This window comes from Pararhizobium polonicum (assembly GCF_001687365.1).
Lineage (GTDB): Bacteria > Pseudomonadota > Alphaproteobacteria > Rhizobiales > Rhizobiaceae > Pararhizobium > Pararhizobium polonicum.
The window spans coordinates 1-57,671 of sequence record NZ_LGLV01000007.1 but is presented as its reverse complement, the minus strand read 5'-3'; the positions used below and the strand labels follow the sequence as shown (position 1 = coordinate 57,671).

Below are 57,671 nucleotides of genomic sequence, written 5' to 3'. Positions count from 1 at the left end.
GGCTCGATCCGCAGAAAATGGCCCAGCTGGGCCTGTCCGCCTCCGACATCGTCAATGAAATCCGTGCCCAGAACGTCCAGGCGGCAGCCGGCGTCATCGGCTCCTCCCCGAACCAGGAAGGTGTTGACCTGCAGCTTTCGGTGAATGCGCAGGGGCGGTTGCAGAGCGAGGACGAATTCGGCGAGATCATCATCAAGACCAGCCCGACCGGCGCGATCACGCGCCTGCGCGACGTTTCGCGCATCGAGCTTGGTTCGGCCGAATATTCGCTGCGCTCGTTGCTCGACAACAAGCAGGCAGTCGCCATCCCCGTCTTCCAGGCGCCCGGTTCGAACGCGATCGAAATTGCCGATCAGGTCCGCGCCACCATGCAGGAAGTCAAGGCATCCATGCCGCAGGATGTCGATTACGAGATCGTCTATGACACCACGCAGTTCGTGCGCGCCTCGATCGAGGCGGTCATCCACACGCTGCTCGAAGCCATCGCCCTCGTCGTCATCGTCGTCATCATCTTCCTGCAGACATGGCGTGCCTCGATCATTCCGCTGATCGCCGTTCCCGTCTCGATCGTCGGCACGTTCGCCGTGATGCAGATGCTTGGCTTCTCGATCAACGCGCTCAGCCTGTTCGGCCTGGTGCTTGCCATCGGTATCGTCGTCGATGACGCGATCGTGGTCGTGGAAAACGTCGAGCGAAACATCGAGGACGGTCTTCCACCACGCGAGGCAACCTACAAGGCGATGACCGAGGTCTCCGGCCCGATCATTGCAATCGCCCTCGTGCTCGTTGCCGTGTTTGTGCCGCTTGCCTTCATCTCCGGCCTCACCGGCCAGTTCTACAAGCAGTTCGCCCTGACGATCGCCATTTCGACCGTCATCTCCGCCTTCAACTCGCTCACCCTGTCTCCGGCGCTTGCCGCTCTCCTGCTGCGCGGACATGATGCGCCGAAGGATCGCCTGACCCGGGTGATGGACTTCCTGTTCGGCTGGTTCTTCCGCGGTTTCAACGCCGTCTTTTCCCGCGGATCACGCGCCTATAGCAGCGGCGTCAAGGGCGTAATCTCGCGCAAGACCCTGATGATGGGCGTCTATCTCCTCCTCATCGGCGCCACCGTCTTTCTCTTCAAGGCCGTGCCCGGCGGTTTCGTGCCGCCGCAGGATAAGCAATATCTGGTCGGCTTCACACAGCTGCCGGACGGCGCTTCGCTTGACCGCACCGAGGACGTGATCCGCCGCATCAGCGACATCGCGCTCAAGGTTCCCGGCGTCGAAAATGCCATCGCCTTCCCCGGCCTGTCGATCAACGGCTTCACCAACTCGTCCAACGCCGGCATCGTCTTCCTGTCGCTGAAACCTTTCGAGGAACGCACGACGCCGGATCTATCGGCCGGTGCGATCGCCGGACGGCTCAACCAGGAACTCAGCGTCATCCAGGAATCCTTCAGCGCCATCTTCCCGCCACCACCCGTTCAGGGGCTTGGCGCAATCGGCGGCTTCAAGCTGCAGCTGGAAGACAAGGCTGGTCTCGGCTACGAGGCGCTCGACGCCGCCGTCAAGGGCTTCATGGCCAAGGCCTATACGACGCCTGAACTGGTCGGCATGTTCTCCAGCTATCAGGTCAACGTTCCCCAGCTCTATGCCGACGTCGACCGCGCCAAGGCGCGCCAGCTGAATGTTCCGCTGACGGAAATCTTCAACACGCTGCAGATCTATCTCGGCTCGGTCTACGTCAACGACTTCAACAAATTCGGCCGCACCTATTCCGTCCGCGTCCAGGCCGATGCGAACTACCGTGCCCAGGCCGAAGATATCGGCAAGCTGGAAGTCCGCTCGAATTCGGGTGAGATGATCCCGTTGTCGGCCGTGCTCAACGTCACGTCCAGTGCCGGGCCGGAACGGGCGATGCGCTACAACGGCTTCCTCTCGGCCGATATCAATGGCAACACGGCACCCGGCTATTCCTCCGGCCAGGCCCGCGCCGCTGTCGAACGCATCGCTGCTGAAACGCTGCCCGCGGGCGTCACCTTCGAATGGACGGAACTGACCTATCAGGAGATCATCGCCGGCAATACCGGTATCCTGATCTTCCCGCTGTCGATCCTGCTCGTCTTCCTGGTGCTGGCGGCGCAATATGAGAGCCTGTCACTGCCGCTATCGATCATCATGATCATCCCGATGGCGCTTCTGGCAGCATTGGGCGGGGTGTGGCTCACGGGCGGTGACAACAATGTCTTCACCCAGATCGGTCTGATCGTGCTGGTCGGGCTTTCGGCGAAGAATGCCATCCTGATCGTCGAGTTCGCCCGTGAACTCGAATTCGAGGGAGCGACGCCCTTCGAGGCCGTCATCAAGGCCAGCCGCCTTCGCCTGCGCCCGATCCTGATGACCTCGATGGCCTTCATCATGGGTGTGGTACCGCTGGTCATCTCGACCGGCGCCGGCGCCGAAATGCGCCATGCCATGGGTGTCGCGGTGTTCTCCGGCATGATCGGCGTGACACTGTTCGGCCTGTTCCTGACACCGGTCTTCTACGTTCTGGTCCGGGCGCTCACCGGCAACAGGCCGCTGAAGAAAAGCGGTGCTCACGCTGTCGCCCACGAACCGGCCCCTGTAACGCACCTGCACGGGCAGCCGTCCCTGCCCGGACTCGAAGCAGCCGAATAGGCTCAGTCACTTATCCAAGCAATGAAAACGGCGCCCGATCAAAGGGCGCCGTTTTTCTTTCCGGATCAGATCATCGGCCTAAAACTCTTCCCAGTTATCCTGCGCCGTGGCAGCATTTCCGGAGAACGCCCGGATCACCTGTCCGGCCATCCTGCGCGCGGGTGATGCCACCGGCCGGTGATGATGACCGGCATCCACCGCCCGGGGCGATGTGCTCTGTTGTCCAACCCTGAACTGGCCGAGCAGGGCAAACAGCGCTTCCGCCTCGCGGGCCAGGCTGTGGCTGGCGGCGGTGGACTGTTCCACCATCGCGGCGTTCTGCTGCGTGCCCTGATCCATGGCATTCACGGACTGGTTGATCTCCTTCAGCCCCGTTGCCTGCTCCCTGGCACCTTCGACGATGGCGACAACGTTGCTGTTGATCTCCTGGACCTGCTTGACGATCTCCTCCAGCGCCTTGCCGGTTTCGCCGACGAGCGAGACGCCGCTTTTGACCTGCTCGCCGGAGGTGTTGATCAGCGCCTTGATCTCCTTGGCGGCCTTGGCGGAGCGCTGAGCGAGCTCGCGGACCTCCTGCGCGACGACAGCAAAACCCTTGCCGGCGTCGCCGGCCCGTGCCGCTTCCACACCGGCATTCAGGGCAAGAAGATTGGTCTGAAAGGCGATGTCGTCGATGACGCCGATGATGCTGGAAATCTCGCGTGACGAATGCTCGATCTGCCCCATTGCCGTGATGGCATTGCGGACCACCGCGCCGGACCGTTCGGCATTTTCGCGGGTGGCGGCAACCAGCTTGCCGGCATCCTCGGCCCGGCGGCTGGAGTCGGCGACTGTCGTGGTGATTTCTTCCAGTGCAGCGGCCGTTTCCTCGACAGAGGCAGCCTGCTGTTCCGTCCGCTTCGACAGGTCATCCGCAGCCGAGCGGATTTCCGTCGAACCCGCCGCAATGGCCTGCGCGTTGACGCCGACCGACTGCATCGCCGCCCGCAACTTGGCCACCGCATCATTGAAATCGTGCCGGACCTTTTCCATCGTCGGCACGAACGGCTTTTCGAGGCTTTGCGTCAGATCCCCGTCGGACAAGTTTTTCAAGGCGGTAGCGAGCGTGGCGACCGCTCCCATACGCTCAGTCACGTCGGTTGCGAATTTGACGACCTTGAGGACCTTGCCCTTGTCATCGATGATGGGGTTGTAAGCCGCCTGGATCCAGATTTCCTTGCCGCCCTTGCCGAAGCGCAGGAATTCGTTGGCGGTGAACTCGCCGCGCCCGAGCCGCTCCCAGAACTGCCGGTATTCCTCGGTCTGGACATAGGCCGGATCGCAGAACATCCGATGATGCTTGCCCTGGATTTCCGAAAGCTGATAACCCAGAGCACCACAGAAATTTTCGTTGGCGGTCAGGATTTCACCGGCCGGGGTGAATTCGATCACTGCCTGCGAACGCGAAATGGCGTTCAGCTTGCCGGCATCTTCGGTCGCCTTCTGCCGGGCGTCGGTGATATCCGTTGCGAATTTCACCACCTTGTAGGGCTTGCCGCCGCGAAACACCGGATTGTAGGACGCCTCGATCCAGATTTCCCGGCCGCTCTTGGTGATACGCTTGTACTGGCGCTTGTCGAATTCGCCGCGGCCGAGACGCGCCCAGAATTCGCGGTAGTCGGCGCTTGCCGCCTCCGCCGGGTCGACGAAAATCCGGTGGTGCTTACCCTTTATCTCCGAGAGTTCGTAACCCAGCGCGGCGCAGAAATTCGGATTGGCATTCAGGATATTGCCGTTCAGGTCGAACTCGATAATCGCCTGGGATTTATGCATCGCGGCCAGAACAGCTGTCGTATCGCCGCCAAAAAATGAGAAAAGCTTGCTCATGAAACGCCTCCTTCGGCATCTGATCGGGTTTTCCGCGCCATTTTGGGCGCAGCAATGGGCACATGCGTCGGCCTGTCGGAGCCCCGAATGTCGGTGTGTTCTTGTTGTTTTCTCTTGTGGCCGTGAAACCTGACCGCTGCGATCGCCGCCCGCACAGGGACCACCCGCGAGACGATCAGGCTTTCTGAAATTGGACATGCCGGCTCTTCGCCGGCCCGTGCATCCGCATCATGCCCGAGTTGTCACCCGGCTGCACAAATACAACTATTGGTGTTATTGCTAAAGGAACACTTAATGGTTGTGCAATTTTAATAAAACAATATTTTTGAGCTCGAAAACTTCAGAAAATCCAAATTTGACTTAAACTTCTTTAGATTGAAGCGATTCATTCGGGAATATGGAGGATATACCGGTATTGAACTCGAACCATCCGTTTCCGATTCCAGTTTTCATAGCCCCGCACTCTCATAGCCCTCTCCCAAAGTGGAGAAAAATACACCTTATAATTGCTTCTCGATTTCATCAGCTTTTCGATCTGCGCGAAGACGAACCAACAGAGTGATCCGGCAAAGCGCATCCGAACCACCTCCGTCAGGTCGCACCGGTATTCATGGCCACCCCGCTTGCTGGTGTGTCCCCGCCAAGCATCGGCTTCAACCCGACCGGCGACGCCTGGAACCGGCAAGCTGCAAATTTACCTTAAGTAAAGAATTCCTTAATTTTCACCCATAACGGCAGTGACTTTCCGTTCACTTTCGTCCAGATTGTATTCCAACGTCATAACCGAATATTCGAGGCCAACAGGGAGCCGGCGTCATGTCGAATGTGCAGATCGCGGAGCTGGTTTACGGTGCGACAGCCCTGCTCTATCTCGCACTCACCTATATCGAAGGCGAGAAAGGGGGCGACCAGTGGCCGCTCCACCGCGTCGCGGGCCTGGTTTTCTGTCTCTTCTGGCCTCTGCTGACGGTCGTCTTCATCCACAAGTTCGCGACCAGCCCATCCAGGCCGAAATTCGTCTTTGTCGACCATGCTCTTGCCATCCGATCCAAACCCGCAGCTCGATCACCGGACTGAGCAGATCCCTGTCAATTTCCGTCGTGTCAGAATTCGTTAACCGTCACACACCGGCATAGGCAGATGCGGTAACGCGTCGGGGCGGCAAATGAATCCACCCAAGATTGCATGGGCTTAAAGTCGGCCTCTTCCCACCGCAAGGCCGTGCCGGCCGAACGAAACGCGGCAACAACAGGCGCAGTTGCATGCCAGAAGAAAACACCTTTACGCAGATTATTATTTAAACTTTTAGAAAAAATCCGAAATTGCTCTTAAATCAATCTTTACCGTGAGATAAAATTACGGAAATTGTTCAAAAATCCTGATCCAGATTAACACATCGCGGAGGCTTTTGAGGCATTATCCGCCTCGAAGGCAAGTCGGGGATTTTGCTGCATGTGTGGATTTGGCGGTTATTTCGGAGATGGCGTCGCGCCTCATGATGCGCAACCGCTGCTGCATCGTATGGTTGCCACGATTGCCCATCGGGGACCGGATGAGCAGGGCATTTTCGCAGCCCCCTCCGTCGGACTCGGCCACGCGCGCCTGTCGATCGTCGGCCTTGGCGATGGACAGCAGCCAATGACGCATTCCAGCGGCAATTTCACCATCGCCTTCAACGGCGAGATCTTCAATTATGTCGAGCTGAGAGAAACACTCAAATCCCAGGGGCACGTCTTCCGCACCGGAAGCGACACCGAAGTCATCCTGCACCTCTATGAGCGCATGGGTCCGGATTGCGTCTCGCTGCTCAACGGCGATTTCGCCTTTGCGATCTGGGATGCCCCCGAGCAGAGAATGGTCATCGCCCGCGACCGGATGGGCGTGCGTCCGCTGTTCCATACCACCGTCGGCAACACGCTCTACTTCGCCTCCGAGGTCAAGGCACTGCTGCAAGTGCCGGGTGTCCGGGCGGACATGGACCCGCTGGCGCTGGATCAGATCTTCACACTCTGGGCGCCGATCGCTCCTCGCACCGCTTTCCGCGACATCTTCGAGCTGGAACCGGCGCATCTACTCGTCGCCGGGAAAAGCGGCGTGTCGATCAAGCCCTACTGGACGCTGCAATATCCCGATATGGGCGAGCCCGCCGCTTACACCGATGCGCGGACTGCCGCCGAGGAATTGCGCGCCCTCCTGACCGACGCGACACGCATTCGGATGCGCGCCGACGTGCCGGTTGGATCCTACCTTTCCGGCGGCCTCGATTCGTCCATCGTCTCGGCGCTCGCAGCGCCCATGGCGCCGGGTGGTCTCTCGACGTTTTCGGTGACCTTCGGCAGCGAGGAACATGACGAAAGCGCTTTCCAGCTGCAGATGGCCGAGGCTCTCGGCACGCATCACCATGCCGTCGCCTGCGGTGACGGCGATATTGCCGGCTCGTTTCCCGACGTGATCCGTTTTACCGAGCGCCCCATCCTGCGCACCGCGCCGGCGCCGCTTTACCAGCTGTCCGGCCTCGTCCGCCAAAAGGGCCTGAAAGTGGTTCTGACCGGCGAAGGCGCCGACGAGGTCTTCGCCGGCTATGATATCTTCAAGGAGGCCCGCGTCCGCCGTTTCTGCGCACGCCAGCCCGGCTCGCGGATCAGGCCACATCTGTTTCGCAAGCTCTATGCCTATCTGCCCGGCCTGAAACAGCAATCCGCCGAATATCTGGCCGCCTTCTTCGGCGCCGGCGATGCCCCGCTGGATGATCCGCTGTTCTCGCACCGGCCACGCCTGCGCGGCACTGCAGCCGCCAAGCTGTTCTTTTCCGGCGATCTTCGCCAGACGCTGGCGGGATACGACGCCGCCGCCGAACTCGTCTCGCGGCTACCGCAAGACTTCGGCCGCTGGCATCCGCTCCATCAGGCACAATATCTCGAAAGCCGTTTCCTGCTTCCGGGCTATATCCTGTCGAGCCAGGGCGACCGCATGGCTATGGCGCATGGCATCGAAGGCCGCTTCCCGTTCCTCGACCACCGCCTTGTCGAATTTGCAACCCGCCTGCCACCCGAGATGAAACTCAAGGGGCTTGTCGAAAAATACATCCTGCGGGAAGCGACCAAGGATCTTCTGCCGGAATCCATCGGCCGCCGGACCAAACAGCCCTACCGGGCGCCGGACAGCCAATCCTTTGTCGGCAAGAACCAGCGCGATTACGTGCACGACGCTTTCAGCGAAAGCACAATTGCGGAATCCGGCCTTTTCAATCCCAAGGCCGTTTCGAAACTTTACGAGAAATGCAGCGAGAAGCCGGCGTCCGGTTATCGCGACAACGTCGCCTTCGTCGGCATCCTGTCGACGCAGCTCTGGCAAAAGACATTTTCGGCCGCAAAGGCGCTCGGCGCGCAAGCGGCGTGAGCCCAATTCCAGGAGAAACATATGACCCAGCCCATTAAAGACAGCATCAAGGCCTTCATCATCGAGAATTTTCTGTTCGGCGACACAGCCTACGACCTTCAGGACGACGCATCGCTGATCGAAAATGAAGTCATCGATTCCACCGGCGTCCTCGAACTCGTCGCCTTCATCGAAGACCGCTTCGACTTCGTCATGGCGGACGCGGATATCGTACCGGCCAATCTCGATTCGGTAGCGCGGATCGCCGCCTTCGTCGCCAAGCATACGCAAGAGCCAGCACGCAACAAGATGTCAGCCTGACCATATCGGGCGACGGGAGACAGACGATGCGCGTCGAAGAATTTCTGGAAAACAGCGCCCGCCTCGATGGCGGCAAAACGGCCCTGGTGGCCGGTGACAAACGTTTCAGTTATGCGGAATTCGACACGGCGGCCAGCCGGCTGGCCTCGTCGCTCGCCGGGGGCGGCATCGTGCGCGGCGATCGTGTTCTCGTCTTCATGAACAATTGCTGGGAAGCGGCGATCTCGCTGTTTGCCATCCTGAAGGCCGGCGCCACCGCCGTCCCGGTCAACCCATCGACCAAGGCCGACAAGCTCGCCTATGTCATCGGCAATTGCGAGGCGGCAGGGATTCTCACGCAGGGCAAGCTGCTGCCAGTTGTGACGGAAGCGCGGACCATCGAGCCACGCCATCTGTTCGTCGCATCGACGACATTCAGGGGCGCAGGCCCCGGCGAAGGCGTCGCCGATTTCGAGACCTGTCTCGGCGGGAGCGGAACCAACGTGGATCATCGCGGCATCGACGTCGATCTGGCGCTGCTGATCTATACCTCCGGTTCGACCGGCCGCCCGAAGGGCGTGATGATGACCCACCGGAATGTCGAGGCGGCTGCGACCTCGATCACCGCCTATCTGGACAACACGGCCGACGATATCATCCTGAATGTCCTGCCGCTTGCCTTCGACTACGGCCTCTATCAGCTGCTGATGGCCGTAAAGCTTGGCGCCACCATCGTCCTCGAAGCCTCCTTTGCCTTCCCGCAGGCTATTTTCGACCGTATCCGTGAAGAGGGCGTCACCGGCTTTCCACTGGTGCCGACCATGGCCGCGATGATCCTGCAGATGCGCGATCTCGAGCCGGACTTCCTGCCGAGCCTGCGCTACATCACCAACACCGCCGCCGCCCTGCCGCCGGCCCACATCGCCAGGTTGCGCGAGCTTTTCCCGCGTGCGACCGTCTATTCGATGTATGGGCTGACGGAATGCAAGCGCTGCACATACCTGCCGCCGGCGGAACTGGATCGCCGCCCCGGCTCGGTCGGTATCGCCATTCCGAACACCGAAGCCTTCGTGGTGGATGACGACGGTCAACGCGTGCCGCCCGGCGTCTCCGGCGAACTGGTGATCCGCGGCCCGCACGTCATGCAAGGCTACTGGCGCAACGACGAGGCGACCAACAAGATGCTTCGCCCCGGCCCCAACCCTTGGGAAAAGGTACTCTACACGGGTGACCTCTTCCGCACCGACGAGGAAGGCTTTCTCTATTTCGTCGGCCGCAAGGACGACATCATCAAGACGCGTGGCGAAAAAGTTGCGCCCAAGGAAGTCGAAACCGTGCTGCACGCCCATCCCGGCATCGCCGAGGCTGTTGTCATCGGCCTGCCCGATCCCGTGCTGGGCCAGGCGATCGCAGCCCTTGTCGTTCTCTCCGATTCGGCGCTGACGGAACGGGACATCATCAAACATTGCGCCGCCCATCTGGAAGATTTCATGGTGCCGCGTCTTATCGAGTTTCGCGACGCGCTACCGAAGACGGACACCGGCAAGGTGAGCCGCAGGCTGGCCGCGGAAACACTGGAGGCTGCCGAATGAACATGCACAAAGCCGATACCGCCACCGCATTCTCCGCCGCGACGCTTTCGATCGACCCGGCCAAGGAAGCCGACAAGATCGTCGCTGCGCTGCGCGAGCAGCTGCGTGGCCCCTTGCGCAAGCGCGGGCTTGTTCTCGGTCTCTCCGGCGGTATCGATAGCAGCGTCTGCGCCGCCCTTGCCGCCCGCGCAGTCGGCGCAAAGAATGTCTACGCGCTGTTCATGCCGGAAAACGATTCCGATCCGGAAAGCCTGCGTCTCGGACGCACCATCGCCGAAACCTTCGGCATCGACAGCGTGGTCGAGGACATCGGCCCGTCGCTGCAGGCCATGGGTTGCTACGATCGCCGCGATGCCTTCATCCGCGAACTCGTGCCGGAATATACCAGCGCCTGGGCCTCGAAGATCGTCATCTCCAGCGCACTGGAAGGCGACGGCTACAATATTTCCTATCTGGTGGTGCAGGACCCGGAGGGCAAGCAGACAAAGCTGCGCATGACGCCCTCCGTCTATCTCGGCATCGTCGCGGCAACGAACATGAAGCAGCGCACCCGCAAGCAGCTCGAATATTTCCATGCCGACCGGCTGAACTACGCCGTGATCGGCACGCCGAACCGGCTGGAATATGATCAGGGCTTTTTCGTCAAGAATGGCGATGGTGCCGCCGACGTCAAGCCGATCGCCCATCTCTACAAGACCCAGGTCTACCAGCTTGCCGCCTATCTCGGCGTGCCGGAAGAAATCTGCAAGCGTCCACCGACGACGGACACCTATTCGCTGCAGCAGACGCAGGAGGAGTTCTACTTCTCCCTGCCCTACGACCGGATGGATCTCTGCCTCTACGGCCTCAACAACAATCTTCCCGCCGATGTCGTTGCCACGGCCGCCGGCCTGACGGCGGATCAGATGACGCGCGTCTGGGCCGATATCGCCGCCAAGCGCAAGGCGACGCGCTACCTGCATCTCGCGCCGCAACTGGTCGAACCGGTCAGCGAGATCGCATCGAAGTAGAGTATGGAGGGACAAGCGGCGGAAGGCGCGTCAGTCGATGTCGCCCGCCGCCAGCCGGCTCCAGTGTTCGCCCGCCACCCCGTTGAAGAATCCGTCGCCATTCTGAAAGGCCTGCAGGATATCCGGATCCTTGGCATGGATGACGCTTGAGGCAATGTGGGTAAAGGATATGCGCCGGCCGAGCATGGCTTCGAGAAGGGCCGGTTGCGTGCGGCCGCGCAGGGCGACGGCGCCCCGCTCCGCAGCATGCGCGATCAGACAATCGATGACCTGCCGCTCCTGACCGGGGACCGCCAGAATCTGGAGAACCCGGCCGATGCGACCCGCATCGCCGTAATAGACGAATCCACCGACAACGGCACCGGTCCGCGCCTCGACCTTGCAGAAAACGGCCTCGCCCTCCGGCCGCGCATGCATTGCATCGCGCAGGATATAGGCAAGCTGATCGTCCGGAAAATCCGGCCGCAGCCGGAATCGCGCCGTCAGCCGGACGAACAATTCGGCAAATGCCTCGACGGATATCCCGGTCGTCTTGAAGCTTCCCTGCCCATTCCAGGACGAAGGGACAGCCGACCATCGCAGATCGTCGCCCCCCATGCGCCGCCGCAGGATATCGTCGGCCTTGCGCGCCAGCGGCCGGAGAAACCGCGCCGCGCCGATACGGCTGCGGCCAAGTTCGACGAAGAAACCGGCTGGACGGATGATGCGAAGCCAGTCGAGGCTGTACTGCGGCAGCGCCACCCCGCGCAGCTTCATCCACATCGAAGCGGATACCTCGCTCGCCGTCTCGCTGAAGGACAGATCCTGGGGACCGGCCAGAAACGCCTTGAGGAGACGGGCACCGGCCAAGGGGTCGGCCTCCCGTCCTTCCACCATAAACGAACCGCAAATCGCAGCACGCAGGTGCCTGCCATCGAATGTGATCGGCAGCCCCGTGGCTCCGACAAAACCCGTCATCTCGCCGCTGTCGTTGAGATGAACGAGCGATGCGATACCGATGTCCTGGCCGGGTGCATCAAGATAGAAATACCGGAGATAGTCCGTCAGACTTCGGCTTGCCGGAGCGCCGGGGTCGCGGAAGACACGTTGAAACATCCCTGCCAGGGCCGGAATGTCGGAGCTTTGCAACGCGCGGATTTCACTCATCAGCTTTTCAGGTTCCGGCAGTGAATGTCTGGCAGTGATTTTCTGAATGTGTTGCTCAGCGCGGGCGCGTCACGCATCGGGCCGTTTCTGAACGAATGCGACGCGCGGCAGGCCGGCTGCATCCTGCGCAAAACGCGCAGGTTCATAGCCGCGCGCCCGTGCCAGCAGCGCTGCGGCCTGCCGGTGCTGTCCCTCGCCAAATTCGAAGGCAAGCCAGCCGCCCGGCTTCAGATAGGCGAGCGCATCGCGGACGAGACGCTGATGAATGGAAATACCATAGGGACCGCCGTCGAAGGCTTCGCGCGGTTCGTTGTCGAGCAGGTGCGCACTGTCGCTTTCGAGACGCTGCGTCGAGATATAGGGCGGGTTGCAGACGATCAGGTCCACCTGGCCTTCGAGATTCTCGCCCGCAAGCCCGCTGAACAGGTCACCCTGCATCACGCGGACGCGGCTGGAAAAACCGCAGCGTTCGGCATTCCTCAACGCAAGGGCCACCGTTTCGTCTGTGAGGTCGCAAGCCCAAAGGCGGGCAGACGGGATATGCGTTGCAATGGCGAGCGCCAGATTGCCGGAGCCGCAGCACATGTCGATGACCAGTGGATTGTCGATCCGCCCCTCAATCAGCCCGACCGCAGTACGGCCGAGAAGCTCGGTTTCTTCTCTCGGAACGAGCACGCCGGCAGCGAGTTCAAGGTCAACCCCCATGAAACGGTGCAGCAGCGGTTCCGTTGGCGCTCCGCTTCGGTCTTCGACGCATACCTTGTCCATCACAAACACAACTCCAACCTGCGATCCTCGAAGTCTTCCGCAATCAATACTCTACCGAAGTAAACATAAACTGAAATCAATTTCATAAAGGCAAGCGTTAACCTCAATATGAATTCCCGGTCTCGCAGCAGCAGATTCGGCCCGAAATTAACGACCTCTGGAGTAAATGAAAGTATAGTCACATTCGGATTCCAAGCAAACAAATGGAACCTATGCGCCTGCAACCATGAGGTCTCATCAAATCTTGCCCGGACAGATAACACCGTCCGGAACGGGAAAGGAGCCGCTGTTTGCAAGAGGAGGGAACCGAAGGTGACAGCGGACGCTTTTCATGCGGCCAAATCGAGATCGCTTCTGTCGATGGTCATGTCCTACATGGCCTCCGGCGGCAGCCTGATCATGAGTTCCGCTGCTCAGTTGCTCACCTTCGCCATTCTGGCGCGCTCGCTCGGTGTCAACGAATTCAGCGTTTTCGTCGCCGTCACGGCGGTCTGCAGCATTGCCGTGCACCTCTGCGGGCTTGGCGGCATGGAATGCCTGGTCCGGCGCGTCGCACGCGATCCTTCGATGTACCCGGTCATGCTGGGGCATAACATCATTCTTACCACCATCAGTGGTGTGGCGCTCGTGCTGCTTGGCGTGGCAATCCTTCCCTTCTTCTTCGCTCTTTCGACCGAACCGTCGCTCAACCTCATCGCGATGACGCTGATGCTGGTCACCAACATCATCTTCGTGCGGCTGATCGTGCTGACCGAGCAGATTTTCATCGGTCATTCCAATTTCGTATCGGCCAATATGACCGTGGTCGGCTTTGCGATCGCGCGCACCGTTGCCGCCGCACTTGCCTGCCTCGCATTCGGCGTCTCGACCGTCGCGGAATGGGCCGTCTGGCAATTTGTCTGCCATGTTCTGGTCGCTGCCATCTGCATCCGGGCCTTGGCGAAACTGGGCCGGCCGAAATTCGAGATCGTCCGGGAAGAGCTGCCGCTCGGCATGTATTTCAGCATCCCCTTCATCCTGCGCGCCGTTCGCCAGAATGCCGATCTTCTGACACTGAGCCTGGTCACCTCGGCGGAAATCGTCGCAAGCTACAGCGTCGCACGCCGGATTCTCGAAAGCAGCTATCTCTCCGTCGAAGCCTTGAACCGGCTGATGTATCCGGGCTCGGCCCGGGCAGCGGCAAACGGCCTTCACAAGGCAATGGACCGCATCCGCAAGGTGCTCATTGCAGCGACCGGAATAAGCCTGGCCGCCGCCACGACCGTGTTCCTGCTCGCCCCATTGCTTCCCTATCTGTTCGGCCATGAATACCTGACGCTCGTTTCGTTCGTCAGGACGCTCTGCTGGGTGGTGGTACCACTCGGCATGTGGTCGATTGCCGTCGAAGCGCTGGGCGCCGCCGGATACCATGCCGCGCGCGCCACCGTCATGGGCCTTGGCAGCATTCTGGGCGCAGCACTTGCCGCCTGGGCGACATGGTACGCTCCGCCCATGGGTACGGTGGTCTCATTCTACGTGATCGAGACCGCAATGGTCGCCGCCGCCTGGGCCGTCTTCTTCCGCTATGCGAAAAAGGACGATGCCGCTGACGCAGGCGGAGCAATGAAGGCATAAACTCAATTTTAAGTTGTTTAGACAATCCTGCTTTGGCCCGTAGATAATCTGGCTTTTCAAAGTCGGACATGAAGAGTGCACTATGACGCTTGCGACAAAAAGCGCATTGAAACAGCCGATAGAACCCTCCGGGCCGTCTGCGGACGACAACCGGCCCGGGCGCAGTGCCGGCGTGGTCCGTGCGATGGAGAGGACCGACCTGTCCGCCGTCGCGCGCCTCTTCACCCAGACGTTCCGCAAGCACCGGCTGCAGCCTGCCCCGGACCTGAGCGGCTATCTCGAAACCGTTTTCTTCACCAGCCCACTCTATTCGCCGGATGTCGGCAGCCTCGTGCACCTGAATGAACAGGGCACGATCGACAGTGCCATTCTGGCAATACCGCTGGAATTCATGGTCAACGGACGCCCCATGACCGCACGGCTTCTCTGCGCATTCATGTCGCAGGGAAAGAGCGGTGCCGCCGGCGCGGCGCGTCTTGCCCGGATGCTGCGCGCAGCCCGCCAGGATTTCTGCTTCAGCGACAATGCCTCGCCCGTCAGCGCCGATCATTGGGTTGCCGCCGGCGGTCTCGCTCTGCCCATCCAGAGCCTGGAATGGCACCGCACTTTCCGGCCAATGGCAGCAGGGCTGGAAAGAGCGCGCGGCAGAATGCCGTTTATGGGGAAACTGCCGCTCCAGCGGATTGCGCGGGTCTTTGATCATTTCATCCGCCGGACGAAGGCGTCCTTCGCTGCCGCACCGCATGAGAATACGACGAGTGCGCCCATTTCCCCGGACCAGTTCGCAGAGCTGGCTCTCGGCATGATGGACCGTTTCTTCGTTCACCCGGTCTTTTCCAAGCCGGAATTCGACTGGCTGATGGCCGCTGCGAGATTGAATACGTCCCTTGGTGCGCTTTACTGCCGGAGTGTTGTCGATGTTCAAGGCAAGGTCATTGGCTGTTACCTCTATTTCGGCGCAGACGGCCGCGACGCGGTGGTGCTCAATGTCTTATGCCTCGAGCGTCAGGAAGCAGCCGTCGTTGCCCAGCTTTTCGCCGATCTCGATGGTCACGGATATGCCGGTGCCCGGGGCATGGCCCAGCCTTTCCTGATGAATGCCGTTCTGCGTCAACGCCATCTGGTTCACAGGCATACCGGCTATTTCTGCCTTTCGACACGGCATGCGGATCTGAAGGCCGCTGCCGTTGGTGACGGCTTTTATGCCGGCGGTCTTGCATCGGAAATCTGGAGCAGGCTTCTCCATGACTTTTGACGGCCAGCCCTTTGGCCTCGGGGCATTTTAACGCCCGGTTTACCATAAGCGGCTAAATATGATGTTCACCTAAAGGGCGGCGTTTGTCTCGACGGACTTACGGCACGCCGCGGAGGCAGAGTGGATGTATACGCCGAAGGAACCGGATCTGCGGCAAGCGACAAAGCGCCCGGAAGCGGCCTTGCGCTCCCGTTCGCATGGCGGCTCCCTGCTCGATCTGGTATCCGACGACAGCGATGACTTCAACCGTGCCGAGTATGCACGCACGTCTGCAGAAACCGCGCGCACGGCGTTTCTGCCGGGCCGGCAACAGGAAACGATCGCCGAACAGATCAACACGCGCCCCACGCCCGCGCCCGTCAAAGGGCAGATCATGGGACATCTCGCAGCGCTTCGCGCGATTGGGCCGGATGATGTTTTCCAGTGGCTCAAGGACGGTTTGCGCTGGATCGTCGGCGCGACGGTTCTGTGTCTAGCGGCGGCCCTCGTCTATGCGCTGACCGCTCAGCCGCGCTACACCGTTTATACCGATCTCGTGATCGATCCCGCCAATCTTCAGGTCGTCAACGACGACGTATTCGGCTCCAATCCGTTGCGCGACTCGCAATTGCTGGAAGTTGAAAGCAAGCTGCGGATCCTGACCTCGCGCAATGTACTGACTCGCGTCATCGACACCATGAAACTGACCGACGATACGGAATTCGTAAAACCGGATATCTTCGCAGCGATCAAGCAGTTGTTCTCGAGCACACCCGAAGACGAGACGGCGCGGGGGAAAATGCTGACCGCGATGCGCGCGCTGGCGGAACGGGTCGAAGCCCGGCGCGAGGAGCGCTCGTTCGTCGTCTCTCTCGGCGTCTACACCGACGATCCGCAAAAGTCCGTGACCTTGTCCGATGCAATCGTCAGTGCTTTCGAGACGGAAATCTTTGAATCCGCCGCGCAGAGTGCCGGCCGGGTCGCGACAACGCTCAACCAGCGCCTCGAAGAACTTCGCCGCAACGTCACCGATGCGGAAGCAAAGGTCGAAGAATTCAAGCGGCAAAAAGGGCTCCAGTCGAGCAATGGCGAACTGGTCAGCACGCAGCTCGCCGCCGAATTGAATACGCAGGTCCTGACCGCCCAGCAGCGCTACATCGAGCTGGAAACACGATACAAGCAGATGCAGGACGCGATTTCGACCGGCCGCGCCAGTTCCGCATCCGTTTTCGCCTCACCGGCCATGACGACGCTGCGGCAGGACTACGATGCGGCTGTCCTGCAGCTGAATTCGCTGACACTGACATACGGCACCCGCCACCCGCGGATCACGGCTGCCAATTCCGACCTTTCGACGCTGAAGGCATCGATCACCAACGAAGCCAAGCGCATTGCCGATACGGCGCTGGGCGATATGAAACAAGCCAAGTCCACGCTCGACGCGCTGCAGGGCAAGGCGACCGAGCAGCAGTCGACCGTCTACATGGACAATGATTCGCAGGTGCAACTGCGTGACCTCGAGCGCGACGCTCGCGCCAAGGCGGCGCTGTACGAAACCCATCTGACCCGGGCCCAGCAAATCACCGAACAGCAGCAGATCAACACCTCCAACATCCGGGTGATTTCACGCGCAATGCCGCCGAAATCGCGCAGCTGGCCGCCACGAACCCTGCTGCTTCTGGCAGCCGGTGCATTTGCCGGCATCGCCATCGGCATCGGTCTTGCTGTCCTGTCCGGCATGCTCCGCGTTCTGCGCCAGAATCAGCCGCACGCAGGCTGACCCATGAAAACAGCGTCGCCGGACAATCGTGCGCTGCCGGACTTCGGCAGCATTGGGATCGGCGGTATCGGCGCCGGTCCCATCCTGTTCATGGCGATATTCCTGTTTTTCTGGATTTCGTTGACACCATTCGTCGATCTCACCGGCGAGGCCACACTCGATCCGTCGGCCGGCAATTCGAACCGCCTGAACCAGATCGTCTCCCTCAGCCTCTTCGCAGGCACGCTTTGCTACGGCATTTTTCATCCGTTGCGTGCAACCATTCTTCAGCCGCGGGCGCTGCTGCTGCCCATGTTCGGCTGGTTCCTGTTCGTTTCGCTCATTTCCAGCCATCCGATGCTCGGGATCAAGGCCGTCATCCTGACGGTCATGGCAACCATCAACGCCAGCATCTATCTGCTGATGCCGAATTCGGAAAGGCAATTCGCCAAGATGCTGGCGATCGGCACGCTGATCATGCTGGCGACGGCCTATTACGGCATCGTGTTCAAGCCGGAGCTTTCGATCCACCAACTGTCCGAACTGCGCGAACCGATGAATGCCGGGATGTGGCGCGGACATTTCCCGCACAAGAACAGCGCCGCGGCGGCCATGGTGGTCGCGGCCTTCTTCGGCCTTTTCGTCATGAGCGTCTGGTCGCGGCTCGCCGGGATCGCCATCATCGTGCTCTCCGTCGTCTTTCTGATGCACACCGGCGGCAAGACCTCCAGCGCCATGCTGCCCGCAATCCTGATCCTGGCGTGGATGTTCGAGCGCGTCCGGTTTCTGCGCATCCCGATCGTCATCGGCGGCGTCGGCCTGTTCAATCTCTTTGCCGTCGGCTCGGCGGTTTTTCGGCCGCTTGGTAATTTCGTCACATCGCTGGGGATCGACGCCACCTTCACCAACCGCGCCGACATCTGGCGCTTCGCATTCGATGCACTGGCGCAAAATCCGATCACCGGATACGGCATCAAGGCATTCTGGCAGACGCAGGAACTCGTCTATGGCGGCGGCAATGTCGAAACCTGGGCGGTCGCGGCCGCCAACGGGCACAATTCCTATCTCGACATCGCCCTGATGGCGGGCATCCCCGGTCTTGTAATGACGCTCCTGTGGGTTCTCGTTCTGCCGTTGCGCGACATTTCCCGCCTGTCTCCCGCAATCGAGCACTCCCCTCTGACCCGGCTTTTCATCCGTGTCTGGCTTTACCTCATTTTCAATGCCGGTCTCGAAAGCCTCTTCTTCGAAGGCGGCAATCTGCTCTGGTTCACTTTTCTCTTTTGCCTTTATGGCCTGCGTTTTCAGTCGTCAGCGACGCTGACCGAGGATCGCGCCGCTCCCGCTGAAAGGCCGGCACCCCATGTCTGACATTTTCGACAAGGTCACCGCAATCACCGACCGGCTGAACAACCAGCTGATATGGCATTTTGCCAGAACGCGGCGGCCGATCGCAACGGACCGGCCGATCGTGTCCTTCACCTTTGACGACGTGCCGGATACGGCCTGGACGAATGGGGCGGCCATCCTGGAACAATACGGCGCGCGCGGCACATTCTATATCGCCGGCGGGCTGGAAAACAGGATCGAGCCGGATCGCCGGCTGATTTCGGCGCAGGGGTGCCGCGATCTGTTCGAACGCGGCCACGAAATCGGCTGCCATACCTTTTCGCACCACAAGGTCGGCAGCCTGACCAGCCAGGCTTTTGCCGGCGATCTCGATCGAAATGGGACCTTTCTGAGCGATGCCGGCATTTCCCGCCGACCCACCAATTTCGCCTTCCCCTACAATGCCGCATCGCCCCGGCTTCGGCGCGTTCTTCGAAAACGCTATACGACATGCCGGGCCGGCGGCGAGGCGATCAACCGGGAGATGGTCGATCCCCTGATGCTGAAAGCCGTGGAAATTCGCCAGCCGGAAGAGCATGCACGCGGCCTGACACGATGGATCGACGATGTGGCAGCCAATCCCGGCTGGCTGATCTTCTTTACCCACGACATCACAGCAACACCCACTCACTATGGCTGTCGGCCGGAAACGCTCGAACGGCTCGTTTCGCATGCCATCGAACGCCAATGCGATATTCTGCCGGTCTGCGAAGCACTGGACCGGTTCGGTTGGAAGGAGGCCCGCCCTTGACCATCGTGGATCAGACAATCGGCAAGCCGCGGCTCCTGAAGATCAACAGTTACTTTTATCGGAGAGGCGGCGCCGAGGCGGTGTTTCTCGATCACATCGCCATGTTCGAGCAGGCGGGATGGGACGTCGTGCCCTTTGCCATGCAGCACGAACTGAATCCACCGAGCCCATGGTCCGACTATTTCGTCTCCGAGATCGAATACGGCCATGAGACCGGAACGCTGAACAAGATCAAGCAGGTGGCGAAGATCATCTATTCCTTCGAGGCCCAACGCAATCTCCAGCGGCTGATCGAGCGGGTCAACCCGACGATCGCCCATGCGCACAACGTCTACCATCACCTGTCACCGGCGATTTTCTCGACGCTGAAATCGGCCGGAATTCCGACCGTGATGACGGTCCACGACCTCAAGCTTGCCTGTCCCTCCTACAAGATGCTGCGGGACGCGAAAGTCTGCGAGGACTGCAAGGGCGGCCGCATTCACAACGTTCTCGTGCATCGCTGCATCAAGGGCTCCACCGTGCTGAGCGCAGTCGTCCTGGCCGAGACCGCGCTGCACCGAAGCCTGGGGCTGTACCGCAACAATCTCGACCGCCTCGTCGTTCCAAGCCGCTTCTATATCGACAAGCTCGCCGAGTGGGGCTGGCCGCGCGAAAAGATGGTCTACATTCCAAACTTCGTCGATGCCGAAGCGTTCGATACGGGCTGGACGGAGGGGGATTATTTCGTATTCGCCGGACGCCTTGCGCCGGAAAAGGGGATCGATACGCTGCTGCGGGCCGCGGCTCTCTCAAGGCAGAAACTGGTGATTGCAGGAACCGGGCCGGAAGAAGCCGCCTTGAAAGAGCTCGCCCAAACACTTGGTGTGGACGCCGTTTTCGCTGGTTATCTTTCCGGAAAAGCGCTGCACCGCCTGATCGGCGAGGCGAAAGCCCTCGTCCTGCCGTCCGAGTGGTACGAGAATGCGCCGATCAGCGTTCTCGAAGCCTATGCCCTCGGCACCCCGGTCATCGGCGCCAGGATCGGCGGCATTCCCGAGATGATCCATGAAGGCGAGACCGGCTTCATGGCAGCGCCTGCGGATGCGCAGGGTCTGGCAGACGCGCTCGCCGCGATGGATGCCCGTTCGCCGGAAGCACGGCGCAATATGGGCAGCACGGCAAGGCAATGGATCTCGGTCGAATTCTCATCTTCCGCCTATCTGCGGCGGACGACGGAACTCTATTCCAGCCTCGGCGCATCACTGCCGGTTACTGCGCAAGCCCAAACACAACCAAATTGATACACATTTCGGCATAACAACCCAGAATTTCAGCAGTTCGATACAATTTTAACGGTTATATTTCCGCGATTTCAGCCGCTCACATTTAAAACATATCCCGAGGAACCAGGGATGTGGAACAATGAGCACAAAGCCGAACGCTTCCAAGATGGCAATCCTGCAGCCCGAAAATGGGCCGGCAGACCTTCAGAACGATGCTCGAAAGAGCAGCGAAAAACGGCTGGTATGGGACGCGGCCGTGTCAATCGAGATGCAGTCAACGGCACCGGGCACGGCTGTCGAGGCTTCGGACCGCTCTGAACTGCAGCGCATCGCGGTGGAGCCTGTTCCACCGCTGAGCGATGCCTCGCTCTATGAATCCAAGATCGCGTTTGAGAAAGCCGCCAGCCGGCCGCGCGTCATGATGCTTGGAACCAGAGGCATCCCCAACGTTCAGGGCGGCGTCGAAAAGCATATCGAGATGATCGGCACCGAACTGGTCAATATGGGCTGGGACGTGGATGTTATCGGGCGGCGCCAGTATTTGACGAACCCTTCAGAAAACATCTGGCACGGCATTCGGGTAATCCCGCTGTGGGCACCGAAGACGATGATCCTCGAGGCTATCGGACATAGCGTCGCTGGCGTTCTGTTTGCCGCACGCCACAGGCCCGACGTGCTGCATATTCACGCTGTCGGCCCCGCACTGGTTGCCCCACTGGCACGCCTCTTCGGCCTCAAGGTCATCATCACCCACCACGGCTACGATTACGAACGCCAGAAATGGGGACGCTTTGCCAAGCGCATGCTCAAGCTGGGTGAGACATTCGGGATGTACGCATCCAACGGCCGTATCGCAATTTCGCAGGAAATCGTCCGGGCGATGCGTGACGAGTATCACGTCGCCGTCGATTTCGTGCCGAATGGTGTTTCGGTGCAGCAGAAACCCGCGACAACAGGCACGCTCGATGCTTTCGGGCTGAAGCCCCGCCGGTATATCGTCATGATGGCGCGTCTCGTTCCGGAAAAGCGCCAGCACGATCTGATCCTCGCCTTCGCCAAGGCGAATCGACCCGAGACGCTGGTTATCGTCGGCGGCGCGGATCACGAAACCGAATATTCGGCCTATGTGAAGGCCCTTGCGGCCGCAACGCCGGGCGTCGTCATGACCGGTTTTCAGACCGGCGTCTCTCTCGCCGAGCTTTACAGCAACGCGGCGCTCTTCGTCCTGCCGTCGAGCCACGAGGGAATGCCGATCGCGCTGCTGGAGGCGCTCAGCTACGGCCTGCCGGTTCTTGCAAGCGATATCGTCGCCAACCGTGAACTCAAGCTTCCCGCAAGCGATTATTTCCCGATGGGCGATGTGGATGCCCTGACGGCAGCGCTTGAGCGCAAGCTTTCCGTTCCGTTTAGCGAAGACGGCGTGGACGAGCTGATGGGACAGATCCAGACGGAGTACAGCTGGAAGAAGGTCACGGAACGCACGGTGGATGTGTATCGATCCGTCCTGCGCCGCCCGAAACGCTGAGGGCATCCAGCCAAGCCCGCCCTGTCAACCAAATTGCAAATCATTTGCCGGTACCATCACCGGTGTCACAACCCTGTCCGGCAACGCATCGACGATGCTGCGTTTAGACCAGGAGGTCATTTTGAGTGTATCGATCATCATCAAGACCTTGAATGAAGAAAAACGCATTGCCGCGACCATCGAAAGCGCTCTGGCGGCGCTCCCCGGCGGCATCGGCGAAGTCATCGTCGCCGACAGCGGCTCCCGCGACCGCACGGTGGAGATCGCGTCCGGCTATCCGGTCATCGTTGCACAGATCGCACCGCCGGCGCAGGCCAGTTGCGGGATCGGGCCGCAGCTCGGCTTCCAGTATTCGACCTTCGATCATATCTGCCTACTTGACGGCGACATGATCCTCGATCCGCAATTCCTGCCCGACGCACTGCGCTTTCTCGCCGGCAATCCGGATGTCGCCGGCGTCACCGGGCATGTGGAGGAGATGCAGACCGCCAATCTCGAATATGCGCGCCGGGTCCAGCGCAATGCGCCCGAGAACCGGGTGGGCGACATCGACCGGATGAACGGCGGCGGTCTCTACCGGCGCAGCGCCATCGAAAAGACCGGCTATATCTCCGATCGCAATCTGCACGGCTACGAGGAATTCGATCTTGGCGTCCGATTGCGTAGCCTGGGCTGGCGGCTCCATCGCCTCGACCAGCGCTTCGTCAGCCACTTCGGCCATACGTCGAATTCCTACAAGCTGCTCGTCCGCCGCTGGAACAGCAAGTACCTGTTCGGCACCGGCGAGCTGCTGCGCGCATCGGTCGGCAAACCCTATTTCGGTCGGCTGATCGCCGAACTGCCGGAGCTGAAGCTCTGGGCCGCCGTCTATTGCTGGTGGGCTGTGTCCGCCCTCATCCTGCTGCTGGCGCCCGGCATCGTCTCGGGTCTGGCAGCGGTGATCGCGCTGGCTGCGTTGATCGTGCTGTTGATCAGCATCAAGAAGCGCAGCGCTGCCATGGGTCTCTATACCGTCGTCGCCTGGTGTTTCCACGCAGCTGCCGTACCGGCGGGCTTTTTCCGTCGCCGCCTGCCTCCGGATGCCTGGGTCGAAAGCCGGACGATCGGAACCGCTCCATGACGCGAGCGCTTCGATGGGTTGTCGCCGCCATGCTGGCGATCCCCTCGCCCGGATTGGCCTCGGACGAGTGGCTGCCCGTGCGCGAGACCTCAATGGTGCTCGGCGAAGGCAGCCCTCTCGACTTTTCGGCCTTTCTGCCCAACCGTCCGATCGCCGACGGCGGCCAGCTTGTCACCGGCAAACAGGGCCGTCTCGTCCGCGCCGGCGAGCCGGAAAAACCCGTGCGGCTTCTATGCGCATCGCTGGCCTGGAGCCCGGCCTCGGGCGGTTTTCCCAATCATGCCGATGCCGATCTCTATGCGGCCGAGCTTGCCAAACACGGCTACAACATCGCCCGGCTTCATTTTGTCGATGCCAGCCTGATGTTCGGCCGCAGCCGCGATTTCGACTTCGATCCGGAGGTCCTCGACCGCATCCACTACCTGCTTGCCGCGCTCAAACGCAACGGCATCTACTGGATCATGGATGGTCTTTCCTCCTGGCGCGGCGCCTATGGCGGCTATGACGACCGCTGGGATCCATCCAGCGATCTGAAGCTTGCGCTTTATTTCGACGACAAGGCATACGACCACTGGTTGGAGTTCCAGCGCCGGTTCCTGTCCCTGGTCAATCCCTATACCGGCACAGCGCCAATCGATGACAAGGCGCTCGCGCTCGTCATTCTCGTCAATGAGAACAACATCGAATTCGACAGTATCGTGCGCGAGCGGGAGGGAAAGCCGCACTACGACGAGCGCCTGAAGCTGCCGTTCAACCGCTGGCTTGAGAAGCAATATGGCTCCACCGATGCGCTTTCCAGGGCATGGCCCGACCTTGCGGCAAACGAGCGGCTGGAGGATGCATCCGTCGCTTTGCCGCGATCGCGCTATGAAGATTCGCCACGCCTCAAGGATCTCCAGGCATTCTTCGTTTCCGTCGAAACCACGACGGCCGCCCGGATGACCAAGGCTTTGCGCGAACTCGGCTACAAGGGAGAGATCAGCAATTTCAACAACTGGCCGACGATCCAGACGACGCTCAGCCGGCAGGACCTTCCCGTCGTCACGATGAATACCTATCAGGACTGGGTCGGCAGCTACGCGCCGGGCGCGACCATGACGCAGAACAGCTCCATCGATGATGGCGCCGGCTATATGCGCCTGATCGCCGCCGCCCGCTGGCTCGGCAAACCCTTCGTCGTCAGCGAATACGATCATCTGTTCTGGAACCGTTATCGCTACGAGGCTGGGCTGGTAATGCCGGCCTATGCCGCCCAGCAAGGGTGGGATGTCCTGTGCCGCCACGGACATGGACCGATCATCCTCAAATACAACGAGCCCTATGCGCACAAGAAGGCCATGCTGCCCTATGCCATCGCCCTCGACCCTGTCGCGCGCGCCGGCGAGACGCTGGCAGCGCTTCTCTACCGGCGTGGCGACGTCTCAGCCTCGAAACTAACCATTCCATTCCATGTGCGGGGACCGGAGGATCTTGACGGCGACATGCAGGCGCGCGAGCCCGAGCGGCTCACCGAGCTTGCGCTTGTCGGCGCGATCGGTATGGAAAAGGCAAGCGAAGCAGATGGCAGACCGGCTGTCGGGCAACCGCGGTCTTCCGTGGATCCGCAGGCCATCCTCGATGCCGTCAAGGCCGCCGGATTACTGGCGAAGGACAACCAGACCGACCTGAAGACCGGCCTCTACCAAAGCGACACCGGCGAGCTGCTGCTTGACCGCCTGCGCGGGCAATTGCGCGTCTCCACCCCCCGGACGGAGGCCGTGGCCTTTTCCACGCTCCGGGAGCCCGTCAATCTGGGAACGGTAAGGGTCGAGGCGTCGGACGGTGACGGATTGCTCTCCGTGTCCGTGCTGGATGATGCCGCGTCCATCGCGCAAAGCCGCAGGCTCCTCGTCATCTACGCCACCGATGCGCACAACACCGGCATGCGCTTCAGCGATGACGAAGAGAAGGTGATCGCCGACTTCGGCCGGCTTCCCGTCCTGATCCGGAAGGGCTATGTCGACCTGTCGCTCAAGCTTGCGGAAGGCCGATGGCGGCTGACACCGGTCACGCTTAGTGGCGCCACATCGGCGACCGCCACCCAGACGGTATCGCCCGCCGGTTTCCGCATTTCCAACGATACGATCTCCGGCCCGACAACCTTCTTTCTTCTCGAAGCGGACTAACGCCATAGGGCGTAGACCGCCTTCCGCTCATACACAGCCCCCCGTCCAGAACGGGTTCGTGCGAACGCTATGACGGGGACGAAACAGGGGCCGGCGGTCGAAACACGGCCCGACAGCCCTTCCATCCGGCGGCATTTTTGGTATGACCTGCTTCTTTCGAAGGAGTGAAGATGGCTGCGCGAGACAGATACTCAAGGAAGCTGGAATGCGGCCAATGCGGACACGCGGGTTTCGCCGAGGTATCCGAGGATGACGATCCCCGCCGCAAGACACGCGGATTCCAGATCGACGACCTGCCCGGCGGCTTCGAAACCGAGTTTGCCTCCAGCAATCCGAGCAAACACATGATCCGCTGCCGGTGCGGCCATAAATTCCGGTTCGAGCAAAAGACCGCTTATGCTCCCGGAGGAGAACCAAGACGGTGATCTCCCGGTGAAAACCGGTTCATATTTGCTGCGAAGTAACGGAATGCGATCAGGCGTGGAACGGGCAGCCGACTTCTGACGCAGACCTGTTGAAGGTCATCGCCGGCGCCCGTCGAATCTGCCGGGCCTACTTGTTGGCCATCAGCCACATCTTGCCGGCCATCGTTATCTCGCGCGGATCGTTCGATACGTTGTCGTCAAGATGGCTGCGTTCCAGCAACCCGAACTCTTCGAGTTCATTCAGGGTCACCGTTGTCAGGAACCTGATTTTCTGTGGCCGTTCCTGAAACCTGTCGGTCTTTGCATAGGTGACCGTCGCGTTGAGATGGGTCCACTTCTTCGCCGGTTGCGGAAAAAGTTTGCCTTCCTTGGCGAGCTTCAGTCCTCTGATCTGGACCGGCGTGAGTTCGAGCTTAATCATATTCTGTCCTTGGGTAGGCTATCGATCTGAAATGGAGAAAAAAGCTATCAACAGGCAGCGCGGCATGGAACGGCAGCGCCAGCTTGCGAATATCGACAATGCGTCATGAAGAGGGCCCCGATTGGCCGGAACCCTCCTCACAGTCGAAAGTCTAACAGGTTTCCAGATTGGAAACTGGTTACATCATGCCGCCCATGTCGGGCATGCCGCCGCCGGCGGCATCCTTCTTCGGAAGTTCGGCAATCATGGCTTCGGTGGTCACCAGCAGGCCGGCAACCGAAGCCGCGTTCTGCAGGGCCGTGCGCACAACCTTGACCGGATCGACGATACCCATGGCGATCATGTCGCCATATTCGCCGGTCTGGGCGTTGTAGCCGTAATTGTCGGTGTTGCTTTCGAGGATCTTGCCGATCACGATCGAACCTTCGTCGCCGGCATTTTCAGCGATCTGGCGAACCAGCGACTGAAGCGCCTTGCGGACGATGTTGATGCCGGCCGTCTGGTCGTCGTTGGCACCCTTGAGGTCGAGAACGATCGAAGCACGCAGCAGAGCCGTACCGCCACCGGGAACGATGCCTTCTTCGACGGCAGCGCGCGTTGCATTCAGCGCGTCGTCGATGCGGTCCTTCTTTTCCTTGACTTCGATTTCAGTCGCACCGCCGACGCGGATGACGGCAACGCCGCCAGCGAGCTTGGCAAGACGTTCCTGCAGCTTTTCCTTGTCATAGTCGGACGTGGTTTCCTCGATCTGCGCCTTGATCTGGGCGACACGGCCATCGATCTCGGCCTTCTTGCCGGCGCCATCAACCAGGATGGTGTTTTCTTTGGTGATCGTCACCTTTTTCACGCGGCCGAGCATGTCGAGCGTGACATTCTCCAGCTTGATGCCGACATCTTCGGAAATCACCTGACCGGCCGTCAAAATGGCGATGTCTTCGAGCATGGCCTTGCGGCGATCGCCGAAGCCCGGCGCCTTGACGGCAGCGATCTTCAGGCCGCCACGCAGCTTGTTGACGACGAGCGTTGCAAGAGCTTCGCCTTCGACGTCTTCCGAGATGATCAGCATCGGCTTGCCGGTCTGAACGACAGCTTCCAGCACAGGCAAAAGAGCCTGAAGATTGGAAAGCTTCTTCTCGTGAAGGAGAACATAGGCGTCCTCGAGCTCGGCAACCATCTTTTCCGGGTTGGTGACGAAATACGGGCTCAGGTAGCCGCGGTCGAACTGCATGCCTTCGACGACTTCGAGTTCGGTGTCGGCGGTCTTGGCTTCTTCAACCGTGATGACGCCTTCATTGCCGACCTTCTGCATCGCTTCAGCGATGTACTGGCCGATTTCCTTTTCGCCATTGGCGGAGATCGTGCCGACCTGGGCCACTTCATCCGAAGTGCTGATCTTCTTGGCCTTGCCGACAATGTCCTTGACGACTTCGGCAACGGCAAGATCGATGCCGCGCTTCAGGTCCATCGGGTTCATGCCGGCGGCAACGGCCTTGGCACCTTCGCGAACGATCGCCTGGGCGAGAACGGTCGCCGTCGTCGTGCCGTCGCCGGCAATGTCGTTGGTCTTCGAAGCAACTTCGCGGACCATCTGGGCGCCCATGTTTTCGAACTTGTCTTCGAGTTCGATTTCCTTGGCGACAGTTACACCGTCCTTGGTAATGCGCGGTGCGCCATAGGACTTGTCGATGATGACGTTACGGCCCTTCGGACCGAGCGTGACTTTGACGGCATCAGCGAGAATGTCGACGCCGCGCAGCAGCTTTTCGCGCGCATCGCGGCCGAATTTGATTTGTTTGGCAGCCATAGAAAGAACTCCCGGGCTCATCGCCCAATGGTCTTCACAAAAAGGGATAGAAAGAAACGACCGGCTATCAGCCGATAACGCCCATGATGTCGGCTTCCTTCATGATCAGAAGGTCTTCGCCGCCAAGCTTGACTTCAGTGCCCGACCATTTGCCGAACAGAATGCGATCGCCTGCCTTGACGTCGAGCGCAATGATCTTGCCGCTCTCATCGCGGGTACCGGTGCCGACGGCGACGATTTCGCCTTCCTGCGGCTTTTCCTTGGCGGTATCCGGAATGATGATGCCGCCCTTGGTCTTGGCTTCAGCCTCGATACGGCGCACGACCACACGATCGTGCAGCGGGCGAAAATTGGTGCTTGTCATGTTTTGGATTCCTTGATGAGATCACAGCCGGATGGCTTATCCCATCCGTGATCAGTAGCACTCTCTTGCCTAGAGTGCTAGCGATCATTCCATGGCAGACCGGATGTCGGCCAAAACACCCGGAATCGATTGGTAGTGTCCCACCGGTTCTGCTATCAGCGTTTCAGCTTACTGCACGAAAGAGACAGTCCATGAATGCGATGCCGTTTCCCGGGACGATATTGTGACGCAATCCGTTGATACGGCGTTTCTTGCGTCCCTAGGCTGGTCCGATTTCTTTGCGTCCCAGATAGCACCCGACGAAATCGATCTGGTGCCGTTGCGCATCGCCGAAGTCCATCGAGCCAGACTGACCGCGATATCGGCGGCTGGACCGGTCAGGCTGCCCCTGGCTCACAAAATCAACACCGCCGATTTCGCCGTCGGCGACTGGGTGCTTGCCGATCCCCGGAGCCATCTGCTCATCCGCCGTCTTGACCGCCGGACCGTGTTGCAGCGCCGGACCGAAGGCAGGCACGTCCAGCAGCTTGCCGCCGCCAATGTCGATACGCTGTTCATCGTCACATCCTGCAACGCCGATTTCAGCCCTGCCCGGCTGGAGCGCTATCTGGCGCTGGCCAATCAGGCGGGGACGAACCCGGTGATCCTGCTGACCAAAGCCGACACGACCGACGACGCCGGCACCTTCGAGCAGCAGGCACGCGGGTTGCAGCGCGACCTTGAGGTCGTGGCCCTGAATGGCCGCTCCGCCGATGCCGCCGGCATGCTCACCCCATGGTGCGGCGCCGGGCAGACCGTGGCGCTGGTTGGATCATCCGGCGTCGGCAAGTCGACGCTTGTCAATACGCTTGCCGGCCTCAGCCAGGATGCCGATGCAGCCCAGCAGACCGGAGACATCCGCGAACACGATGCCAAGGGGCGCCACACCACCACCGCGCGGTCGCTGCACGCCATTGCCGGCGGCGGCTGGGTGATCGATACGCCGGGGATGCGCACGTTACATGTCAGCGACGCATCGGACGGGATCGACACCCTGTTTTCCGAAATCACCGATCTTGCGCCTCTGTGCAAGTTCCGCGATTGCACCCACGACCATGAACCGGGCTGCGCGGTTCGGGCGGCGGTGAATGCCGGCACCCTGGACGCCGACCGGCTGGCCCGCTGGCGCAAGCTGCTCGACGAAAACGTCAGCAACACGCCGGTACAGACGGGGCCGCGCGGCAACAAAATCAGCCAGAAGAAAAAATACTGAGCATCATTCCAGCCGGCGGCGGCTTCCCGTCAGCGTCGAGGCCCTGATACTGAAACCCGCTCATCGGTTCAGCGATTTCCACCCCATTGATTCATCCCTGCCCGGCATTGTACGGATTCATCCGAACCTTCATATGCCCTTGCTCCAGCGCAGGGCTTCGTTCCAGAGGAAGCGGACATCACATGAGCAAACGGGTCATCTTTACCGGCGGCAGCGGCAAGGCAGGCCGCCATGCCGTTCCGTATCTGCAGAACAAGGGGCACGAGATCCTTAATCTCGACCTTGTACCGCTCCCCGGCGTGCGGACGCTGATCACGGACCTGACCGACAGCGGCCAGACCTTCAACGCCTTGTCGATGCATTTCAGCGGCGACGACCTGCAGACGGGAGGCGGACCGGCCAAGGTCGATGCCGTCGTACATTTCGCAGCGATTCCGGCCCTCTTCCTCAAGCCGGACAACCAGACCTTCGCGGTCAATGCGATCTCGACCTACAATGTCATCGAGGCCGCCGTGAAGCTTGGCATCCGCAAGGTGATCATCGCGTCGAGCGAAACGACCTATGGCGTCTGTTTTGCCGAAGGCGACAAGGATTTCCACACGCTCCCGCTCGAAGAAGACTACGACACAGACCCGATGGACAGCTACGGCCTGTCCAAGGTCGTCAACGAGAAGACCGCGCGGGCATTTGCGATGCGCAGCGGGATCGACATCTATGCCCTGCGGATCGCCAACGTCATCGAGCCGCATGAATATGACCGTTTTCCGGGTTTCCTCGCCGATCCGGCATCGCGCAAGCGCAACGCCTGGAGCTACATCGATGCCCGCGATCTCGGGCAGATCGTCGACCTTTGCTTGCAGGCCGATGGCCTCGGCTTCCAGGTTTTCAACGCCGTCAACGACACCATCACAGCCACCGAGCCAACGCGCGCGTTTCTTGGCCGCTGGGCGCCGAACACCCCCATCACGCGGGACCTCGGCGAATTCGAAGCTCCCCTGTCCAACCGGAAGATCCGGGAGGTCCTTGGCTTCAAGGAAGAACACAACTGGCGCAAATACGTCCCCGGCGTTTGACACCGCTTTCCAGGGGATAAGCCGGCAAACGACGCAAGCGCCTGCTGCAACCACATCCGCAAATCACTGTGCGCGTCTCGACAACGCCGTGAAATTGCTGTAGCGGAGTTGATTAATCGATTAATCAACTCCGCCGGATCGAATGGCCACTGTGCGCACAGGATCGAATCTCAGTCAGATCGCCGCTTCGCTTGGCGTGTCTGCCGCGACCGTTTCCAATGCGCTCTCCGGAAAAGGCCGGGTTTCGGCCGAGCTTGCGGAAAAGATCCGCGCCACGGCCGCCGATCTCGGCTACACGCCAAGCCTCACCGGACGGGCCCTTCGCACCGGACGCACCGGTGTCCTCGGTCTGGTGCTTCCCGACATCGCCAATCCGCTCTTTCCGCAGATCGCCCAGGCGATCGAATTTGCGGCAAGCAATGCCGGCTACGGCGTCCTGATCGCCGACTCGCGCGGCGACGTTGCCATGCAGACGGAAGCCATCAACCGGCTGATCGAACGCGATGTCGACGGCATCATCATCGTGCCCCGGCGTGGAACCCGCATTGCCGATATCGGCTGCCCGGTGGCGGTGATCGACAGCCCCTCCACCCCCGGCAACACGGTCTCGGCCGATCACTGGCAAGGCGGACAGGCAATCGTCGAGCATCTGGCATCGCTTGGACACCGCAAGTTTCTGCTGATCGGCAACAATCCCGCATCGAATGTGCAGAACGACCGCATCGGCGGCATGAAGTCCCGGCTGCCCGAGGGCGCCCATGCGGATGTGCTGTGGATCGAAAGACACGAGCAGACGCATGGCAAGGGAAGCCTTCTCGGGCTCCGTCAAAAGGCTGACGAAGGCTTTACCGCCTTTGCCGCCGTCTCCGATCTGCATGCGCTTCGCGCGCTGACGGAATTGCAGCGCGCCGGTGTCGCCGTGCCGGAGGGGGGCAGCGTGACGGGTTTCGACGACCTCATCTGGTCGTCGGCCGTAACACCCGGTCTGACAACCGTTCGGATGAACATGACGGAGATCGCCGAGATCGCCATCGCGGCTCTGGTGCGCGTCATCGAAGCCGATCCCGTTTCCAGTTCCGGCATACCACGGACTGCGACAGGTACAGTCGCTGCCGCCGGGCGGCCGGGTGTGCCCATGCAGCTGGTGGTCCGGCAGACATCGGCACCGCCACCCCCCATCAACCGCGCATGACCCAGAAAACCGCCAGCCAACACATTCCAGCAGGAGAACGCATATGAACAAAATGCTCTTTTCATCGGCCGCCATGCTGATGCTGACCATGGGTGCCGCCCATGCGCAGGAAAAGACCCTGACGATTTCCGTCTATGCTTTCGCGCAGGACGAGTTCAAGGAGATCGTCTACGATCCCTTTGAAGCCAAATGCGGCTGCAAACTGGTGGTGGAAACCGGCAACAGCGTCGAGCGTCTGGCCAAGATCGAAGCCAACAAGGCCAATCCGGTGATCGACATGGCCGTGGTTTCGATGGCCGACGCACTGTCGGCGGACCGGGGTGGTTTGATCGAGAAGATCGACACGTCCAAGCTCACCAATTTCGACAAGCTCTACGATATCGCCAAGGATCCGAACGGCGACGGCATGAGCGTCGGTTATACCTTCTACGCAACCTCGATCGTCTACCGCACCGACAAGATGAAGATCGAGTCCTGGGCCGATCTGCTGAAGCCGGAATATGCCGGCCATGTCGCCTTCCCGAACGTCACAACCAACCAGGGACCGCCGGCCCTCTACATGCTGGGCAAGGCGCTCGGCAAGGATACGCCCGACCTGAAGGGCGCAATCGAAGCGGTTGGCGCGGCGAAGGACGGTATCGTCACCTTCTACGTCAAGTCCTCACAGCTCGTTCAGCTGATGCAGCAGGAGGAAATCTGGGCGGCACCGATCGGCCGCTTCTCCTGGGCGCCGTTCACCAAGCTCGACCTGCCGCTGGGCTGGGCGACGCCGAAGGAAGGCCAGACCGGCGGCATGAACGTGATGGTCCTGACCAAGGGCTCGAAGAATCAGGATCTGGCGCTAGAATTCATGGACTTCTGGCTCTCGACCGACATCCAGACCAAGCTCGCCGAAAAGCTGGTCGACAGCCCGGCCAACAAGGAAGCCAAGGTTTCCGACGCGGTCGCGGGCAACATCACCTATGGCGAGGAAACCGCCAAGAGCCTGAAGCTGATCCCTTCAGCCGTGGCGCTCGACAACCGCGATGCCTGGCTGTCCGAATGGAACGCCAAGGTCGGCCAGTAACCGCCCATACGAATGCCTCCCAAGGCGAGGGGCGCGGCCTGCGGACTTCGGTTCGCTGCCGCGCCCCGACTGAAACAACCACCAACGGTGGGATGCTGCTGCCACAGCCCCTCACCCTAGCCCTCTCCCCGCTCGCGGGGAGAGGGGACTACAGAGTTTGCTGCTTGTTCCGTCTCCCCGCCTGCGGGGAGAAGGTGCCCGACAGGGCGGATGAGGGGCGGCCGAGAAAGAATATTTGAAGACGGGCACGCGCGCCGTGCCCAACGCCGGAGACGACCAACCATGTTCCAGAACCGGGCAGAAGCACTGGCGCTCGCCCTGCCGGCCGCGATATTCGCCGGGCTGGTCTTCCTCGTGCCAGTCATCCTGCTGTTGTCGGAAGGGTTTCGCTCGGCGGATGGCTGGAGCCTGTCGGCCTATACGGATTTCTTCTCGCAACCGCTGAACCGGACGGTCTTTCTGCGAACCCTGAAGCTCGGCGCGCTCGTCACCGCTGCAGCTGCCGTGATCGGTTATGCCACGGCCTATGCCATCGTCAGCCTGCCGCCGGGCGCCAAAGGACGGATGATCGGCCTTATCGTGCTACCGCTGATGATTTCGCCGGTCGCCCGCACCTATGCCTGGATCGTCATTCTCGGCCGCACCGGCATCGTCAATCAGGCGCTGATGGCGATTGGCCTGAGCGATGAGCCGATCCGCATTCTGTTCAGCGAAACCGCCGTTTTCATCGGCCTCCTACAGCTCTTCCTGCCACTGATGGTGATCTCGCTGATCAGCGCGCTCGAAAACCTGCCCAAGGATGTCGTGCCCGCCGCCCGCGTGCTCGGTGCCAACTGGTTGCAGGTGTTCTGGAAGGTCATCCTACCGCTGACCCGCGAAGGTCTGGTGGTCGGCGGAACGCTGGTCTTCACCGGTTCGATGACGGCTTATATCACCCCGGCCATTCTCGGCGGATCGAAGGTGCTGATGCTGGAGACGCTGCTCTACCAGCAGGTCACCGTCGCCAACAATTTCGTTTCGGCCAGCGTTATTGCCTTCATTCTGATCGTCATGAGCTTCGCTGCCAATATTCTCCTCAAGCGGATCGCAACGGCGAGGAACAAGCGATGATCCAGAGACTGTTTGCCCCGATCACGCTGCTTCTGGTGCTGATCTTCCTGATTGGGCCCTTCCTGATCATCGTCGCTGCCTCATTTTCGGCCGGCGATACGCTGGCCTTTCCGCCGCAGGGCTTTTCGTTCAAGTGGATCCTCAAGGTCTTCACCGTCGAGAGCTTTCGCGACAGCTTCGTGATGTCGATGTTCCTGGCAATCGGTGGCACGTTCGCGGCTCTTCTGCTCGGTATTCCCGCGTCCTATGCCATGTCGCGCTACAAGCTGCCATTTTCGGAAACGGTCCGCACGATCGTTTCGGCACCGATCATCGTGCCCGGCATCATCGTCGGCCTGGCGCTGCTGCGTTATTTCGTCGTGCCGATCGGGCTGTCGATCACGCTGGCACTGTTCCTCGCCCATACCGCGCTGGTTTTGCCCTATGCGGTGCGGGTGGTCTCGGCGAGCCTCAACAATCTGCGCTCGGATATCGAGGAAGCGGCGGTGCTGCTCGGCTCGTCGCGGCTCGGCGCCTTCTTCCGGGTGGTGCTGCCCAATATTCGCGGCGGCATCCTGTCGGCCTTCATTCTCGGCTTCGTCACCAGCTTCAACCAGGTGCCGGTCTCGCTGTTCCTCTCCGGCCCCGGCGTGCGCACCCTGCCGGTCGATATGCTCGGCTATATGGAGATCGTCTTCGACCCGTCGATCGCCGCCCTGTCTTCGCTGCTCGCTTTCCTCTCCATCGGCATCGTCTTTGCCGCCGAACGTTTTCTGGGGTTCTCCCGTTATGTCTGACACATCCTTTCTCATCCTCGACAAGCTTTCGCTGGCCTATGGCAATACTGTCGCCGTCAAGGATCTCGATCTTGAGATCAAAAAGGGCGAATTGCTGGCGCTGCTCGGCCCCTCCGGCTGCGGCAAGACCACGACGATGCGCTCGATCGCCGGCCTGATGACCCCGGTTGGCGGCCGAATCCGCCTCGACGGCGCCGACATCACCCGCGTCGCTGCCAACAAGCGCGCGGTTGGGCTGGTGTTCCAGTCCTATGCGCTGTTCCCTCACCTGACGGTCTTCGAGAATGTCGCCTTCGGCCTCAAGCTCAAGGGCATGCGCGGCACCGAACTGGAGGCTAAAGTCTCGGCCGGTCTCAAATCCGTCGGCCTAGCCGCCTTCGCCGATCGCAAGACACCGGAACTGTCCGGCGGCCAGCAGCAGCGCGTCGCGCTCGCCCGCTCCATGGTCATGGAGCCCAAGGTGCTTTTGCTCGACGAACCGCTCTCCAATCTCGATGCCCGCCTGCGTCTTGAAATGCGCACGGAATTGCAGCGCGTGCAGAAGGAAAGCGGAGTGACGATGATCTTCGTCACCCATGATCAGGTCGAGGCTTTGGCGCTGGCCGACCGGATCGTCGTGATGAAGAACGGCGCCATCGAGCAGATCGGCACGCCCGAGGAGATCTACAATCACCCGGTCTCCAGCTTCGTCGCCGATTTCGTCGGCTTTGAAAATATCTTCGCCATCCGCGACGGCAAGCTTGTCGCCGGCACCGGCGAGGTCTTTCTTTCGGGAAAACTTCCCGAGGCAGCCGGACTGGCCTGGCGCCCGCGCGCAATTTCTCTGGGCTCCGGCCCCTTGAAGGGGATCGTGCGCGGCGTTTCCTTTGCCGGCGGCACGCGCGAATATGTGCTGGAAACGCCACTGGGTATCATCAAGGCGGAAGTGGACGCGACCTTGCTGGCGCATGCGCTTGGCTCGGACGTTGCGTTCGACCTCCCGGTCGAAAGCGCCGCGCGCCTCAAGCGGTTCGGGTAAGCCGCCATGGGTGTCTGGATCGATACGGATATGGGATTTGACGACATCGCGGCCATTCTGGTGGTGATGCATGCGGGCATTGCCATCGACGGCATATCGCTGGTGTTCGGCAATACGCCGATGGAACAGGTACGCCGCAATGCAGCGGGTGCGGCAAAGGCCTTCGGCTGGACTGTCCCCATTCATGCCGGGCGCAGCCGCCCGGTCCTCGGCGCACTGGAAACCGCCCAGGCAATCCTCGGCGAAACCGGCATTCCGACGGCGGGGTTGACGCTACCGGAGGCGGATGATCCGGCAAGTGATGACGCCTTTTCCACCCTTTGCGCCTGGCTGGAAAACGGCCCTTCGCCGCGCCGCATTCTCGCGCTTGGCCCTCTTACCAACATCGCGGCTCTCGCGCTGGCGCGGCCCGATCTCGCCGCCCGGATCGATGACCTGACCTGGATGGGCGGCGGGCTGTCGCGTGGTAACCACACGGCATCCGCCGAGTTCAACGCGCTTGCCGATCCGGAAGCCGTGGCGATCGCTCTCGCCCATGGCCTGCCGCTGCGCATGGTCGATCTCGATTTCTGCCGCACGGTTCTGGCATCCCCCGAGGATATCGGGCCGATCCGCCAGGCAGGCGGGGCCAACGCGGCACTCCTCGCCGACATGCTCGCGGGTTACATCAATATCGGTGTCAGCCGCGGCCGACCGGCGATGGCGGTCTACGACCCATCGGCTGCTGCAGCCTTCGTCCGTCCCGATCTCGTCACCTTCCACCCCGCAAGGATCGACATGGAGCTTGCCGGCTCCCTGACGCGTGGTCGCACGGTGGTGGAAACCCGTGCCAGCCACGGCGCCTTTAATGCCACATTCGCGGCCGACTGCGACGCAGCGGCGATCAAGGCAATCGTTCTCGACGCCTTGCTGTGGGAGGCGCAAAAATGACGAACCTTTCGGCACAGGAACCCGCCGACCTCAACGATGCCGATCTGCGCACTCGTGCGATTGCGGCGGCAAGGGGCGATGCTCCCTTCGATACCCTGATCGTCAACGGCACGCTCGTCGATATGGTCACGGGCGAACTGCGCGCCGCCGATATCGGCATTGTCGGAGCACTGATCGCCAGCGTCCACCCGACAGCGGAAAGGAACGATGCGACGGATATCATCGATGCCTCCGGCGGTTTCATTTCACCGGGCCTGATCGACACGCATATGCATGTCGAAAGCTCGATGGTGACGCCCGCAAACTATGCCAGGGCCGTGCTGCCGCGCGGCGTGACGACCATCGTCTGGGACCCGCACGAGTTCGGCAACGTCCATGGCGTGCCCGGCGTGCGCTTTGCCGCCGATGCCGCCCGCGCGTCGCCGCTGCGCATCATCCTGCTTGCCCCTTCCTGCGTTCCCTCCGCACCGGGACTGGAGCTGAACGGCGCCGATTTCGATACCGATGTGATTGCCGATCTTCTGTCCTGGCCGAAAATCGGCGGCATCGCCGAAGTGATGAACATGCGCGGCGTGATCGACCGCGATCCGCGCATGAGCGCCATCGTTCAGGCGGGGCTCACCTCCGGAAAGCTGATCTGCGGCCATGCCCGCGGCCTGACGGATGGCGATCTCACCGCCTTCATGGCGGCCGGCGTTACCTCCGACCACGAACTCGTCTCGGCGGAAGACCTGATGGCCAAGCTGCGCGCCGGACTGACGATCGAGCTGCGCGGCTCCCACGACCATCTGCTGCCGGAATTCGTCGATGCCTTGAACAGGCTCGGCCATCTGCCGCAGACGGTGACGCTCTGTACCGATGATGCCTTTCCTGACGATCTTGCTGCCGGTGGCGGTCTGGACGACGTGGTACGGCGGCTGGTGCGCTACGGACTGAAGGCGGAATGGGCGCTGCGGGCAGCGACGCTCAATGCCGCGCAACGGCTGGGCCGGCCCGATCTCGGCTTGGTGGCTGCGGGACGGCGGGCCGATATCGTGGTGTTCGATAATCTTGCCGACCTGCGCGCCCGCATCGTCGTAACCAACGGCGTCCCGGTGGCCTGGGACGGTCACATGCTACAGGAGATCACGCCTGCCGATACAGCCGCGCTCCAGCATTCGATGAAGATCGAGCCGCTCACGGTCGATGATTTCCGTGTTTCTTCCGGTGAAAAGACCGTCCGGATCGCCACCATCGACCAGCCGCGCTTTACCCGTTGGGGCGAAGCGAAGGCGGAAGTCCGGGATGGCTTCGTGGTGCCACCTGCGGAAACGACGCTGATTGCCGTGGCTCACCGCCACGGGCGCGGTGACAGCCGTCCACGCGTCGGATTTCTTCGGGGCTGGGGGGGCTGGCGCGGCGCTTTCGCCACCACCGTTTCCCATGACAGCCATAACCTCACCGTGTTCGGCAGCAACCCGGAAGACATGGCGGTTGCCGCCAATGCGGTGATCGCAGCTGGCGGCGGCATGGCGGTTGCGTCCGGCCGCAAGATCGATGCACTCCTGCCGCTGCCCCTTTCGGGCCTGGTATCCGATGCGCCGCTCGATAATGTCGCCCGGGATTTCGCAGGCATTCGCACCGCCATGGACGGTATTGTCGAATGGCAACCGCCTTATCTGGTCTTCAAGGCCTGCTTTGGGGCGACCCTTGCCTGCAACACCGGCCCGCACCAGACGGACCGGGGCATTGCCGATGTCGAAACCGGAACGCTGCTGGAAAGCCCGATCTTGGCCGGCACCTGATATCGTCGGCCGGAATGTTCAGGCGGGTTTCAGCTCCTGTTCCACCAGCGTCGTCCAGAAGGCAACGCCGGGGCCAATCGCCTCGTCGTTGAAATCATAGGCGGTGTTGTGGTGCAGCGCGCCATCGACGGCGGGGCCGTTGCCGAGCCAGACATAGCAGCCCGGTACTTCGCCAGCGAAGAAGGCAAAATCGTCGCCCGCCGTCGAGGGCGGAAAGACGGTTCGCAGCTTGTCGCCAAAAACCGCTCCGGCAGCCTTCAAGGCGCGGGCTGTCGCGTCTGAATCGTTGACGACAGGCGGGATGCGGCGCTCGAAGCCGTAGTCGACGGCAATTCCGTACATCGCGGCCGTGCCGTGCGCCAGCCGGCCGATTTCCGTTTCCAGCTGATCGCGCACGGCAGGCGAATAGGCCCGCGCCGTGCCGCCGATGTCCACCGTATCGGGGATGACGTTCAGGGCTTTCGGGTTACCGGCCTGCACCGAACAGGCGCTGACCACTGCCGGCTGCAGCGGATCGACGACGCGCCCGACGATCGTCTGCAGCGACGCGAGGAAGGTTGCGGCCGCGGTGATCGGGTCCTTGCCCAGATGCGGCTTGGCGCCATGGGTGCCGGTACCCCGGAAAGTAACGCGCCAGCTGTCGGAGGAGGCAAGCTGTGGGCCCGCGACGACGGCCATCTCATCCGCATCGAGGCCGGGCATGTTGTGCAGGCCATAGACGGCATCGCAGGCAAAGCGTTCGAACAAACCTTCTTCGACCATGCGTTTGGCCCCGCCGCGTCCCTCTTCCGCCGGCTGGAAGATGAAATGCACGGTGCCGGAGAAGTTGCGCGTCCTGGCCAGATAGCGTGCCGCACCAAGCAGCAGGGTCGTATGGCCGTCATGGCCGCAGGCATGCATCTTGCCGTCGATTTTGGACTTGTAGGGTCGCTCCGCCAATTCCGGCATTGCCAGCGCATCCATATCGGCGCGAAGGCCGATGCTGCGCGTGCCGTTGCCGATTTGCAGCGTGCCGACCACACCGGTCCCTGCCAGCCCGCGTGTGACCGAAAGCCCGGCCTCTTCCAGCAGGTTCGCGACGATGCCGCTGGTGCGCTCTTCTTCAAAGCCCAGTTCGGGATGAGCATGCAGGTCACGACGCAGCGCCGTCAGGAAAGACAGATCGGCGGTCAGGGGTTCAGGCAGGCGCATCGGCAGGAAATTCCTTGAATCATGGGCAAGTCTGCTGTTCGTCAGGGAGGGATAGACTTTTCCTTGACGCTCTTCGGGTATAGAGCAAAACCACGCAAAATCGAACACCTCCCGTGCAGTTTAGCCGAAGGGCGAGCCCGCCCGATCGAAAAGGAAGACACCGTGCAGCCGCATGATTTCTGGCAGGAACTCCATCCGGCAGACACATATGATATCCGCAAAAGCCATACGGACTTTTATCCTGCGATCCTGAGCGATGGCCGCCAGCTTCGCCTGCCGATCCGCCCCCTCTCCGACGGCGAGCACGCACTGGCATCGCTGATCGTCAACCAGGCGAGCTTTGCCGTGCAGGACGCTCTGGCCGTCCAGCTCGCCGAAAAACTTGGGCCCTTCAAGCCCGATGTCATCGTCGGTCTGCCAACACTCGGCCTGACGCTGGCAAGCGCGGTAGCGCGGGCGATGGGCCATAGCCGCTATGTTCCGCTCGGCACCTCGAAAAAATTCTGGTACCGGGCCGATCTGTCGGTGCCGATGTCATCGATCACCACGCCGGACCAGACGAAACGGCTCTACATCGATCCGCGCATGCTGCCGCTTGTGGAAAACCGGCGCGTCGTTCTCATCGATGACGTCATTTCCAGCGGCACATCCATCGCCGCCGGCCTGTCCCTCCTGGCCATCGCCGGCATCGAACCCGTGGCCATCGGCGCCGCCATGCTGCAGTCACGGCGTTGGGTGGAACAGTTGACGGCTTTGGGCCGCCACTGGCCGGACAGAACCGTCGGGGTTTTCTCAACCCCCATACTCTCGAAATCGCCGGACGGCGGCTGGAATGCCGGAAGCGAACCCCGAAAATAGTTTTCGACGGGTCCCGCACAAGCGGTTTTCGCCATCTTTAAGAGGCATGAAATCCACTCGATCGTTGGAAGAAAGTCACATCTTACACGAGAAGTTGTGAACCCGTTCGATGTTGGCATTGTCATCGGCAAGATTGTGTTACCCTACGCATCAAGAGCATGGAGCGATCGCCGAGGACGGTGATTCGGGCCTGAGCGAGGCTGTGCGATCGTCAGCACACGCCTGTTCGACGAGGTCTGGGATCCGTCGATGCCGCACAAGCGATGCGGTGGCCATCGTTGGAATATTCGCTGCAATGACAAATATTTGAAGGAACTTTTGAGGGCACGATAACGTTAATCTCGTTGAGCGAGCCGAGAGGCAGCGATCCCGTCTCAACGAACCGGCCGCGGGAGAGCATGATGCAAAAAACCCAGTCCGATGTCTTCGATCTCTTTTCGGAGATTTATACCAGCGCAGCGCAGGAGGAGATCAGTCTCCAGGAATATCTCCTCGCATGCCGCGACGACAAGAGTATGTACGCTACCGCACAGGAGCGCATGGTCGCCGCGATTGGAGAGCCCAACCTCGTCGAGACAAGCGCCGATGAACGTCTTGGCCGAATCTTCTCCAACCGGACCATCAAAATCTATCCGGCCTTCGCCGATTTCTACGGCATGGAAGACACGATCGAGCGCATCGTCGGCTATTTTCGCTATGCCGCCCAGGGCCTGGAAGAGCGCAAGCAGATCCTTTATCTGCTCGGCCCGGTCGGTGGGGGCAAATCGTCTCTCGCCGAGCGGCTGAAGAAGCTGATGGAGCAGCGGCCGATCTATACATTGATGGTTGGCGGCCAAATCAGCCCGGTCTTCGAATCCCCCCTCGGCCTCTTCCATCCCGAACGCATGGCCGACCTTCTGGAAGACAAATACGGGATCGCCCGGCGGCGCCTCACCGGCATGATCTCGCCCTGGGCCACCAAGCGGCTCGACGAGGTCGGCGGCGACATCTCGAAATTCAGCGTCGTCAAATTGATGCCGTCCCGCCTGCGCCAGATCGGCATCGCCAAGACCGAACCGGGCGACGAAAACAATCAGGACGTTTCGGCGCTGGTCGGCAAGGTTGATATCCGCCAGCTGGAAAACTTCAGCCAGGCCGACCCCGATGCCTATTCCTACAGCGGCGGGCTGAACCGGACCACGCAGGGCCTGCTCGAATTCGTAGAAATGTTCAAGGCCCCGATCAAGGTCCTGCATCCGCTTCTGACCGCAACCCAGGAAGGCAATTACAACGGCACGGAAAATTTCGGTGCCTTCCCCTATCAGGGCATCGTCGTTGCCCATTCGAACGAGTCCGAATGGCTGCAATTCAAGAACAACAAGAACAACGAGGCATTTCTCGACCGCATTCTGGTGGTCAAGGTGCCCTATTGCCTGCGCATCACCGAGGAGCGGCAGATCTACGAAAAGCTCCTTCGCGAAAGTGCGCTTGCCAAGAATCCTTGCGCACCTGAAGTGCTGGAGAACCTCAGCCGCTTCACCGTTTCCACCCGGCTCTCCGTGCACGAAAACTCGCCTCTCTATACCAAGATGCGGGTCTATGACGGCGAAAACCTCAAGGATGTCGATCCGAAGGCGAAATCGGTACAGGAGTACCGCGACGCCGGCGGCGTCGATGAAGGCATGAACGGCGTCAGCACCCGTTTCGCGTTCAAGGTTCTGTCGGAGACCTTCAACTACGACACCAAGGAAATCGCCGCCGATCCCGTGCACCTGATGTATGTTCTGGAACAGGCAATCAAGCGCGAGCAGTTTCCCAAGGAAACCGAAGCTGCCTATCTCGACTTCATCAAGTCGGAACTGGCGGCGCGCTATGCCGAGTTCATCGGCCATGAGATCCAGAAGGCCTATCTGGAATCCTACAGCGAATACGGCCAAAACCTGTTCGACCGCTATATCTCCTATGCCGACGCCTGGCTCGAAGATCAGGACTTCAAGGATCCCGACACCGGGCAGATCCTCAACCGGGGCATTCTCGACAACGAGCTGTCGCAGATCGAAAAACCGGCCGGCATCGCCAATCCGAAGGACTTCCGCAACGAGGTGGTCAAGTTCACCTTGCGCGCCCGCGCCAAGAACAACGGCCGCAACCCCTCCTGGATGAGCTACGAAAAACTGCGCGAAGTCATCGAAAAGCGGATGTTCGGCCAGGTGGAGGATTTGCTGCCGGTGATCAGCTTCGGCTCCAAGAAAGACAGCGCCAGCGAAAAGCAGCATGCCGAATTCGTCCATCGCATGATCGAGCGCGGATACACCGAGCGACAGGTCCGGCGTCTGGTCGAATGGTACATGCGCGTCAACAAGGCAGGATGAAGACGCCTCTGTCGGGGCAATTGTCAGCCTTGTGATCTGGAGTCCGCGTTCAGTTCTCAGTCGAAGGGGTAGAGCATGATGTTGCCGGAAAACCGCGTCGCCCAGTCCGGCCTCATGCTCCAGAGGTAGCCAATGCCGAATTTCATCGATCGCCGCCTCAACCCGAAAGACAAGAGCCTCGGCAACCGGCGACGTTTCTTGAAGCGGGCCCGCGAGGAGCTGAAACGAACCATCAAGGAACACGTCAAGACCGGCAAGATCGCCGATGTGGATAGCGGGCACAAAGTCCCCATGCCCGCCCGCGGCGCCGACGAGCCGACCTTCCAGCCCGCCCGCGGCAGCGGCGACCGGCAATATGTCCTGCCAGGCAACAAGGAATACACACAGGGCGACCGCATCGACAAACAGCCTGGTGGAGCTGGCGGCACGGGCTCGGCCGCCGGCACCGGCCGGGGCGAAGACGATTTCCAGTTCCTCCTGTCGCGCGAAGAGGTACTCGATCTCTTCTTCGAGGATCTGGAACTTCCCGACATGGTCAAGCTCAGCCTCAAGGAAGCCGTCGCCTATAAGCCGCGCCGGGCAGGTTTCGCCACCAGTGGCTCGCCGACCAACATCAATGTCGGGCGCACCATGCGCAACAGTTACGGCCGGCGAATTGCGCTGCAGCGGCCGAGCCGAAAGGTGGTCGAAGCAATCGCCGAGGAGATCGCCAGGCTGGAAGCGGAAACGACCCCAGACGCGACGCGGCGTCAGCGCATAGAGGCGCTGCGGGAGAAACTGGATCTGCTGGAGCGCCGGCGCCGCCGCATTTCCTATGTCGATCCGGTCGACATCCGCTTCAACCGCTTCGAGCGCCAGCCGCTGCCGAATGCCAACGCGGTGATGTTCTGCCTGATGGATGTGTCGAGTTCGATGGGCGAGCGGGAGAAGGATCTTGCCAAGCGCTTCTTCGTGTTGCTGCACCTCTTCCTGAAGCGCCGCTACGACCGGATCGACATCGTCTTCATCCGGCACACCGACGAGGCGGGCGAGGTCGATGAGGATACGTTCTTCTACAGCCCGCAAAGCGGCGGCACGGTCGTATCCACCGCTCTGGAAGAAATGCAACGCATCATCGAGGAGCGTTACCCGGCTAAGGAATGGAACATCTATGCTGCCCAGGCTTCGGATGGCGACAATATCTCGCGGGATTCCGAACGCTGTGCAGCGCTTCTCAACGGACCGCTGATGCGGCTCTGCCAATATTATGCCTATGTCGAAATCATCGACGAGCGCGAAACGGAAATCTTCGGCTCGACCGACAACGGCACCTCGCTCTGGCGTGCCTATCGCACCGTCGACGGTGAATGGCCGAACTTCCAGATGACGCGGATCGCCAGACCGTCCGATATCTATCCTGTCTTCCGAAAACTCTTCGCCAGACAGCCAACCCTGCAATATCGCAGCTGAACGGAGCCAGGGATGGGAAAAAGCGCCGCTTCGAAACTGCTGTTTCACAGCTCCGACTGGAACTTCAAGACGTTGTCGCATGCCTATGATGCGATCGAGACGATCGCGCTCGATGAACTCGGGCTCGACGTCTATCCCAACCAGCTCGAAATCATTTCATCCGAGCAGATGCTCGATGCATACTCTTCGGTCGGCATGCCGCTGATGTACCAGCACTGGTCCTTCGGCAAGCGGTTCGTTTTCGAGGAACATTCCTACCGCAAGGGCCATCATGGCCTTGCCTATGAGCTGGTAATCAACTCCAACCCTTGCATCACCTATCTGATGGAAGAAAACACCATGGCCATGCAGACCCTGGTGACCGCCCACGCGGCCTTCGGCCACAATCATTTTTTCAAGAACAACTACCTGTTCCGGCAATGGACCGATGCCAGCGCCATCTTGAGCTATATGGAGTTTGCCAAGAAATACATCACGAAATGCGAGGAGCGGCATGGAACGTCCGCCGTGGAGGCCGTCCTCGATTCCGCTCATGCGCTGATGGATCAGGGCGTTTTCCGCTACCGCCGTCCGCCACGCCTGTCCTCGAAAAAGGAGCAGGAGCGGGCCCGCGAAAGACTGGAATACGAGGAACAGACCTATAGCGACCTATGGCGCACACTACCGCGCGCAACCGGGCGGCCCGACCCGGCAGAGGCCGAACGCGACGCGCTCGAACGAAAGAAGGTGCTCAATCTGCCGGAGGAAAACCTGCTCTATTTCCTCGAAAAGAACAGCCTGATCCTGGAGCCATGGCAGCGCGAGCTGCTGCGGATCGTCCGGGTCATCGCCCAGTATTTCTATCCGCAGCGGCAGACCAAGGTGATGAACGAGGGATGCGCCACCTTCGTTCACTACACCATCATCAACAGGCTGTTCGACCAGGGCAAAGTCAGCGAAGGCGCCATGCTGGAGATGCTCCACAGCCATTCCAGCGTGGTCTTTCAGCCGCATTTCGACGATCCGCGCTTCTCGGGCCTCAACCCCTATGCACTCGGATTTTCGCTGATGCAGGAGATCGAACGTATCTGCAACCACCCGACATCGGAGGATCGTGACTGGTTTCCGCAGATCGCCGGCAGCGGTCAATGGCGTGAAACCCTGCTCGATGCCTGGGCAAACCACCGGGACGAGTCCTTCATCCTGCAATATCTGAGCCCGCATCTGATCCGCAAATTCAGGCTGTTCCTGCTGACCGACCAGTCGGACGAGAAATATTGCGAGGTCGCCTCGATTCACAACGAGCGCGGTTACGAGGCGATCCGCAAGGCGCTGGCCAAAAGCTACGACGTCGGTGCCAACCAGCAGGATATCCAGGTGGTGGATGTGGATCTGCTCGGCGACCGCCAGCTGCGCCTGCAACACACCATCAAGAACGGTGTCCTGCTGGAGGAAAGCAACCGTGACGCAACGCTGCGCCACATCCGCCATCTCTGGGGCTATGACGTCAGCCTCGCCGGCGTCGACGCGGAAACGGGAGCCGTTCGCTATGAGTGCTCGACCGCGCAGTTGAGCAGCTAGACGGGTAGGCTCACACAACACCGCACATCATCCCGGGCGGTTCAAATTTCGCGGCTGTCCTTGAAGCGATACCAGGGCAGGATGAGGCGCGCGATACGGGATGTTATCGCATGCAACGGTACCGGCGGCGGTTCGGTCGGGCGCACGGCAAGCTGATCGTCGGGCACGCCATCGATGGCGTCCGCCAGCACGGGGCCCATGGCGCAGGCGAGCGCCAGGCCGCGCCCGTTGCACCCGATCCAGGCGCAAAGACCGTCTTCGCGCCGGTGCAGGTGCGGCAGCCTGTCGACCGTCATGGCAATCCGGCCGCGCCAGAAGAATGCCATCGGCTTGTGCGGCAGCGCCGGAAACATCTCCCGCAACCGCCTGGCCACCAGGGCCGGCAGGCGCGTGGCAGCACCGAGCTGCACCGCCAGCGCGGCACCTGAAACCAGCCGGCCATCGCGGTCCTTGCGGAAATACCGAAGATCCATGCGGGTATCGGACGCGGCCTCGTCACCGGGCAATATGCGTTCGGCAAGTTCACCCAGCGGCTCCGTCGCCGCCTGATAGGAGGTGACAGGAACAATCGACCGGCGGAGCGACGGCCACAGATTGCCGGTATGGGCAGCCGTGGCAAGTGCCAGTTTCGGCGCCCTTATCCGGTCTTGCGGGGTCTCGATCAGCCAGGTGTCTCCGTCACGCTCTACGCGCAATGCCGGGCTTTCCTCAAAGATGGACACCCCTTCCTGCACGGCTGCCCGGGCAAGACCGAGGGTAAAGGCATAGGGATTGATATGGCCACCGCCGCGATGCTCCCAGCCGCCATGATAGCCTCCTGCGCCAAGACGCGCCTCCATCTCCCTAGCGGAGAGAGCCGCGGCCGGTGCACCTGCAGCCGCCCACTGTTCGGCAAGACCGGCGACTCGGCGCGCGCGTCCTTTACTGTGGGCCGGCTGCAGCCAGCCGTTCCGGCGCGCATCGCAATCGATGCCATAGGTCTCGACAAGGGTGAAAAGCGTGTCGGCGGCACCCTGCACCAAAGCAATGAAACGCTCACCTCTCTCACCCGGCCAAAGCGTCCTGATCGCCGCCGGTCCGTGCCGCGTAAGCGCCGATATCACCTGACCGTTTGCACGGCCGGAGGCGCCATATCCGATCTTTACGGCCTCCAGCAACACCACCTTTCGGCCGCGCCGCGCCAGTTCCAGAGCCGTGGCCAGCCCGGAAATACCGCCGCCGATCACCACCACGTCAGCCTCGATGTCCCCGCGCAATTCGGGCGCTTCGAAACGCTCGCGCGAAAGCGCCATCCAGAGCGGCGATGGTTGATCCACAGGCCACGCGGTCATCGGCTCACCATATCGATAACGATCCCGCAGGCGTCGCGCAGATCGTAGTGAGCGGGCGCGCTGCCCGTCAGAACCAGCCGGCCATCACCGGACGAAACGGCGATGCCGCCACCACCGAATGCGGCGGCAAGGCGATCCAGCCCCGTAACGACGGGAATATCCACCGATGCCAGGCCGGTAGCGCCATTTCCATGGCGCATGCTATCCGCAAGCCAGAGCCTGTCAGGGGTATGATGCTGGCAGGCAAGGCATTGCAGGCCCGGTGTCGCCACCGGATCGATCCGCACCACGGAAAACCGGAGCTCGCCATACGGCGTTTCGCGGGAGAAGTGCCGGGCAGGTTCGATTCCGATCCCGGCCTGTGTCAGGCTTTGTCCGGAAGACTGGATGTCCTCACTGCGAAAGGCAAGGCCCCGAATGCCTTGCCCTTTTTCCAGAAGCCTGCGCCAGGCAAGATTGGCCGGCGTCTCCGTCTCTATTCCCATCAACTCGATATAGGTCCCGTCGAGCATCACGCAGCGATTGGCCGTTCCCATCGCCGGGCTATGGCTGGCTTTCGCCGTGACGTGGAAGCCAGCGCTCTCGAACGCGGCACCAGCGCGCGCCAGATCCGGCACCAGCAAAACGACGTGATCGATCGGCAGCGTGAGCATCAGGCGGACACCGTCATCTTGTCGATGCCATAGAGACGATCAATGACCAGCAAAGCAATGACGGCCATGACCAGCTGCAATGTGCTCAGCGCGGCAATCGTCGGATCGAACTGGTTTTCCATGTAGCTCAGCATGACCACTGGCAGCGTGTTGGTGCTGGCGCTTCCGAAAAAATAGCTGATCGGCAAATTATCGAAGGAGGTCAGGAACGAGAACAGCGACCCCGCCACGATGCCCGGCCTGATCAGCGGCAACGTCACGTGCCAGAATACCTTGAGCGGACTGGCGCCGAGAATGGACGCCGCTTCCTCATAGGCGCGTGGAATTCCCTGATAGACGCCCGCCACCGTGCGCACCACATAGGGAAGGCAAACGACCGTATGGATGATCAAAAGCGCGGTGAAGGAAATGCCGATCCCCAGCCAGGACAGGAAGAACAGCGAGGCGAAACCGATGACGATCATCGGCATGGACAGCGGCGACAGCAGAAATGTCATGACCGCGTTTGCCCAGCTGGCGCGTGAGCGCGCCAATGCCAGACAGGCCGGAACGCCAAGCAGGCAGGAAAGCAATGTCGCGCCGATCGCCACCTCGATGCTGACGATAAGCGCATCGATGAACGGCTGATATTCGAAGATCCGTGCAAACCATTTCAGCGACCAGCCCGGAATCGGAAAGGCGATGAAGCCGGCGGACGTGAAGGAGACGACGACAACGACCAGGATGGGCGCCAGCATGAAGACGAAAAACAGGACGACGAAAGCGAAAAGCCAGAAATTGATCCAGTCCCTTTGTGCGTGCCGCATGATCATGCTCCCTTGCGGCGCACGAGGCGCAGTTGCAGCCACAGGCACAGGACTGCGATGACCAGCAGGATCGTGCTCATCGCACTTGCCATCCCGAAATCGCGGGTCGTATTGAACTGCTGGTAGATCAACAGCGGCAGCGTTTGCAGTCCACCGCCCAAAAGCACCAGCGTTACGAAGCTGCCATTGGCGATCATGAAGACGAGGATCGCGCCCGTGCCGACCCCGTCAAGCGACAGCGGAAGCGTGATTTCCCAGAAGGTGCGAAAGCGCCCGGCACCAAGGATCTTGGCGGATTCTTCAAGGCGACGGTCGAGCCCCTGCAGCACCGAACTGATCGACAGGACCATAAACGGCACGAGGACATGGACCAGCGCCGCAATGGCGATCCCGGGAGAATTTGTCAGCCGCAGCGGCGCGGAGAGGATGCCGAGTTGATCGACGAGCAGGTTGTTGACCAGACCGCGGCGGGCAAACAGGACCTGCCACCCGAATGTCCGCATGATGATCGAAGTCAAAAGCGGCGCGATCAGCAGGAAGATGACGAGACCGGACCACTTGCCGGCCTTGCGAACGAGGAAATAGGCGACGGGATAACCGATCACGATCGAAATGACCGTCACCACCACCGAGAGAAGGAGCGTCTCGCCGATGACGCGGAAATAAAACGGATCCGTCAGCAGCGACACATAGCGCGACAGCGTAAAGCCGCCGCCGGCAGGATCGGCAAAGCTGCGCATGCCGTTGTCGATCAGCGGCAACAGGAAGAATGCCAGCAGAAACAGCATCACCGGAAGCGCCAGAAAAAACGGCTTCAGCGCTGGCTGTATCCTTGCTCGCGAAACTGCTGGCATCTGACTGTCGGGCATTGTCCGTTTCCATTGCGAAAACCGGGGCCGCATCGCCGGTTCGAGCGGCGCAGCCCCAGCGGAGTGTTAGCGGCCGATCTCACGGTTCCAACGATCGACCCATTCGTTGCGCACCAGCGCAATCTGTTCGTAAGGCGGGAACGCCGTCTTTTCCCACGGCGTCACGCGCGGCTTCAGCTTTTCGCTGTAGACCACATCAGTATTGGTCACGCCGTAGTTCATGATCTCCGCGAACTTCGTCTGGTTGGCGGCATCAAGCACCTCGTTGATATAAGCCCAGGCGAGCGGGTTGGCGTTCTTCGGCTTCTGGATGGCGACGCCGTTCAGAGAGCCGCCTTCTTCCGGATTGATGAAATCGATCCAGGTCGCGCCGCTATCGTAATGGTTCCAGGTGCGCCCATCGAAATAGATACCGACATCGGCCTCGCCGGACGACAGATGGTTGAAGAAATCGTTGGGACCTGCCCAGAAAACCAGATTGTCCTTCATCTTCTCCATGGCCTTGAAGAAGGGATCGACATTGTCGACACCACCGCCGAGCGCCTTTGCCATTGCCCAGATCAGCATGATCGGCGTGACGGCATAGCTGATCGATGGAACGGAGGCGACGAACTCGCCCGCCGATACCCGGTCGACGAATTCGGCGAAGGACTTCGGAGGGTTCTTGACGCGCTCCTTGTGGAAGGTGATGCCGCCGACGCCGTAGTCGAACAGCGTGCCCTTGCCCATGACGGAATCCGTCAACGGCTGGGGGATCTTCGCCAGATTGGGCAGGTTGGCGATCGTAAAGTCATCGACAAGGTCGGCTTTCGCAGCCGTCAGCGCCAGATCCGGCGTCATGATCAGAACGTCGAGCGGCGGCTTTGCCGGATTGGCCTCCACCTGGGCAAGCCACTGCGGCGGCCCGCCGAGCGAGACATTGGCCTTCGCCCTGTTTTTCGCCTCAAACGGCGCCACGAAGCAGGTTCGAACCGCTTCCTCCCACACACCGCCAAATGCGGTGACCGTGATTTCAGCGGATTGGGCATTGGCAAACCGCGGCAAACCGCCGGTCATCAGACCTGCGCCGAGCGCGGCGGTCCCGCCAAGAAAATTGCGTCTTTTCAAAAGCGTCATCGGAGTTCTCCAGAAGGTTGGAACGAAGCGGCACATAAAATTAGTCGGCTAATTTTTTAAAAGCTTGCGGCGAACGCCTCCAGCTTTTCACGAGCATCACGGACAGCTTCCTGGCTGGCGGCCACCCGAGGGAAGGCTTCCGGCACATAGGCCAAGACCGCCTCGAATATCTCCTTCCGGCGGCGCTGACGAACCGCGCCGGGCAAGGCGATCAGCCCCTGATTCAACCTGTCCATGACAGCCGCTGTGAAGACGCCGTCCCAGCGTTCCCGCTCTGGGCCTTGCGCGTTCGAGGCATTGCTGGGCGCAAGCGTCTGACGGCGTATAGCGGTTTGTTCCTGATCAACCTCGCCGTCGCGGATCACGACCCCATAATCGGCCTCTGCGCCTTGCGGACTGATGAAGCCATTCTGGACATCCCGCGTCACCGCCTCCAGGTCGCGAAGAGCCGGATCGCCCCAACCACCGGCGCCCGGCGTCAAAAAAGTCACCGTATCGCCGGCATTGACGTTGAGGACGTCGATCTTTCCAAGATGACGCTCATCGGCCTTGCCGCGATTGACGATCAGCGCGCCGGGAAGCCCCGGCTTGCCGCCGTTCGATCCCCACGGCCGGAAGACCAGACGCTCCAGACCGCGCCCGAGCACGTTGGAATCATCGGTGAGGATGCGGAAGGTCAGTTCCATGCCGCAACCGCCGCGCCATTGACCGGCGCCGCCGGAATCCGGGCGCAGCGCATATGTCTGAATCTCGATGCCAAGCTCCGCCTCGACCGTCTCGACCGGATTGTTGGCGAGATTGGAAATACCGCTGTCGCGGCAATCGACACCGTCATGGCCGAAACGTCCGCCGGTGCCGCCGATCATCGGTTCCACGACCTGAACACGCCGGCCTCCCCGCCCATCCGGTTCGGCCATCACCACCGGTATGACCGTGCCAGAGGACGCCGCCGGCATCACCTCCGGCAGCGCCTTGCCAAAGGCGCCGTTCAGGACGTCGTTGACCCGGATTGCCGCGGCATGCCGCACACCGGTCGCTGCCGGCTCCTGCGGATTGACCAGACTGCCCTCCGGCGCGGTGATCCGTACCGGATCGAGCAGGCCGACATTGAGCGGCGCCGTTGGATCGAGCGTGTTGACAAGTGCCAGAATACGCAAGGTGAGCCAGGCATGCGGACGGCCGCGCGAGGGGATGTTCATCGCCGTCGAGACCTGCGGATCCGTTCCGGTGAAATCGAGATGCACCTCGCCGTTTTCGAAGGTCACAGCCAGGGCAACACGCACAGGAACGCGCGTTGCCGCATCGTCGTCCAGATAGTCGGAAAAAGCATACGTACCGGCCGGCACGCGCTTCAGAACGGTGCGGGCCTTTTCCGCCGCATAGGCAACCAGCTCGACTGCCGCGGTGGAAACTGCCTCGGCACCATGCTGCGCGATGGTCTGCTCGAAACGGCGGCGGCCAGCAGCAAGGGCCGCGAGCATGGCGCGGATATCGCCCATGTTGGCATCAGGCGTCCGGCTGTTGGCATCCAGGAACAGGCGAACCTCCTCCGTCATCGCGCCACGCTTCATCAGCTTGACGGGCGGGATGCGCAGCCCTTCCTGGAATATCTCGGTATTGACCGGAGAAATACTCGACGGCACGCGTCCGCCGACATCCGAGCAATGGACGAAGCACCAGCCATAAGCGACGATCCTGCCGTCGTGAAAATAGGGCTCGATCATGTGAAGGTCGGGCAGATGCGTCGCAAGCCCTTCCGATCGGTAGGGGTCGTTGGTCAGGATGACGTCGCCCGGCTCCAGCGGCCCGACCGCGGCGATCGTCGGTCCGCATTCCAGCCCGACGAAGCCGGAAACCCCGATGGAGCGCGGATAGGCAAAAAAGCGCCCGTCCAGCCCCGCCAGCGCACAGGCAAAGTCCGCCGTTTCCTTGACATAAAGCGTCCGGCCGGTGCGCTGAAGCGTCAGGCACATTTCCTCACTGACGGCAGCCAGCTTGTTGCCGAGGATGGCCAGTGTGATGGAATCAAGCTTCATAGCGCTGTCTTTCCAGGTGAAGATTGCCGGCGGCATCCGCCCTGGCGGTCCAGCCGGGCAGAAGGATCGTCGTGGTATCGTCCTGCTCGATGATGGCCGGCCCCCGGATCATGTCGCCGGCGCCGAATGCACTGCGGAGATAAACACCGGCCTCGAGCCAGGCGCCTTTTCGAAACAGAAGACGCTGCTCTTTCCGCCTGGGCGTGCCGGTGCCGGCGGCGATCACCGGTTCCGAAATCTTTGCGGTCACCCCGACAACGGCAAGCCGCGCCGTCCCAAGCTCGATCTCGCTGCCCGTATCGCGGAAACCGTAGATGCGCTCATGCTCGCGATGAAACGCCTCCGCCACGCAGACGGCCTCCGTGCAATCCTCGGCAAGCTGGACACGTAGTTCGTAGGCCTGCCCCGCATAGCGCATGTCGGCCGCCCGCTCATACCGGCGCTGCTTGCTCTGTTCGCCTTCCCGATCAAGCCACGCGCTGCCCTCGGACGACAGCTCGCCGAAGACACCCTGCAGAAATTCCGCGCTTTGCGCGTCGAGAGGCCGGCGCAGGCTGCGCACGAAATCGCGCCGCAGATCCGCAGCCGCTGCCCCCAGCGCGCAAAAGGTGCCGGCTGCCGGCGGAATGACGATACGGCCGATACCGGTTTCCTCGGCCAGCAGATTGGCATGGGTCGGCCCCGCACCGCCGAACGGTACGAGGGCAAACGCCGCCGGATCGAGACCGCGCGAGGCCAGCGTCTTGTAAAGCTCGGTCGCCATGCCGGCGGTGGTGACCGCCAGGGCGCCTTCCGCCGCACGCTGCGCTGCATCATCGCCCTCAAGGCCAATCCGCGCGCCGATCGTGGCAAGCGCGGCTATCGCCGCTTTCCCATCGAGCCGCATGCGCCCGCCGAGAAAGCCACCCGGATCGATATAGCCCAGCGCAAGATAGCAATCGGTCACGGCCGGTTCGGTGCCGCCCCGTCCATAGGAAACCGGCCCCGGCATGGCGCCCGCGCTGCGCGGGCCGACTTTCAGCACACCATAATCGTCCACCCAGACGATCGACCCGCCGCCGGCGCCGATTGCCGAAACATCGACGACCGGAAGAACCAGGGGAAGCCCGCCGATATCCGTTCGGGTTGCAAGCTGCGCCGATCCGGCACTGGCAACGGCGATATCGGACGACGTGCCCCCCATATCGAAGGTGATGATCGATTGAACCCCGGCGGCCTCGGCAAGACGGGCCGCTGCCATCACACCGGAGGCCGGGCCGGACAGGATGGTCTCGACCGGCCGGTCTTCAGCCGACGAAAGGCTGAGGGACCCTCCGTTCGAAGCCGTGACAAGAATGGGCGCGACAACGCCGTCGCGCGCAAGGCCACTCTTCAATCCGGCGAAATAGCGGTGCATCAGCGGCTGGATATAAGCATTGAGGCAAGCAACCAATGTCCGCTCATATTCGCGAATTTCAGGCCAGATCGCCGCCGCCGAGCTGATCGCAAGACCGCCGGACCTCACCGACAGGCGCGACGCCAGATCGATCTCGATTGCCGGCGCCGTATAGCCGTTGATAAGCATCAGGGCAGCGGCATCGACGTTAAGCGCCCTGATCTGCGCCGCCACACGGTCGATTTCCGCGTCGTCCGGCGCAATCGTCATCTCGCCATCGGCGGAAAGACGCGCATCGATCTCGACAATCCGGAAACGCGGTACCAGCGGCTCTTCCTTGCTGGCATGGAAATCGAACGACGACGGCATGCGGCTGCGGGCAATCTCGAGGATGTCGCGAAATCCGCGGCTGACCACGAGCGCGATCGTGGCTCCACGCCGCTGGATGATCGCGTTCAGTCCGATCGTCGTTCCATGCATGATCGTCGCGATATCGCTCGCTTGCAGGCCTGCCTTGTCGAGCAGGGACTGCAGCCCTTCGATCAGAGCCCGCGACGGATCGTCGGGCGTCGACGGCTCCTTGTAATAGGTCAGCGTTCCGTTGCGCGGATCGGACAGCACAAAATCCGTGAATGTGCCGCCGACATCGATGCCGATGCGTGCGCCGGTCTTGTCCATAGTCGTCATTCCAACATTACTCCGGCCGCACAATGACGGCATCTTCAGGCGCCCAGCCGAGCGCCGTTTCTTCACCGAGCCCAAATGATACCGACCCCAGAGGTCCGTCCGCTTGCCGGTAGACGAAAAGCTCCCGCTTCAGGGAAGGTACATCCACCTGATAGGCAGCATAGTTTCCGCGAAAGACGGCGCCAGTGATCCGTGCCTCGAATTGCGGGCCATTCGCCGGTGCCACGCCCAGCGTCATGCGCTCGGGACGCACAGACAGCGTCAATGTCGCACCGGGCTGCTGCGGACGATCGAGACGGACAGCGGCCGGCACAGCACCGCCGGGCAGCATCAAGGCCACACCGTCTGGGGAAACCGTTCCTTCGAAGATGTTCGACGTTCCCAGGAACTCTGCGACGAACCGCGTCTGCGGCCGATCATAGACCTCGCTTGGCGTTCCGATCTGCAGGATCCGGCCGTTGCTCATGACCGCCACCCTGTCGGACATGGACAGCGCTTCCTCCTGATCATGCGTGACGAGCAAGGTCGTGATGCCGAGGCGCTGCTGCATGCCGCGGATCTCGAACTGCATGCTTTCGCGCAGGCTCTTGTCGAGCGCGCCGAGCGGTTCATCCAGCAGCAGCACCTTGGGATTGACCACCAGCGAGCGGGCAAGCGCCACACGCTGCTGCTGGCCACCGGAAAGCTGGGCCGGATACATATCACCGCGCGATTGCAACTGGATCAGGTCCAGCATGTCAGCGCAGCGCCGGTCCCTTTCGGCAGCGCCGACTTTCGCCATACGCAGACCGAAGGCGATATTCTCCGCGACAGTTCGATGCGGAAACAGGCTGTAGTTCTGAAAAACCATCCCGAGATTGCGGCGATGCGGCGGCAAATGGGTTATCTCCGCCGCGCCGATGCGGATCGAACCCGCGTCGGGCCGCTCGAAGCCCGCGACCATCCGCAAGGTCGTCGTCTTGCCGCAACCTGAAGGCCCCAGAAGAGCCACCAGATGTCCGCCGTCTATCTCCAGATCGAGACCGCGGACAGCCATCGCCTTTCCATAGGATTTGGAAATCCCGGAAAGCCGCAGGTTCGTTGCCTTTTCAAGCGCAGTGCTCATACCATTCACTCGCCCGGACCGGGATTTTTCGCCCGCAAAATTTCCGTCAATGCCCTATTTCCATCATTCTTTTGTAGCGCTACAATTTATGGAAAGACGAAACGAGTCAATATGGTTTTTGATCGTCTGCTTACGCGAAGGCACGGCATGTTTTGCAATCACCAAACCCCAATGGCGAGCAGTGATCGATGACCAAAGGGCCCGGGCAGACCGGCACGGTCGTCACCATGCATTCCATTGCCAGTGCCGCCGGCGTCTCGCCGATGACCGTATCCAACACCTTTCGCCATCCCGCCCGCGTTCAGGAAGAAACGCGCCGGCGCGTCATGCGGATCGCCGCCGAGATGGGCTACGTCCCCAACCATGCGGCCGGAAATCTCGCCTCGGGACACAGCCGGGTTATCGGTGCCATCATTCCTTCGATCAAGAATTCGAGCTTCTACAAATATGTCCGCGGCATGCAGGATACGGCTGCGGCTCAGGGTTACGAACTGATCCTCAACCTTGCCGATACGGCGCTTCACGAACAGGCCGCCATTCAGACGTTCATCGGATTGCGCGTTGCCGGTATCGCCCTCGTCGGCGACGAGCACGAGCCGGCAGCCATAGATCTGCTGAAAAAGACCGCCATCCCCGTCGTGGAATCCTGGGTTCAGGCCGGTCCGATCGACATGGCCGTCGGCCATTCCACGACCGCGGCCACCAAGGCGATCCTTGATGTACTGCTCGCGCGCGGATACCGGCAGATCGGCTTCATCGGATACGAGGGTGCCGCGTCGCGCCGCTTTACCGAGCGGCTGCCGATGTACAGGTCCGTTCTTGCTCAGTCCGGATTATCGTCCGATCTCGTGCACCTGGCGGACGAAACGGACGGGTTCGGTGCCGGGCCGAAAGCACTCGACCGGCTGTGCCGGATCAACCCTCGCATCGACGCCGTCATCTGCCCGACCGATATCGTCGCGGCAGGCGTGCTCTTTGAATGTGGCCGGCGGGGATGGCGCGTTCCCGACCGGCTGGCGGTCGCCGGCTGGGGTGACTACGAGATCGCATCGGAGATCACGCCCGGTCTCACGACGATACAGCCCAATACCTACGAAATGGGCCAGCAATCCGTTGCGATGATCATCGACCGCGCCATAGGCAAGCCCAATCAGGGCCAGATCGTCGATACCGGTTTCCGGCTGATTGAGCGTGCGAGCACGTAGGTCAGACAGTTTACCGGCCCGTGGGGCAACGTCAAAAAGCCCCGTGACATTTCTGCCTCGGGGCTTTTGCTATTATGCGTGTATGATTTTGGTTGCGGGGGCAGGATTTGAACCTGCGGCCTTCAGGTTATGAGCCTGACGAGCTACCGGGCTGCTCCACCCCGCGGTATTATTGTACAGGAAGAAGGCCGCTTTAGGCGGCCTTTTGTTTTGGCCCATGGCCTTGAGTGCTTTGAGAAGATGATTTTGGAATTTTCTTGCCTTTAATAGACCTGGCAGCGACCTACTCTCCCGCGTCTTAAGACGGAGTACCATTGGC

The 57,671-nt window shown here is 61.2% G+C and carries 45 protein-coding genes and 1 tRNA gene (1 of these 46 running past the window's edge); 29 read left to right on the top strand and 17 right to left on the bottom strand.

Annotated features, from left to right (window positions below; genetic code table 11):
* A protein-coding gene (locus ADU59_RS11125) for an efflux RND transporter permease subunit (protein ID WP_068954198.1) crosses the window boundary here: on the top strand, positions 1-2,663 show its 3' portion. It extends 568 nt beyond the left edge of the window; the window shows 2,663 of its 3,231 coding nt (coding positions 569-3,231); its start codon lies off the left edge, out of view; its stop codon occupies positions 2,661-2,663.
* Between the two features lie 78 nt (positions 2,664-2,741).
* Here the strand turns inward: ADU59_RS11125 and ADU59_RS11120 are convergent, their stop codons facing one another.
* A complete protein-coding gene (locus tag ADU59_RS11120) occupies positions 2,742-4,529 on the bottom strand; it encodes a methyl-accepting chemotaxis protein (protein ID WP_068954197.1) in 1,788 nt (595 codons plus the stop codon).
* An 816-nt stretch (positions 4,530-5,345) separates the two neighbouring features.
* On the opposite strand from ADU59_RS11120, the gene ADU59_RS11115 reads away from it, so the two are divergent.
* From ADU59_RS11115 to nadE, 5 genes are all read left to right on the top strand, one after another.
* Complete coding sequence (locus ADU59_RS11115; RefSeq protein WP_068954196.1) at positions 5,346-5,606, top strand: hypothetical protein; 261 nt, start codon at positions 5,346-5,348, stop codon at positions 5,604-5,606.
* A gap of 375 nt (positions 5,607-5,981) precedes the next feature.
* Positions 5,982-7,928, top strand: coding sequence for an asparagine synthase (glutamine-hydrolyzing) (asnB, locus tag ADU59_RS11110; protein ID WP_068954195.1), 1,947 nt, complete (start codon positions 5,982-5,984; stop codon positions 7,926-7,928).
* A 21-nt stretch (positions 7,929-7,949) separates the two neighbouring features.
* Positions 7,950-8,228, top strand: a complete 279-nt coding sequence (locus ADU59_RS11105) for an acyl carrier protein (RefSeq protein ID WP_068954194.1) — start codon at positions 7,950-7,952, stop codon at positions 8,226-8,228.
* Between the two features lie 26 nt (positions 8,229-8,254).
* A complete protein-coding gene (locus ADU59_RS11100) occupies positions 8,255-9,799 on the top strand; it encodes a class I adenylate-forming enzyme family protein (RefSeq protein WP_068954193.1) in 1,545 nt (514 codons plus the stop codon).
* Positions 9,796-10,809, top strand: coding sequence for an NAD(+) synthase (gene nadE / locus ADU59_RS11095; RefSeq protein ID WP_068954192.1), 1,014 nt, complete (start codon positions 9,796-9,798; stop codon positions 10,807-10,809). The genes ADU59_RS11100 and nadE overlap by 4 nt, the downstream gene beginning before the upstream one ends.
* Before the next feature lie 30 nt (positions 10,810-10,839).
* Here the strand turns inward: nadE and ADU59_RS11090 are convergent, their stop codons facing one another.
* Both ADU59_RS11090 and ADU59_RS11085 read right to left on the bottom strand, forming a co-directional pair.
* Positions 10,840-11,955: a hypothetical protein gene (locus tag ADU59_RS11090; protein WP_068954191.1), complete on the bottom strand. Its 1,116-nt coding sequence runs from the start codon at positions 11,953-11,955 to the stop codon at positions 10,840-10,842.
* A 69-nt stretch (positions 11,956-12,024) separates the two neighbouring features.
* A complete protein-coding gene (locus tag ADU59_RS11085) occupies positions 12,025-12,723 on the bottom strand; it encodes a N5-glutamine methyltransferase family protein (protein ID WP_068954190.1) in 699 nt (232 codons plus the stop codon).
* A 360-nt stretch (positions 12,724-13,083) separates the two neighbouring features.
* Here ADU59_RS11085 and ADU59_RS11075 point away from each other — a divergent pair, with 360 nt between their 5' ends.
* From ADU59_RS11075 to ADU59_RS11035, 9 genes are all read left to right on the top strand, one after another.
* On the top strand, positions 13,084-14,337 hold the full coding sequence (locus ADU59_RS11075; RefSeq protein ID WP_068954527.1) for a lipopolysaccharide biosynthesis protein: 1,254 nt from the start codon (positions 13,084-13,086) through the stop codon (positions 14,335-14,337).
* A gap of 82 nt (positions 14,338-14,419) precedes the next feature.
* Positions 14,420-15,592 carry a hypothetical protein gene (locus ADU59_RS11070; RefSeq protein WP_083198229.1) on the top strand — a complete coding sequence of 391 codons (1,173 nt, stop codon included), beginning with the start codon at positions 14,420-14,422 and terminating at the stop codon, positions 15,590-15,592.
* 124 nt (positions 15,593-15,716) lie between these two features.
* Positions 15,717-17,351 carry a GumC family protein gene (locus tag ADU59_RS11065; protein WP_068954188.1) on the top strand — a complete coding sequence of 545 codons (1,635 nt, stop codon included), beginning with the start codon at positions 15,717-15,719 and terminating at the stop codon, positions 17,349-17,351.
* A gap of 90 nt (positions 17,352-17,441) precedes the next feature.
* On the top strand, positions 17,442-18,701 hold the full coding sequence (locus tag ADU59_RS11060; RefSeq protein ID WP_244506414.1) for an O-antigen ligase family protein: 1,260 nt from the start codon (positions 17,442-17,444) through the stop codon (positions 18,699-18,701).
* Positions 18,694-19,470 carry a polysaccharide deacetylase family protein gene (locus ADU59_RS11055; RefSeq protein ID WP_068954187.1) on the top strand — a complete coding sequence of 259 codons (777 nt, stop codon included), beginning with the start codon at positions 18,694-18,696 and terminating at the stop codon, positions 19,468-19,470. The genes ADU59_RS11060 and ADU59_RS11055 overlap by 8 nt, the downstream gene beginning before the upstream one ends.
* Positions 19,471-19,472: 2 nt before the next feature.
* On the top strand, positions 19,473-20,753 hold the full coding sequence (locus ADU59_RS11050) for a glycosyltransferase family 4 protein (protein ID WP_425332013.1): 1,281 nt from the start codon (positions 19,473-19,475) through the stop codon (positions 20,751-20,753).
* A gap of 400 nt (positions 20,754-21,153) precedes the next feature.
* On the top strand, positions 21,154-22,260 hold the full coding sequence (locus tag ADU59_RS11045; protein WP_244506413.1) for a glycosyltransferase family 4 protein: 1,107 nt from the start codon (positions 21,154-21,156) through the stop codon (positions 22,258-22,260).
* Between the two features lie 121 nt (positions 22,261-22,381).
* Positions 22,382-23,380 carry a glycosyltransferase family 2 protein gene (locus tag ADU59_RS11040; protein ID WP_068954522.1) on the top strand — a complete coding sequence of 333 codons (999 nt, stop codon included), beginning with the start codon at positions 22,382-22,384 and terminating at the stop codon, positions 23,378-23,380.
* Complete coding sequence (locus tag ADU59_RS11035) at positions 23,377-25,545, top strand: glycoside hydrolase (protein ID WP_068954186.1); 2,169 nt, start codon at positions 23,377-23,379, stop codon at positions 25,543-25,545. The genes ADU59_RS11040 and ADU59_RS11035 overlap by 4 nt, the downstream gene beginning before the upstream one ends.
* A gap of 191 nt (positions 25,546-25,736) precedes the next feature.
* On the opposite strand, the gene ADU59_RS31450 is transcribed toward ADU59_RS11035, so the two are convergent.
* The 4 genes from ADU59_RS31450 to groES form a co-directional block, all read right to left on the bottom strand.
* Positions 25,737-25,913 carry a hypothetical protein gene (locus ADU59_RS31450; protein ID WP_193427076.1) on the bottom strand — a complete coding sequence of 59 codons (177 nt, stop codon included), beginning with the start codon at positions 25,911-25,913 and terminating at the stop codon, positions 25,737-25,739.
* A 184-nt stretch (positions 25,914-26,097) separates the two neighbouring features.
* Positions 26,098-26,391, bottom strand: coding sequence for a hypothetical protein (locus ADU59_RS11025; protein ID WP_068954184.1), 294 nt, complete (start codon positions 26,389-26,391; stop codon positions 26,098-26,100).
* 178 nt (positions 26,392-26,569) lie between these two features.
* Positions 26,570-28,195, bottom strand: coding sequence for a chaperonin GroEL (groL, locus tag ADU59_RS11020; protein ID WP_068954183.1), 1,626 nt, complete (start codon positions 28,193-28,195; stop codon positions 26,570-26,572).
* Between the two features lie 67 nt (positions 28,196-28,262).
* Positions 28,263-28,559 (bottom strand): co-chaperone GroES, encoded by a 297-nt coding sequence (gene groES, locus ADU59_RS11015; protein WP_068954182.1) that lies wholly within the window; start codon positions 28,557-28,559, stop codon positions 28,263-28,265.
* A gap of 220 nt (positions 28,560-28,779) precedes the next feature.
* Between groES and rsgA the strand changes: the two genes are divergently transcribed.
* The 9 genes from rsgA to ADU59_RS10970 all read left to right on the top strand — a co-directional run bounded on the left by rsgA (position 28,780) and on the right by ADU59_RS10970 (position 38,760).
* Complete coding sequence (gene rsgA, locus ADU59_RS11010; RefSeq protein ID WP_099050804.1) at positions 28,780-29,811, top strand: ribosome small subunit-dependent GTPase A; 1,032 nt, start codon at positions 28,780-28,782, stop codon at positions 29,809-29,811.
* Positions 29,812-29,993: 182 nt separating this feature from the next.
* Positions 29,994-30,884 (top strand): NAD-dependent epimerase/dehydratase family protein, encoded by an 891-nt coding sequence (locus tag ADU59_RS11005; RefSeq protein WP_068954180.1) that lies wholly within the window; start codon positions 29,994-29,996, stop codon positions 30,882-30,884.
* Positions 30,885-31,026: 142 nt separating this feature from the next.
* On the top strand, positions 31,027-32,076 hold the full coding sequence (locus ADU59_RS11000; protein WP_068954179.1) for a LacI family DNA-binding transcriptional regulator: 1,050 nt from the start codon (positions 31,027-31,029) through the stop codon (positions 32,074-32,076).
* Positions 32,077-32,119: 43 nt separating this feature from the next.
* Entirely contained in the window at positions 32,120-33,142 is a 1,023-nt protein-coding gene (locus ADU59_RS10995; RefSeq protein ID WP_068954178.1) for an ABC transporter substrate-binding protein, read from the top strand.
* Between the two features lie 282 nt (positions 33,143-33,424).
* On the top strand, positions 33,425-34,252 hold the full coding sequence (locus ADU59_RS10990; protein WP_068954177.1) for an ABC transporter permease: 828 nt from the start codon (positions 33,425-33,427) through the stop codon (positions 34,250-34,252).
* The gene (locus tag ADU59_RS10985; RefSeq protein WP_068954176.1) at positions 34,249-35,028 is read left to right on the top strand and encodes an ABC transporter permease; all 780 of its coding nucleotides are present in this window, start codon (positions 34,249-34,251) and stop codon (positions 35,026-35,028) included. The genes ADU59_RS10990 and ADU59_RS10985 overlap by 4 nt, the downstream gene beginning before the upstream one ends.
* Positions 35,021-36,046, top strand: coding sequence for an ABC transporter ATP-binding protein (locus ADU59_RS10980; protein WP_068954175.1), 1,026 nt, complete (start codon positions 35,021-35,023; stop codon positions 36,044-36,046). The genes ADU59_RS10985 and ADU59_RS10980 overlap by 8 nt, the downstream gene beginning before the upstream one ends.
* A 6-nt stretch (positions 36,047-36,052) precedes the next feature.
* On the top strand, positions 36,053-36,976 hold the full coding sequence (locus ADU59_RS10975) for a nucleoside hydrolase (protein WP_068954174.1): 924 nt from the start codon (positions 36,053-36,055) through the stop codon (positions 36,974-36,976).
* Positions 36,973-38,760 (top strand): adenine deaminase, encoded by a 1,788-nt coding sequence (locus ADU59_RS10970; protein ID WP_068954173.1) that lies wholly within the window; start codon positions 36,973-36,975, stop codon positions 38,758-38,760. Before ADU59_RS10975 ends, ADU59_RS10970 begins: the two co-directional genes overlap by 4 nt.
* An 18-nt stretch (positions 38,761-38,778) precedes the next feature.
* Here the strand turns inward: ADU59_RS10970 and ADU59_RS10965 are convergent, their stop codons facing one another.
* A complete protein-coding gene (locus ADU59_RS10965) occupies positions 38,779-39,951 on the bottom strand; it encodes a M20 aminoacylase family protein (protein ID WP_068954172.1) in 1,173 nt (390 codons plus the stop codon).
* A 162-nt stretch (positions 39,952-40,113) separates the two neighbouring features.
* Between ADU59_RS10965 and ADU59_RS10960 the strand changes: the two genes are divergently transcribed.
* From ADU59_RS10960 to ADU59_RS10945, 4 genes are all read left to right on the top strand, one after another.
* Positions 40,114-40,809 carry a phosphoribosyltransferase gene (locus tag ADU59_RS10960; RefSeq protein ID WP_244506406.1) on the top strand — a complete coding sequence of 232 codons (696 nt, stop codon included), beginning with the start codon at positions 40,114-40,116 and terminating at the stop codon, positions 40,807-40,809.
* A gap of 401 nt (positions 40,810-41,210) precedes the next feature.
* Entirely contained in the window at positions 41,211-43,160 is a 1,950-nt protein-coding gene (locus tag ADU59_RS10955) for a PrkA family serine protein kinase (RefSeq protein WP_068954171.1), read from the top strand.
* A 132-nt stretch (positions 43,161-43,292) separates the two neighbouring features.
* Positions 43,293-44,609 carry a YeaH/YhbH family protein gene (locus tag ADU59_RS10950; protein WP_068954170.1) on the top strand — a complete coding sequence of 439 codons (1,317 nt, stop codon included), beginning with the start codon at positions 43,293-43,295 and terminating at the stop codon, positions 44,607-44,609.
* Positions 44,610-44,621: 12 nt separating this feature from the next.
* Positions 44,622-46,169 (top strand): SpoVR family protein, encoded by a 1,548-nt coding sequence (locus tag ADU59_RS10945; protein WP_068954169.1) that lies wholly within the window; start codon positions 44,622-44,624, stop codon positions 46,167-46,169.
* Positions 46,170-46,210: 41 nt separating this feature from the next.
* Here ADU59_RS10945 and ADU59_RS10940 read toward each other — a convergent pair whose 3' ends face one another.
* The 8 genes from ADU59_RS10940 to ADU59_RS10905 all read right to left on the bottom strand — a co-directional run bounded on the left by ADU59_RS10940 (position 46,211) and on the right by ADU59_RS10905 (position 56,078).
* Entirely contained in the window at positions 46,211-47,500 is a 1,290-nt protein-coding gene (locus ADU59_RS10940; protein ID WP_068954168.1) for an NAD(P)/FAD-dependent oxidoreductase, read from the bottom strand.
* A complete protein-coding gene (locus tag ADU59_RS10935) occupies positions 47,497-48,153 on the bottom strand; it encodes a VOC family protein (protein ID WP_244506405.1) in 657 nt (218 codons plus the stop codon). Before ADU59_RS10935 ends, ADU59_RS10940 begins: the two co-directional genes overlap by 4 nt.
* Positions 48,153-48,959 (bottom strand): ABC transporter permease, encoded by an 807-nt coding sequence (locus tag ADU59_RS10930; protein WP_099050816.1) that lies wholly within the window; start codon positions 48,957-48,959, stop codon positions 48,153-48,155. Before ADU59_RS10930 ends, ADU59_RS10935 begins: the two co-directional genes overlap by 1 nt.
* Before the next feature lie 2 nt (positions 48,960-48,961).
* Positions 48,962-49,828, bottom strand: a complete 867-nt coding sequence (locus ADU59_RS10925) for an ABC transporter permease (protein WP_068954165.1) — start codon at positions 49,826-49,828, stop codon at positions 48,962-48,964.
* 66 nt (positions 49,829-49,894) lie between these two features.
* Positions 49,895-50,944, bottom strand: a complete 1,050-nt coding sequence (locus ADU59_RS10920; RefSeq protein ID WP_068954164.1) for a substrate-binding domain-containing protein — start codon at positions 50,942-50,944, stop codon at positions 49,895-49,897.
* 56 nt (positions 50,945-51,000) lie between these two features.
* The gene (locus tag ADU59_RS10915) at positions 51,001-52,980 is read right to left on the bottom strand and encodes a hydantoinase B/oxoprolinase family protein (RefSeq protein ID WP_068954163.1); all 1,980 of its coding nucleotides are present in this window, start codon (positions 52,978-52,980) and stop codon (positions 51,001-51,003) included.
* Entirely contained in the window at positions 52,970-55,042 is a 2,073-nt protein-coding gene (locus ADU59_RS10910) for a hydantoinase/oxoprolinase family protein (protein WP_244506404.1), read from the bottom strand. The genes ADU59_RS10915 and ADU59_RS10910 overlap by 11 nt, the downstream gene beginning before the upstream one ends.
* 7 nt (positions 55,043-55,049) lie before the next feature.
* Positions 55,050-56,078: an ABC transporter ATP-binding protein gene (locus tag ADU59_RS10905; RefSeq protein WP_425332012.1), complete on the bottom strand. Its 1,029-nt coding sequence runs from the start codon at positions 56,076-56,078 to the stop codon at positions 55,050-55,052.
* A gap of 257 nt (positions 56,079-56,335) precedes the next feature.
* On the opposite strand from ADU59_RS10905, the gene ADU59_RS10900 reads away from it, so the two are divergent.
* Positions 56,336-57,352 carry a LacI family DNA-binding transcriptional regulator gene (locus tag ADU59_RS10900; RefSeq protein ID WP_244506403.1) on the top strand — a complete coding sequence of 339 codons (1,017 nt, stop codon included), beginning with the start codon at positions 56,336-56,338 and terminating at the stop codon, positions 57,350-57,352.
* An 89-nt stretch (positions 57,353-57,441) separates the two neighbouring features.
* On the opposite strand, the gene ADU59_RS10895 is transcribed toward ADU59_RS10900, so the two are convergent.
* Positions 57,442-57,518, bottom strand: a tRNA-Met gene (locus ADU59_RS10895).
* Positions 57,519-57,671 lie beyond the last annotated feature (153 nt).

Bases quoted from the DNA above. Each gene is read 5' to 3' on its own strand.
- ADU59_RS11120 (WP_068954197.1), bottom strand. From the start codon at position 4,529: ATGAGCAAGCTTTTCTCATTTTTTGGCGGCGATACGACAGCTGTTCTG.
- ADU59_RS11115 (WP_068954196.1), top strand. From the start codon at position 5,346: ATGTCGAATGTGCAGATCGCGGAGCTGGTTTACGGTGCGACAGCCCTG.
- asnB (WP_068954195.1), top strand. From the start codon at position 5,982: ATGTGTGGATTTGGCGGTTATTTCGGAGATGGCGTCGCGCCTCATGAT.
- ADU59_RS11105 (WP_068954194.1), top strand. From the start codon at position 7,950: ATGACCCAGCCCATTAAAGACAGCATCAAGGCCTTCATCATCGAGAAT.
- ADU59_RS11100 (WP_068954193.1), top strand. From the start codon at position 8,255: ATGCGCGTCGAAGAATTTCTGGAAAACAGCGCCCGCCTCGATGGCGGC.
- nadE (WP_068954192.1), top strand. From the start codon at position 9,796: ATGAACATGCACAAAGCCGATACCGCCACCGCATTCTCCGCCGCGACG.
- ADU59_RS11090 (WP_068954191.1), bottom strand. From the start codon at position 11,955: ATGAGTGAAATCCGCGCGTTGCAAAGCTCCGACATTCCGGCCCTGGCA.
- ADU59_RS11085 (WP_068954190.1), bottom strand. From the start codon at position 12,723: ATGGACAAGGTATGCGTCGAAGACCGAAGCGGAGCGCCAACGGAACCG.
- ADU59_RS11075 (WP_068954527.1), top strand. From the start codon at position 13,084: ATGGTCATGTCCTACATGGCCTCCGGCGGCAGCCTGATCATGAGTTCC.
- ADU59_RS11070 (WP_083198229.1), top strand. From the start codon at position 14,420: ATGACGCTTGCGACAAAAAGCGCATTGAAACAGCCGATAGAACCCTCC.
- ADU59_RS11065 (WP_068954188.1), top strand. From the start codon at position 15,717: ATGTATACGCCGAAGGAACCGGATCTGCGGCAAGCGACAAAGCGCCCG.
- ADU59_RS11060 (WP_244506414.1), top strand. From the start codon at position 17,442: ATGGCGATATTCCTGTTTTTCTGGATTTCGTTGACACCATTCGTCGAT.
- ADU59_RS11055 (WP_068954187.1), top strand. From the start codon at position 18,694: ATGTCTGACATTTTCGACAAGGTCACCGCAATCACCGACCGGCTGAAC.
- ADU59_RS11045 (WP_244506413.1), top strand. From the start codon at position 21,154: ATGATGCTTGGAACCAGAGGCATCCCCAACGTTCAGGGCGGCGTCGAA.
- ADU59_RS11035 (WP_068954186.1), top strand. From the start codon at position 23,377: ATGACGCGAGCGCTTCGATGGGTTGTCGCCGCCATGCTGGCGATCCCC.
- ADU59_RS31450 (WP_193427076.1), bottom strand. From the start codon at position 25,913: ATGGCCGCACCGGCAGCGGATCATGTGTTTGCTCGGATTGCTGGAGGC.
- ADU59_RS11025 (WP_068954184.1), bottom strand. From the start codon at position 26,391: ATGATTAAGCTCGAACTCACGCCGGTCCAGATCAGAGGACTGAAGCTC.
- groL (WP_068954183.1), bottom strand. From the start codon at position 28,195: ATGGCTGCCAAACAAATCAAATTCGGCCGCGATGCGCGCGAAAAGCTG.
- groES (WP_068954182.1), bottom strand. From the start codon at position 28,559: ATGACAAGCACCAATTTTCGCCCGCTGCACGATCGTGTGGTCGTGCGC.
- ADU59_RS11005 (WP_068954180.1), top strand. From the start codon at position 29,994: ATGAGCAAACGGGTCATCTTTACCGGCGGCAGCGGCAAGGCAGGCCGC.
- ADU59_RS11000 (WP_068954179.1), top strand. From the start codon at position 31,027: ATGGCCACTGTGCGCACAGGATCGAATCTCAGTCAGATCGCCGCTTCG.
- ADU59_RS10995 (WP_068954178.1), top strand. From the start codon at position 32,120: ATGAACAAAATGCTCTTTTCATCGGCCGCCATGCTGATGCTGACCATG.
- ADU59_RS10990 (WP_068954177.1), top strand. From the start codon at position 33,425: ATGTTCCAGAACCGGGCAGAAGCACTGGCGCTCGCCCTGCCGGCCGCG.
- ADU59_RS10985 (WP_068954176.1), top strand. From the start codon at position 34,249: ATGATCCAGAGACTGTTTGCCCCGATCACGCTGCTTCTGGTGCTGATC.
- ADU59_RS10980 (WP_068954175.1), top strand. From the start codon at position 35,021: ATGTCTGACACATCCTTTCTCATCCTCGACAAGCTTTCGCTGGCCTAT.
- ADU59_RS10975 (WP_068954174.1), top strand. From the start codon at position 36,053: ATGGGTGTCTGGATCGATACGGATATGGGATTTGACGACATCGCGGCC.
- ADU59_RS10970 (WP_068954173.1), top strand. From the start codon at position 36,973: ATGACGAACCTTTCGGCACAGGAACCCGCCGACCTCAACGATGCCGAT.
- ADU59_RS10965 (WP_068954172.1), bottom strand. From the start codon at position 39,951: ATGCGCCTGCCTGAACCCCTGACCGCCGATCTGTCTTTCCTGACGGCG.
- ADU59_RS10955 (WP_068954171.1), top strand. From the start codon at position 41,211: ATGCAAAAAACCCAGTCCGATGTCTTCGATCTCTTTTCGGAGATTTAT.
- ADU59_RS10950 (WP_068954170.1), top strand. From the start codon at position 43,293: ATGCCGAATTTCATCGATCGCCGCCTCAACCCGAAAGACAAGAGCCTC.
- ADU59_RS10945 (WP_068954169.1), top strand. From the start codon at position 44,622: ATGGGAAAAAGCGCCGCTTCGAAACTGCTGTTTCACAGCTCCGACTGG.
- ADU59_RS10940 (WP_068954168.1), bottom strand. From the start codon at position 47,500: ATGACCGCGTGGCCTGTGGATCAACCATCGCCGCTCTGGATGGCGCTT.
- ADU59_RS10935 (WP_244506405.1), bottom strand. From the start codon at position 48,153: ATGCTCACGCTGCCGATCGATCACGTCGTTTTGCTGGTGCCGGATCTG.
- ADU59_RS10930 (WP_099050816.1), bottom strand. From the start codon at position 48,959: ATGCGGCACGCACAAAGGGACTGGATCAATTTCTGGCTTTTCGCTTTC.
- ADU59_RS10925 (WP_068954165.1), bottom strand. From the start codon at position 49,828: ATGCCCGACAGTCAGATGCCAGCAGTTTCGCGAGCAAGGATACAGCCA.
- ADU59_RS10920 (WP_068954164.1), bottom strand. From the start codon at position 50,944: ATGACGCTTTTGAAAAGACGCAATTTTCTTGGCGGGACCGCCGCGCTC.
- ADU59_RS10915 (WP_068954163.1), bottom strand. From the start codon at position 52,980: ATGAAGCTTGATTCCATCACACTGGCCATCCTCGGCAACAAGCTGGCT.
- ADU59_RS10910 (WP_244506404.1), bottom strand. From the start codon at position 55,042: ATGACGACTATGGACAAGACCGGCGCACGCATCGGCATCGATGTCGGC.
- ADU59_RS10905 (WP_425332012.1), bottom strand. From the start codon at position 56,078: ATGGCTGTCCGCGGTCTCGATCTGGAGATAGACGGCGGACATCTGGTG.
- ADU59_RS10900 (WP_244506403.1), top strand. From the start codon at position 56,336: ATGACCAAAGGGCCCGGGCAGACCGGCACGGTCGTCACCATGCATTCC.